Below are 56,711 nucleotides of genomic sequence, written 5' to 3' on the forward strand. Positions count from 1 at the left end.
TCTACGCGGGACCGGCCGGCGTGGCCCGGCTCGGCCAGTTCACCAGCCTGATGTCGCTGTTGGCGGTGCTGGCCGGCGGCGGCATCGGCGCGGGCATCGTGAAGTATGTGGCCGAGTACCGCGACGATGCGCAGAAACTGGCGCGACTGCTCGGTGCGGCGTTGGGCTATGCGTGCTGCGCGGCCTGCGTGATGGGCGTGGTCGCGCTGCTGTTCAGCCGCCAGATCGCGCAGCGCCTGCTCGGCGATCCGCACTACCAGAGCCTGATCTGCGTGCTGGCCGTGGCCCAGCTCGGCATCGCCCTGGTCAACTACATCCTGGCCGTGGTCAACGGTTTCATGGACGTGCGCCGGCTGGCCTTCATCCAGGTTGCCGGCTCGGTGCTCAGCGTGCTGGTGGTGCTGTGGCTGTCGCGCTGGCTGCAGCTGTACGGCGCGCTGCTGGCGCTGGTCGCCGGGCAGGTGCTGTGGCTGTGCGCCGGCCTGCCGGCGCTGCGGCGCAGCCCGTACTTCCGCCGCGACATGCTGCGCATCCGCTTCGATGCGGAAATGACCCGGCGCCTGGCCGCGTTCTCCGTGATGACGCTGACCTCGGCGCTGCTGCCGCTGCTGGTCAACATCGGCGTGCGCGACCATCTGGCCGCGACCTTCGGCTGGCAGCAGGTCGGCTACTGGCAGGCGGTGAGCAAAGTGTCCGAGGCCTATCTGCTGTTCTTCACCACCGCGATCAACGTCTATTACCTGCCCAAGCTGGCGGCGCTGCGCGATCGCGCCGGGCTGTTGCTGGAATTGCGCACCGCCTACCGCTACGTGTTGCCGGCGGTGATCGCCTTGGCCACGGCGATCTACCTGTGCCGCGACTGGCTCACGCGCTTGCTGTTCGCCGCCGACTTCGCTGCCGCCGCACCGCTGTACGCACCGCAGCTGGTCGGCGACGTGATCAAGATCGCCGCGTTCGTGCTGTCCTACCTGATGCTGGCCAAGGCGATGACCCGGCTGTTCGTGATCTCCGAATGCGTATTCGCCGCCAGCTATCTGGGGCTGGTGTATCTGTTCACCGCACGCATGGGCCTGATCGGGGCGGCGTATGCATTCGCGGTCAACTATGCGCTGTACCTGGCGTTCAACGTCGTGGTGGTGCGGCGCTATCTGGGAGGCTTGCGCTGATGGACGAGCTTGGAGTGGATCACGATGCGCCGCTGGTGTCGGTGCTGGTGCCGGCGTACAACCACGAACGCTTCGTGCAGCGCTGCCTGGACAGCGTGCTGGAGGATCCGTACCCGAACAAGGAACTGGTGATCGTCGACGACGGCTCCAGCGACGCCACCGCCGCGCGCATCGCCGAGTGGATCGCGCTGCACGGGCAGCGCATCCCGGTGCGGTTCTGGCCGCGCGAGAACCGCGGCATCGCCGCCACGCTGAACCATCTGGTGGCGATGGCCAGCGGCGAGTTCCTGCGCCTGGGCGCCAGCGACGACTATCTGCTGCCGGGCGGTCTGGCCGCGCAGGTCGCCTATCTGCGCGCATCGCCGGGCAAGACCGCGGTGATCGGCGATGCGGTGGTGGTCGATGCGGACGGGCGCCTGCTGCACCAGAGCAGCATGCGCGACCTGCATGGCGTGGACAAACGCCTGTACCTGAGCGACGCCGGCATCCGCCGCGCGGTGATCCGGTACTGGGCGGTGAGCGGGGCGGTGGCGCTGGTGCGACGCAGCGCGCTGCAGGCGCGCGTGGCCTGGGACGAGGAGCTGCATATCGAGGACTGGGACTTCTTCCTGCGCCTGGTCGCGCGCGATGCGCTGGGCTTCATCGACGTCGGCGTCTGCGCGTACCGGCTGCACGGCGCCAACGCCAGCCGCACCCGGCACCTGCCCAGCCGCCTGGCCAATCTGACCGAGTCGCGGCAGGTGGCGCTGCGCCGCGCGGCGTTGTTCGATCCTCCATGCCGCACGCTGCTGCATGCGCAGGCGCATTACATCGCGGCCAAGATCGCGTTCCTGCGGCGCCAGCCGGCGGCGCTGGGCGGGCACCTGCTGGCGCATGCCTGGCTGTCGTTGCTGGCACGCCTGCGGCCGGGCGCAGCGGCGCCGCTGGCGGAGCGCGCATGAAACGTTTGTTGCGCCTGCCGTCGAGCTATTTCGGCCTGCCGCTGCTGTTCAGTTGCGCGCTGACCCTACTCACATTCGATCTGCCGCCCGGCTATGCCGCCGGCATCGCCTTGCTGGCCGCAGCGGCCGCCACGACACTGGTGCTGGATGCGCTGCACGGCATCCGCCTGCCGTCGCTGGCCGCGTTTCGCGCGCGCCGCTATGCCGGCACCCGCGAGGCCTTCGTCGCGCTGTGCCTGGCAGCGCTGGTCGGCGTGTTCTGCGTGCTGGACCTGGCGCTGTTCCCGATCCCGCTGTTCACCAATCCTTCCGCGTATGCCGACCTGACCCCGCTGCATGCGCACGTGCGGCACCTGTCCAACATGTGCTGGATATTGCCGCCGATCGCGTTGCTGTGCGTGCGCGGCAAGGCGCTGCGCAACGCGATGATCCTTGCCGGCTTCGTGTTCCCGGTGCTGGTGATCGATCGCAACCGCATCTTCGCCGGTTTGTTCAGCTTCGCGCTGCTCCTGCTGCTGCGCCGCGATCCGGCGCGGCCGCTGCCGTGGAAGGCCATCGTGGCGTTGCTGTGCGCCGGCGGCGCGGCGTTCTCGCTGCTGGGCACGCTGCGCTCGGGCTCGCTGGATTCGGTGACGCTGCCGTTCGGCGCGCTGTACCGCGCCGCGCCGCAAGGCATCAAGTGGCTGCTGCTGTACATCGGCGCCGGCCCTTACAACTTCGGCGCGATGCTGGCCAAGGACTACGTCAACGCCAGTTTCCTGGTCAACCAGCTGGTGCCGCTAAGCGGCTCGATCGCCACCGCCGGCACCGGCATCCCGCTGGATGCGCCGAACATCAACGTCGGTACCGAGTTCTTCCCGTTCCTGCTGGCCGGCGGCGCCGGCGCCGCGCTGGCCGCGATGCTGGCGCTGTACGCGGCGCTGCTGTGGAGCGTGCGCCTGCTCGGCAGCACGGTGTCGTTGTTCAACCTGCTGGTGTTCCTGCGCATCGCCTACGCCTGCCAGATGTCGCCGTTCGCGCCACAGGCCTTCACCTGGACCAACGCCGGCTTCATCGCGCTGTGCCTGCTCCTGCACGCCTGCAGCGCGCTGCTGCCGAACCGCCACGCGGCGCTGGCGGCCGCGCCCGGCAGGGCGGGGCAGGCGCCGTTGCCACCTTTTTCTCCGAGAAGTGCCTTGCCATGAAAGACGACGAAATCTACCTGATCGACCTGTGGCGGATCCTGCGCCGCGAGTGGACCTGGTGCGTGCTGCCGCTGCTGGCGGCGCTGGCGCTGGCGTTCGCTTTCCTGCATGTCGCCACGCGCCAGTGGCAGGCCACCGCCTGGGTGCAGGTCGGCGAATTCGGCCCGACCCCGGCCGGGCGCGATCCCAAGCTGGAGCCATTCCAGCGGGTGATCGAGCGGATCAAGACCCGGCTGTTCCAGGACCAGGTGCTGCACAGCCTGGGCCTGCCGTTGGACGGGGGTGAGGCCGCGCTGTACCGCAGCAGCCTGAAACTGGACCCGGATCCCTACGCCAACCTGATCGCGTTGAGCCTGCGGGCCGAGTCGGCGCAGCAGGCGCGCGCCCTGGCCGCGGCGACGACGGCGCAGCTGCAGGCGCTGCATCGGCGCATCCAGGCCGTCCCGATGCAGCAGGCCCGCGAACGCCTGCAGGACATCGGCAGCGAACTCGCCGCGACCCAGGACGAGCGCGCAGTCTTGCTGCAACAACAGGCCGAGCGCAAGGGTGGGGTCGAGCAGCAATTGCTCGGCAACATGCTGTTGTCGGAGAAGAACGCGACCATCCGCAGCCTGAAGTCCGAGCGCGACGACCTACTCGCCCGGCTCGGCGCACGCTATACCTACGACACCTCCGCGCCATGGGCGGCCTCTGTGCCCGAGCGCCCCGCGTTTCCCAATCCGGTGCTGGTCCTGGCGGTGGCGCTGATGCTGGGCGGCGGCCTGGGCGTATTCGCCGCGATCGCCCGCAACGCGCTGCGGCGCCGGCAGGCCGCACCCACGCCACCGCCTGTGCAGGCCGCCAGCGGCGCATAGGTGCGACAACGGGCGACGCCGCGCACGCCGATTCAACCAAACCGGCCGCTGCCCGCACTCACGGGCGTACCGTGCGATCCGCGCTTGCGGCCGCCATGGCAGTTCCCGACGACGGCAGGCGAGTGGAGAGTGGATGTGAGTGCGAATGGCAAGCCCGGCGCCGCTGCGCGCGCGGCGACGATCGATCCGGCGCGATTGCTGGAAACCCAGCGCGCCTTCGATAGCGTCGCCGCCGATTACGACGGCCCGCGCGGCAACAACGAACTGATCCAGCGCATGCGCACCACCCTGTGGGATACGGTGGCGGCGCAGTTGCCGGTCGGCGCGCGGCTGATCGACCTGGGCTGCGGCACCGGCCTGGACGCCCACGAGTTCGCCCAGCGCGGCTACCACGTGCTGGCTACCGATTGGTCGCCGCAGATGGTGGCGCGCACCCGGCAGCGGGCGCAGGACCCGGCGCTGCAGGGGCGGCTCAGCGCCGCGCACGTCGGCATCCAGCAACTGGACCGCCTCGACGGCGAGTTCGATGGCATGTATTCCAACTTCGGCCCGCTGAACTGCGCGCCGGATCTGCCCGCGGTCGCCGCCGAATGCGCGCGCCTGCTGCGCCGCGACGGACGCCTGGTGTTCTCGGTGATCGGGCGGCTGTGCCCATGGGAAGTGGGCCATTACGCGCTGCGCGGACGCTTCCGCCGCGCCGCGGTGCGTGGCGCGCGCGGGGTCACCGCGGTGGGCATGAACGGGCATACGATCTGGACCTGGTACTACCTGCCGCGCGAGTTCTACCGCGCCTTTTCCGCGCATTTCGCCCTGGACTCCTATCGCGCGCTCAGCCTGTGCCTGCCGCCGCCGTACCTGGTCGAGCATTACCGCCGCCACCCGCGCTGGGGCGAGCGCCTGGGCCGGCTGGACGATCGCATCGGCGGCTGGCCGCTGCTGCGCGACATGGGCGATCACTTCCTGATCGTGATGCGAAAGCGCTGAACGATGCGCACCCCTTCCGCCAACGACGAGATCTGCCTGCACGGCGCGCGCCTGGCCACGCCGGCCGGCGCGGTGCGCGCGCCATTGGCGTTGCGCGGCGCACGCATCGTCGCCGCACCGGCCGCGGCGGCGTACCGGGTCGCGCTGCACGGACACCTGGTGTTTCCGGGGCTGATCAATGCGCACGAGCACCTGCAGGTCAATGCGGTGCCGCCGTTGCCGCAGACCGCGCCGTTCGCCAACAGTTATGCCTGGATCGAAGCGTTCGCCGCGCATTTCCGCGATCCCGCGGTCGCCGCTGCGCTGCAAGTGCCGAAAGCGCTGCGCCTGCGCCACGGCGCGCTGAAGAACCTGCTCGCCGGCGTCACCTGCGTCGCCCAGCACGATCCGTGGCATGCCGAACTGGACGCGGCGGACTTCCCGGTCGCGCTGCTGCGCGAGTTCGGCTGGAGCTACGCCTTGCACGGCCCCGACTACGGTCCGCCGCTGGCGCAGAGTTTCGCCGCTACGGCCGCCGACCGCCCGTGGATGATCCACCTAGCCGAGGGCACCGATGCGCTCGCCGCCAGCGAACTGGCCGAACTGGAGCGGCGCGGCTGCCTGGCGGCCAACAGCGTGCTGATCCACGGCGTCGGCCTGAGCGCGGCCGACATCGCGCGCGTGCTCGCCTGCGGCGCCGCCGTGGTGTGGTGTCCGTCGAGCAATCTGACGCTGCTGGGACGCACGCTGGACCCGCGCCGGCTGTATGCCGGCGGGCGCCTGGCGCTGGGCAGCGATTCGCGCCTGAGCGGCGCGCGCGATCTGCTCAAGGAACTGCAGGTGGCCGCCGCCAACGGCGTGGACGCCGGGCAGGCGCTGGCACTGGCGACCACCGCCGCGGCACGCATCCTGCGTTTGCCCAGCCGCGGCAGTCTCGCGGTCGGCACTGCCGCGGATCTGCTGATCGTCGCCGACCGCGGCGGCGATCCGGCGCATAGCCTGGTCGGGCTGGCGCGCAGCGAACTGCGTGCGGTGGTGCGCGATGGGCGCCCGCGCATCGCCGATCCCGATTTCGCCGACTGGTTCAAGGCCGCTGGCGTCGCTGCAGTACCGGTGACGCTGGACGGCGTACCGAAGCTGCTGGCCGCGGAACTGGCCGACCCAGCGCTGCTCGCGCTCGAACCCGGATTGGAGCTGCAAGCAAACGCGCTTCGCACGACCGAGCCGTCCGTCGCCCTGCAGGCGCGCCGCGCATGAGCGCCGTGCCGATCCTGGACCCGGTCGAGGCCTATGCGCTGTGGGCGGCGAGCTATCCGGCGCACCCGCACAACCCGGTGATGCAGGCCGAACAGCGCGCCATGCTGGCGCTACTGCCGCCCACGCTGCACGGCCAGCGCGTGCTCGACGCCGGCTGCGGCAGCGGGCGCTATCTGCTGCATGCGCTGGAACGCGGCGCCGCGCACGCCACCGGCGTGGACCTGTCGCCGCAGATGCTTGGCCGCGCCGCGCGCGAGCTCGATGCGGCCGGCGCCGGCAATCGCTACACGCTGCGCGAAGGCAGCCTGGACGCGCTGCCGGTGGCCGCTGCCGCGGCCGACCTGAGCATCTGCGCGCTGGCGGTCGGGCATTTGCCGCAGTTGCAGCCGGCGCTGGCCGAACTGCACCGCGCCACCCGTCCGGGCGGTAGCGTACTGTGCAGCGATGTGCACCCGATCGGCCACGCGCTGGGCTGGAAGCGCAATTTCAAGGCGGACGGCCAGCGCTACGCGGTGCGCCATACCCAACACCTCTACAGCCACTGGCATGCGGCCTGTGCCGCGCTCGGGCTGGCGATCGAGGCGGTGCGCGAACCGATGCTCGACCCCGCCGACATTCCCGCCGGCGCGCACTTCGATCCTGCCGCGCGGCAGGTGCCGGTGGCGCTGGTATTGCGGCTGCGGCGCCTGCCATGAGCCTTGCCTTGCGATCTCCCTGCATGCCTTCCACAGCCAACACGCTGTTGGTCAATCCGACCATCACCTCGCGCGGCAACGCCCGCTTCCCGCTGGCGCTGTTGAACCTGGCCACGGCGCTGGACCGCCGCGACGACAGCCGCATCATCGACGGCAACGTCGATCGCGGCTTCACCGACAGCGCGCTGCAAGCGTTGCAGGAACAACGCTACGACGCGGTCGGCATCAGCGTCATGGACGAGCCGCAGATCGCGCCGTCGATCGCGCTGTCCACCGCGATCCGCGAACGCTTCCCGGACATGCCGATCGTCTGGGGCGGCTATTTCCCGACCCTGTACACCGACACCGCGCTGAGCGCGCCATATCGCGCCGAGGCGGCGCCGGCGCTGCCGTACGCCAAGCTAGGCGACCCGCGCCAGTACCTGGGCCGCAGCTTCGTCGGCCGCCGCACCGCCTCGCACCAGGCCGCGCTGGGCTGCCGTTTCCGCTTCACCTTCTTCGGGGTGGCGGCGATGTTCGGCGGCGCCACCGCGCTGCCCACCGCGGCGCGGCTGGAGCGCGAGCTGCGCTATCTGAAAGAGGAACTGGGCGCCGATTCGATCCAGTTCTTCGACCACAACTTCTTCGACCGCGAGGCGGAGATGATGCCGCTGCTGGAGGTCATGGCCAAGCTGGAAATGGTGTGGTGGTGCTATGCGCGCGCCGACGCGCTGCTCAACCTGTCCGAGAGCACCTGGACGCTGGTGCGCAAGAACCGGCTGCGCATGGCCTATATCGGCGCCGAATCGCCAAGCGGGGCGATGCTCAAGGAAATCCGCAAGGGCACCCGCCCGGACCAGACCCTGCAGGTGGCAGAACTGTGCCGGCGCAACGGGGTGATCCTGGAACTGTCGTTCATGGTCGCGCCGCCGCAGGACACCGCGCACGAGACCGAGCAAACCTTCGAGTGCATCCGCGAACTCAAGCAGATCAATCCGCAATCGGAAATCATCGTCTACGTGTACACGCCGCTGCCGGAAGCCAGCCGCTACGAGAAGGACCGCGGCAAGCGCACATCGATGCCGCTGCGCGACCTGCACGGCGCGCCGGTGGTGTTCCCGCGCACGCCGCAGGAGTGGACCCGGCCGCGATGGGTGGACCACGCCTGCCACGCCGACGCGCTGCGCCGGCGTATCCGCGACTTCGTCACCGTGCTCGGCTGCCGCCATCCCACCGCGCAGGATCTGCGCTCGCCACGCTGGGCCAAGCGCGGCTTGAGCGCGGTGGCGGCGTGGCGCTACCGCTACCGGCGCGACGACCGGCCGTGGGAACTGAACCTGGCCAATTGGCTGGTGCGTCTGCGCCAGCCGCAGATCACCGGCATCTAGGCGTGTCGCCTCTCCGCGGAAACCCCATGCACGTCGTCCAGATCAATTTCGTCCGCACGCCGCCGGGACTGGCGTCGGCGCAGGTGTTCGCGCACTGGCCGTCGCTGGCCGACATCGCCGAAGCGGTGGCCAGCGCTGGCACCCGGGTGTCGGTGATCCAGGCCGCGGATACGCCGGAGCAGTTATTGCGCAACGGCGTGGAATATCACTTCATCGATCCGGGCGATGCCGGCACCAGCCGCCGTGCGCGGCGCATCGCCGGCATCGTGCACGCGATCGGCGCCGACGTGGTCCACGTGCACGGCCTGGAGTTCGCGCGCGAGGCCTGCGCGATGGCGCGGCAGCTGCCGCAGGTGCCGATCCTGCTGCAGGACCATGCCAATCGCCCGCCACGCTGGTGGCGCCGCTCGCAGTGGCGGCAGTGGTATGCGGCCGCGGCGGGAATCGCCTTCACTTCGCTCGATCTGGCGCGCGCGTTCGTGCATGCCGGGCTGTTCGCGCCGTCCACCCGCCTGTTTGCGATTCCGGAATCCAGCTGCCGTTTTACCCCCGGCGATCGCGCCCAGGCGCGGCGCGACAGCGGCCTGCATGGCGCGCCCTGCGTGCTGTGGGTGGGGCACCTGAGTGCCGGCAAGGATCCGTTGACGGTGCTCGAAGGCGTGGCCCGCGCCGCCGCGCGGTTGCCGGGGCTGCAGTTGTTCTGCGCCTTCGGCAGCGGGCCGTTGCTGGAGGCGGTGCAGGGACGGATACGACGCGATCCGCGCCTGCATGGGCGGGTGCATCTGCTCGGCAAGGTCGAGCATGCGCAGGTGCAGACGCTGATGCGTGCGGCCGATCTGTTCGTATCCGGCAGCCTGGCCGAAAGCTGCGGCTATGCGGCACTGGAAGCCTTCGCCTGCGGCACGCTGCCGGTGCTGACCGACATCCCGTCGTTCCGCGCGCTCACCGATTGCGGTCGCGTCGGCGAACTGTGGCCATGCGGCGATGCCGGGCTGCTTGCCGAGGCGCTGGTGCATGCCGCCGCCGAACGGCCGTCGCCAGAGCAGGTTCGCGCCCATTTCGATGCGCAGCTGTCGTTCGCGGCGGTCGGCCGGCGCTGGTCGCGCGCCTATGCGCAGTTGCTGCAGCAAGCCGCGCGGAGCGAGGCATGAAGCTGGCGCTGGTGGTGCCGGGAGGGGTCGATCGCAGCGGCGAATACCGGGTGATCCCGGTGCTTTTGACCCTGATCGAACGCCTGGCGCGCAGCCACGAGCTGCATGTGTTCGTGCTGCACCAGGAGCCTGCGCCGGCCTGCTGGGAGTTGCTCGGCGCGCGCATCCACAACATTGGCGACGGCCGCACCCGCCTGCGCGCGGTCGCCGCGATCCGCGCCGAGCATCGCCTGGCGCCGTTCGACCTGGTGCAATCGATCTTCTCCGGCCATTGCAGCCTGATCGCGGTGGCCGCCGCGCGCCTGCTGCGGCGGCCGAGCCTGGTGCATATCGCCGGCGGCGAACTCGTCGCGCTGCATGCCATCGGCTATGGCGGGCGGCGCAAATGGCAGGGGCGTCTGCGCGAAGCACTGGTGTTGCGGCTGGCCGACGCGGTTACCGCGGCCAGCGCGCCGATCGTCGAAGCGCTGCAGGCGCTGGGCATCGCCGCCGAGCGCGTGCCGCTGGGCGTGGATCTGCGCGCCTGGCCGCCGCGCGCGCCGCGTCGCCGCGATGGCGGCACCGCGCGCTTGCTGCACGTGGCCAGCCTCAACCGGGTCAAGGACCAGCCGACGCTGCTGCGCGCACTGGCGGCGCTGGCGCGCGCCGGGGTCGCGTTCCGGATCGACATCGTCGGCGTGGACACGCTCGACGGCCAGATGCAGCGCCTGGTCGCGCAGCTCGGGCTGTCACAGCAGGTGCGCTTCCTCGGTTTCAAGACCCAGCGCGAACTGCGCCCGCTGGTGGAAGCCGCCGATCTGCTGGTGCTGTCCTCGCTGCACGAAGCCGGACCGCTGGTGTTGCTGGAAGCGGCGGTGGCCGGCGTGCCCACCGTCGGCACCGCGGTAGGGCACCTGCTGGAATGGGCGCCGTCGGCGGCGCTGGCGGTGCCGACCGGCGACTGGGCCGGCCTGGCCGACGCCCTGCGCCAGGTCCTGGCCGACGACGAACTGCGCCTGCGCCTGGCCTGGTCGGCGCAGTGCCGCGCGGTGCGCGAGGATGCCGAGCACACCGTGCGCCGCTTCAACACGCTGTACCGGTTGTTGTGTCCGCAGAGCGCGTGAGCAGCCGGCTCCAATGTAGGAGCAACTGTCTTCAGCCGCGACGAGCGAAGTGGTGAATGTTCCTAACCGGCGTGCAGTCGGGACTGAAGTCCCTCCCACAACAGGCCTCGCCTGTCCGCGGCGTCAGTGAAGCCCTTGTGGGAGCGACTTCAGGGCACCTCGAACAACCCATAGTTTCATCAATACGAGCCGCGAATACGCAGCGGCAGCGTGTCTTGAGGACGACTTCAGTGCATTGCCAGGTTGCTGGATGGCATCGATGTGCCAGGTAAGGCGGCCGACGGCCGCCTTACCTGATCACACCGGCACCATGCCGCGATGCTGCAGCCGCGCCAGCCGCATCAGGTTGTGACTGGCGACCTTCAACCCGATCACCACGGTGGCCCGTGCCAATCCAATGGTGCGCAGGCATTTACCGCCCTGCTGCGCCAGCCGCGCGAACGGGTGTTCGCCGAACCCCCGATCCTTGGCAAGCCGCCGGTTGCGGCGCTGTTCGGCCGCGCTTAGCGGCTTGCGCGCCTGGCCCTGGTGCTGGATGGCCGCCCGATAGCCGCGTTGCGTGAGATCGGCCTCCCGCGATGCGTCGGCATAGCCACTGTCGGCCCATACCGTGCGTCCGCGATTGCTGGGGTCCAGCACGTCCTCGAAGTGTCGGCTGTCATGCACGTTGGCTGCGCTCACCGCATGTCGGCGGATGAAGCCCCAACGCCGATCGGTGCTGGCGTGCAGCTTATAGCCGTAATGCGCCTTGCCGTGCTTGCGGGTCCAGCGCGCCTGCACATCCTGCTGCGCCCGCTTGGTATCGCTCCAGTCCTGGCCCACCTCGCCGCCCTGCTTGATCTGTGCGTTCTCCTCGCGCGTGTTGCGTTGGATCGGCGCGCTGACAATGCTCGCATCGATGATCTAACCGCCGCGCGAGATGAACCCAGCCCGCTGCAATTGCACACCGACTGCGGCACTGATGTCCCCCATCACATCCTGCGCCTTGATGGACTGGCCAGAGTTCCGTAGACACTCAGTTGCGGCTCTGCGCGTAGCGCCTTTCAAACTCTACAGGTGACAGCCCGGCAGCGGAACCATGCCGGCGGATCGGGTTGTAGAACATCTCGATGTAGTCGAACACGTCCGATGCTGCCATGGCGCGTGTCGGGTAGATCCGCCGCTTGATCCGCTCCTTCTTCAAGACGCTGAAGAAGCTCTCTGCCACGGCGTTGTCGTGGCAGTTCCCGCGTCGGCTCATGCTCGGCACCATCCGGTGCGCTTTCAGGAACGACTGCCAGTCGCTGCTGGTGAACTGACAGCCCTGATCCGAATGCACCAGCACACCTGGGCCCGGCTTGCGCCGCCAAGCTGCCGCCACCAGCGCCTGCAGTACCAGATCGCTGGTCATCGTCGACGCCGTCGCCCAGCCGACGATCTGCCGCGAGTACAGATCCATCACCGTCGCCAGGAACAGCCAGCCCTCGTAGGTCCTGATGTAGGTGATGTCCGTGACCCAGACCTTGTTCGGCGCCTGTGGCGCGAATTCCCGGTTGAGCACATTGGTCACCACGCCCACGGGACCACCGTGATGACGTGGCTTGCGGCCGTAGCCGACTTGGGCACGCAGGCCTTCTGCTTTCATCAACCGCAGGACGCGGTGCCGGCTGCAGCGCTCGCCGGCCTCGCGCAGGTCCAGGGTGATCTTGCGATAGCCATACACCGTGCCGCTGGCCAGCCAGTGGTGCTTGATCAGCCCCAGCAGACGCTGATCTTCGCGCTCGCGAGCACTGGCGCCATGGCGCAGCCAGGCGTAGTAGCCACTGCGTTGCACGTCCAGCACCCGGCACATCGCCACCAGACGGAACTCCCGGACGTGCGCGCGCATGAACGCGTACTTCGCCCTTACCCCTTGGCAAAGTACGCGGCGGCTTTTTTTAGGATGTCGCGCTCCTCGGTTACCCGCCGCAGCTCAGCCTTGAGCCGGCGGATCTCGGCCGAGTCGCTCGGCGCGGCCGGGGCTCCAGGGGCCGGTACCGTCTTCTTGGCCGCCTGCACCCAGCCATACAACGTGTGCTTGGGAATCCCTATGCGGGAGGCGACGTCAACCACCGTGAAGCCACGCTCGATCACCTGCCTCTCCGCCTCGGCACGGAACTCATCCGTGTACTGCTTGCTGTTGCCCATAAACACCTCGGTCATTGCCATCAATTATGGCAACTGGATGTCTACGAAAGGCTGGCCGGTCCACCTCCACTCAAGCGCCGACGACCAAAGACCTCGCGTGCGAGGCATTGCTTTTGGGCCTAGAGGCTTCTTGATCAGGCTGGCGCCGGGCAGGCCGGCGGCTCCGGCAGACGGCGAACAGTGCGAGCACCGGCCCGGAGATGGCGCCAGCGCCGCAACGGTCCCCGCTGCGTCGCTGCGACCGACTACCGAGCCATCCTCGTGATGGTGACGACGTGCCGATCGCGGCGGTGCCCAGCCCCCCCGGCGTGGCGCGACTTGCATAGGGTTCGCCGCGCGCGCAGGTCCGGGGCATGCCGCGGAAGCGCTGGGGCGCATGGCGATGCGCGCCGGCACGGCCGGGATTATCCTATGCCGATGACGACCTCCTTCCAGTTTTCCCGCCGTGCGCAGGCGCTGACCAGTTCGGCGATCCGCGAAATCCTCAAGGTCACCGAGCGTCCGGAGGTGATCTCCTTCGCCGGCGGACTGCCGTCGCCGGACACGTTCCCGGTCGCGCGCATGCAGTACGCCTGCGACAAGGTGCTGCGCGAAGCGCCGCACGCCGCGCTGCAATACGGCCCGACCGAAGGCTATCTGCCGCTGCGCGAATGGGTGGCCGCGCGCCTGAGCCGCGACGGCGCCACGATCCGCCCCAGTCAGGTGCTGATCACCACCGGCTCGCAGCAGGGCCTGGACCTGCTCGGCAAGGTGTTCATCGACGAAGGCAGCAAGGTGCTGGTGGAGACGCCCAGCTACCTGGGCGCATTGCAGGCGTTCTCGCTGTTCCAGCCGGCGTTCGCGGCGATGCAGTCGGACGACGACGGGCTGGTGGTGGACGCGCTGGACGACGCGCAACTGGCCGGCGCGCGCTTCATGTACTGCCTGCCGAATTTCCAGAACCCGACCGGGCGGCGCCTGCCGCTGCACCGGCGCCAGGCGCTGGTCGCGCGCGCGGCGGCCGCCGGCGTGCCCATCGTCGAGGACGATCCCTACGGCGAGCTGTGCTACAGCGGCGACACGCTGCCGAGCCTGCTGTCGATGCATCCGGACGCGGCCATCTACATGGGCTCGTTCTCCAAGGTGCTGGCGCCGGGCCTGCGCCTGGGCTTCGTGGTGGCGCCGGAAGCGGTGCACGCCAAGCTGGTGCAGGCCAAGCAGGCGGCGGACCTGCACACGCCTTCGTTCAGTCAGCGCATCGTCTACGAGGCGGTGCAGGACGGCTTCCTGGATGCGCACATCCCCGGCATCCGCAGCCTGTACGCGAGCCGCTGCCAGCAGATGCTGGCGGCGCTGGAGAAATACTTTCCGTCGCAGGTGCGCTGGAATCGTCCTGCCGGCGGTATGTTCATCTGGGTCGAATTGCCGGCCGGCATGGACGGCGGCGCACTGCTGGCCAAGGCGATCGAGCGCAACGTCGCCTTCGTGCCGGGCGCACCGTTCTACGCGGTCGAGCCGCAGCGCAACACCTTGCGCCTGTCGTTCGTGACCGTGCCGGAAGCACGCATCGAGACCGGCGTGCGCATCCTCGGCGAACTGCTGCAGGCCGAAATCGCCGCGCATCGCGGCGCGGTCGCCTGATCCGGCACCCGGGCGCCTGCGCATGAACCCGGCTGCGGCCTTGGACCTGGGCGTGGAGGCGGTGCTGGTCGGCCGTGTGCAGGAGTTCACCCGGCCCGGCAGCCGCAGTGCGATCGCCAAGTGGCCGCTGTCCGGGCGGTTGCGGATCGGGGTCGAAGGCCTGGAACTGGACGAGCAGGGCGACCGCCGCGTGCACGGCGGCCCGGACAAGGCGCTGCACCACTATCCGCGCGATCACTACGCGGCCTGGCGCCAGGAACTGGGTGCGCACGCCTTGCTGGACGCACCCGGCGCGTTCGGCGAGAACCTGAGCACGCAGGGCGCCACCGAGGCCGACCTGTGCCTGGGCGACCGGCTGCGGCTGGGCACGGCGCTGGTCGAGGTGTCGCAGTCACGGCAGCCATGCTGGAAGCTGTCCGACCGCTTCGGCGTTGCCGCGCTGGCGCGGCGCGTGCAGGAAAGCGGCCGTACCGGCTGGTATTACCGCGTGCTGCAGCCGGGCGAGGTCGCCGCCGGCGACCGGCTGGTCCTGCTGGAGCGGCCGTATCCGGGCTGGTCGTTGGCCCGCCTGATCCAGCTGCTGTATCGGCGCGAGGTCGATCTGGCCCAACTGGAGCAGGTGCTGGAGCTGCCGCTGGTGCCGAACTGGCGCGTACTGTTCGAGCGGCGCCTGGCCAAGCGCGAGGTCGAATGCTGGGACAAGAGGCTGCTGGGCCAGCAGGCGGCCGAGTAAGCTCGCAACTTGCCGCCCCCGTGCTCGCAGCAAGTCCCTGTAGGAGCGGTTTCAACCGCGACGAGCGGAGCGTCGGGCCTTGCGGCTTCGGACACTGTCGGGGCTGAAGCCTCTCCTACAGTTGAGCCGGCTTGCTCGCCGCAAGTCCATGTGGAAGCGACTCCGGGGGGCCTCGGGCTGTCAGTCGCGATGAGCGGCGTGCTTGACTCTCCGGCTGCGCATGCTCTTGGCGCTCGAGCGATTGCCGTTGCCGCCCAACGCCACAGCCCCGCACCCCTGTCGCAGATCGCCACAAACCGCTACCTTGTGGCGATGACCAGTTCCCCCGTACGTGTGTTGATTCATGGTGCGTCCGGCCGCATGGGCCAGTCGTTGTTGCGCCTGGCCGCGCAGGACCCGGCGCTGCAGGTGGCGGCGGCGGTGATCCGGCGGGCGCCGGCGCAGCGCGTCGTCGATGGGGTGCCGTACTTCGCCGCGGCCGAACTCAACGGTGCGCCGGCGTTCGACGTGGCGGTCGATTTCAGCCTGCCGCAGGGCTTCGACCCGGTGCTGGCGCTGTGCGTGGCGCGCGGCGCGGCGCTGGTGTCCGGCACCACCGGCCTGGACGCGGCGCAGCGGCAGGCGTTGGCTGATGCGGCGGCGCGCATCCCGCTGATCTGGGCGTCCAACTTCAGCCTCGGCGTGGCGGTGCTGAACGAGCTGGTGGAACGCGCCGCCGCGGCGTTGCCCGGCTGGGACTGCGACATCGTCGAATCGCATCACGTGCACAAGCAGGACGCGCCGTCCGGCACCGCGCTGACCCTGGGCGAGGCGGCCGCGCACGGCGGCGCGCAGCCGCGCTACGCCAGCCTGCGCGCCGGCGACATCGTCGGCGAGCACCTGGTGCAGTTCGCCGGGCTCGGCGAGCGGGTGGAATTGGTGCACCGCGCCAGCAACCGCGACATCTTCGCCCGCGGCGCGCTGCATGCCGCCGCGCGCCTGCCGGGCCGCGCGCCCGGCGCCTACCGGCTGCCCGATCTGCTCGGCTGAACGGCGCTTTCACATAAACGTCTGGCGCGGACAGGTCCGCGTCGGTACAATTCTCGCTCGCCTGTTACCCATCGCCACGGACCCGGAGAAGCGCCGAGTTCGCGGTTTCTTGCAGCCGCAAGTTGGTGGGGCAGGGTTCCTCTCTCCCCAAGGCGAACCCCGTGACTCAACCCGCAATCCTTGTCCTTGAAGACGGCACCGTGTTCGAGGGCGAATCCGTAGGCGCCGCCGGCCTGTCCGTCGGCGAAGTGGTATTCAACACCGCGATGACCGGCTACCAGGAGATCCTCACCGATCCCTCCTATGCCCGTCAGCTGATCACCCTGACGTACCCGCATATCGGCAACACCGGTTGCACCGACCAGGACGACGAAGCCGCCCAGGTGTGGTCGGCCGGGCTGATCGTGCGCAGCGTACCGCGCCGTCCCAGCAACTGGCGCAGCCAGGTGTCGCTGCCGGACTGGCTGATCCAGCGCGGCGTGGTCGCCATCGCCGGCATCGATACCCGCAAGCTGACCCGCATCCTGCGCGAGAAGGGATCGCAGAACGGCGCGGTGATGGCCGGCGAGGTGAACGTGGAGACGGCGCTGGAAGCGGCGCGCAAGTTCCCGGGGCTCAAGGGCATGGACCTGGCCAAGGTGGTCTCCACCGACAAGGCCTATCCGTGGCGCGATGGCCAGCTCGACCTGGACAGCAACGCGTTCGCCCAGGCCGCACCGACGTACAAGGTCGTCGCCTACGACTACGGCGTAAAGCTCAACATCCTGCGCATGCTCGCCGAGCGCGGCTGCGAGGTCACCGTGGTGCCGGCGCAGACGCCCGCCGCCGAGGTGCTGGCGATGCAGCCGGACGGCGTGTTCCTGTCCAACGGCCCGGGCGATCCGGCGCCGTGCGACTACGCGATCGCGGCGATCAAGCAAATCGTTGCCAGCAAGATCCCGACCTTCGGCATCTGCCTGGGCCATCAACTGCTGGCGCTGGCTGCCGGCGCGCAGACCCTGAAGATGGGCCACGGCCACCACGGCGCCAACCATCCTGTGCAGGACCTGGACAGCGGCCGGGTGATGATCACCTCGCAGAACCACGGCTTCGCGGTGGACGAAGCGTCGCTGCCGGCCAACGTGCGGGTGACCCATCGCTCGCTGTTCGACGGCACCAACCAGGGCATCGAACTGACCGACGCGCCGGCCTTCAGCTTCCAGGGCCACCCGGAAGCCTCGCCGGGTCCGCGCGATGTGGCGCCGTTGTTTGATCGGTTTACGGCGTTGATGCGGGACTCGGGACTCGGGACTCGGGACTCGGGCTCGATGCAGTGAGTCCCTCGCATTTCCAAGAACTCGATGTCTGGCAGGTGGCGATGGTGTTGGCCAAGCAGGTCTACGAAATCACCGCGGAGCTTCCACGGGAAGAGCGTTATGGCCTGACGTCGCAACTGCAACGTTCCGCCGTCTCCATTCCTTCGAACATCGCCGAAGGCAACGCACGCTACGGCGCGCGTGACTACGCAAGATTCATATCCATGGCGCAGGGATCGTGCGCCGAACTGCAAACGCAATTGCTGTTGGCGCTGGAGCTTTTCCTGGGCGACGCAGCAGCAATCGAAGAAGCCCTTTCTACGTGTGACCGGGTCGGCCGCATGCTGCACAAGCTGCATCGCAGCTTGCTGCAGAAGCTCGAATCCGAGTCCCGAGTCCCGAGTCCCGAGTCCCGGAGCTGACATGCCCAAGCGCACCGACCTAAAAACCATTCTCATCATCGGCGCCGGCCCGATCGTCATCGGCCAGGCCTGCGAGTTCGACTATTCCGGCGCGCAGGCGTGCAAGGCGCTGCGCGACGAGGGCTACCGGGTGGTGCTGGTCAACAGCAACCCGGCCACGATCATGACCGACCCGAACATGGCCGATGCCGTGTACATCGAGCCGATCAACTGGCAGACGGTCGAGAAGATCATCGCCAAGGAAAAGCCCGATGCGCTGCTGCCGACCATGGGCGGGCAGACCGCGCTGAACTGCGCGCTGGACCTGGCCGACCACGGCGTGCTGGAAAAGTACGGCGTGGAACTGATCGGCGCCAAGCGCGAAGCGATCATGATGGCCGAGGACCGCGAGCTGTTCCGCGTGGCGATGGGCGAGATCGGCCTGGAATGCCCGAAGGCGGCGGTGGCGCACACCCTCGAGGAAGCGCTGGAGATCCAGACCCGGGTCGGCTATCCGACCATCATCCGCCCCAGCTTCACCCTCGGTGGCAGCGGCGGCGGCATCGCCTACAACCGCGAGGAGCTGATCGAGATCGTCGGCCGCGGCCTGGAACTGTCGCCGACCAGCGAAGTGCTGGTCGAGGAGTCGGTGCTGGGCTGGAAGGAATTCGAGATGGAGGTGGTCCGCGACACCGCGGACAACTGCATCATCGTCTGCTCGATCGAGAACCTGGACCCGATGGGCGTGCACACCGGCGATTCGATCACCGTGGCCCCGGCGCAGACCCTGACCGACAAGGAATACCAGCGCCTGCGCGATGCCTCGATTGCGGTGCTGCGCAAGATCGGCGTGGACACCGGCGGCTCCAACGTGCAGTTCGGCATCAACGCGCAGACCGGCCGCGTCGTCGTCATCGAGATGAACCCGCGCGTGTCGCGGTCCTCGGCGCTGGCGTCCAAGGCCACCGGCTTCCCGATCGCCAAGGTCGCGGCCAAGCTGGCGGTCGGCTACACGCTGGACGAACTGAAGAACGAGATCACCGGCGGCCTGACCCCGGCCTCGTTCGAGCCGTCGATCGACTACGTGGTCACCAAGATCCCGCGCTTCGCGTTCGAGAAGTTCCCGCAGGCCGATGCGCGCCTGACCACGCAGATGAAATCGGTGGGCGAGGTGATGGCGATGGGCCGCACCTTCTCCGAATCGCTGCAGAAGGCGCTGCGCGGCCTGGAAACCGGCAAGATCGGGCTCGACCCGACCGCGCTGGACCTGGGCAGCGAGGACGACATGGCCGCGCTCAAGCGCGAGCTGAAGGCGCCCGGTCCGGAGCGGCTGTTCTACGTCGCCGACGCGTTCCGCGCCGGCATGAGCGTGGAGCAGGTGCATGCGCTGTCGTTCATCGATCCATGGTTCCTGGACCAGATCGAAGACCTGATCGCGCAGGAGCAGCAGCTGGCCGCCGACGGCCTGGGTTCGCTGGACGCCGCGCGCCTGCGCACGCTCAAGCGCGCCGGGTTCTCCGATGCGCGCATGGCCGAGCTGTGCGGCACCAACGAGGCGGCGGTGCGCGCGCTGCGCCGCGCGCACAAGGTGCGCCCGGTGTACAAGCGGGTGGACTCGTGCGCGGCCGAATTCGCTACCGACACCGCCTACCTGTATTCGACCTACGAGGACGAATGCGAGTCCAGGCCGAGCAATCGCGACAAGATCATGATCCTCGGCGGCGGCCCCAACCGCATCGGCCAGGGCATCGAGTTCGACTACTGCTGCGTGCACGCGGCGCTGGCGCTGCGCGAGGATGGCTATGAAACCATCATGGTCAACTGCAACCCGGAGACCGTGTCCACCGACTACGACACCTCCGACCGCCTGTACTTCGAGCCGCTGACCCTGGAAGACGTGCTGGAGATCGTCGAGCTGGAGCAGCCCAAGGGCGTGATCGTGCAGTACGGCGGGCAGACCCCGCTGAAGCTGGCGCGCGCGCTGGAAGCCAACGGCGTGCCGGTGATCGGCACCAGCCCGGACTCGATCGACCTGGCCGAGGACCGCGAGCGCTTCCAGCAGCTGGTCGACACGCTGGGCCTGAAGCAGCCGCCGAACCGCATCGCCCGCAACGCCGAGGAAGCGCTGGTGCTGGCGCGCGAGATCGGCTATCCGCTGGTGGTGCGCCCGAGCTACGTGCTCGGCGGCCGCGCGATGGAGATCGTCTACGGCGAATCGGACCTGGCGCGCTACGTGCGCGACGCGGTCAAGGTCTCCAACGACTCGCCGGTGCTGCTGGATCGCTTCCTCGACAACGCGGTGGAAGTGGACGTGGACATCATCGCCGACAAGGACGGCCAGGTGCTGATCGGCGGGGTGATGGAGCACATCGAGGAAGCCGGCGTGCATTCGGGCGATTCCTCGTGCTCGCTGCCGCCGTACTCGCTGTCGGCCAAGACCCAGGCCGAACTGCGCCGCCAGGTGGTGATGCTGGCCAAGGGCCTGAACGTGGTCGGGCTGATGAACACCCAGTTCGCGGTGCAGGTGGACGAGGCCGGCGACGACATCGTGTTCCTGCTGGAAGTGAACCCGCGCGCCTCGCGCACCGTGCCGTTCGTGTCCAAGGCCACCGGCATGGCGCTGGCCAAGATCGCCGCGCGCTGCATGGCCGGCAAGACCCTGGCCGAGCAGGGCGCGCTGAAGGAGATCGTGCCCGACTACTACTCGGTGAAGGAAGCGATCTTCCCGTTCGCCAAGTTCCAGGGCGTGGACCCGATCCTCGGCCCGGAGATGCGCTCCACCGGCGAGGTGATGGGCGTGGGCCGCAGCTTCGGCGCCGCGTTCGCGCGCGCGCAGGAAGCCGGCGGGATCAAGGCGCCGCCGCTGGGCAAGGCGTTCCTGTCGGTGCGCGACCCGGACAAGCAGCGCGTGCTGCCGGTGGCGCAGGCGCTGGTCGAGCGTGGCTACACCCTGGTGGCCACCAGCGGCACCTGCGCGTGGCTGCGCCAGCACGGCCTGCAATGCGACCAGATCAACAAGGTGGCCGAGGGCCGCCCACATATCGTCGATCTGATCAAGAACGGCGAAATCGTGTATATCGTCAACACCACCGAGGGCCGTGCGGCGATCTCCGATTCGTTCTCGATCCGGCGCGAAGCCCTGCAGCATCGGGTGACCTATTCGACCACCGTTGCCGGCGCGCGCGCGCTGGTGCATTCATTGGAATTCCGCGGCACCGGTCCGGTCTGGGCGCTGCAGGAACTGCATAAGGAGCTGGAAGCGTGAGAGCCCCGATCACCCTGCAAGGCGCGCAGCGTCTGCGCGAGGAACTGGACCAGTTGAAGTCGGTCAAGCGGCCGCAGGTCATCGCGGCGATCGCCGAGGCGCGCGCGCACGGCGACCTGAAGGAAAACGCCGAGTACCACGCCGCGCGCGAGCAGCAGAGCTTCATCGAAGGCCGCATCAAGCAGCTGGAGAGCGAGCTGTCGCACGCCGAGATCATCGACGTCAGCAAGCTGGCGGTCGGCAGTAAGGTGGTGTTCGGCGCGACCGTGACCCTGGCCGACGTAGAAAACGACGAAGAGAAGCGCTACCAGCTGGTCGGCGATCTGGAAGCGGACATCAAGCTGGGGCTGATCGCGATCTCCTCGCCGCTGGCGCGCGCGCTGATCGGCAAGCTGGAAGGCGACAGCGTCAGCATCGACGCCCCGGCCGGGCGCCGCGAGTACGAGATCGTCAGCGTCGAATACGTCGGCTGACGCCGTGGCGGTCGCCACCTTGTTGTTGCCGGAGCGCGCGCGCCTGGCCGGTCCGGCGCTGACCGGCGAGGTGGCGCGGGCGTTCGGCCGCGCCGAGCGCGAGCGCCTGGAGCCTGGCGCCGAAGCGCAGTTGCGCCGCCATTTCACCCTGCCGCCCGGGCAATGGCCGGTGGCGGCGTTGACCCGGCAGCTGGATGCCGACGACGCCGGCGACGGCGTGTGGCTGCGCGCCGATCCGGCCTACGTGGTGCCGGACATGCAGGGCGCGCGGCTGATGGCGCATGGCGACATGCTCGCGATCGACGCCATCGACCTGGCCGCGCTGCTGCCGTCGCTGCAGGAGCTGTTCGCCGAGTCCGGCCTGCTGCTCGACGCGCCGCAGCCGACCCGCTGGTATCTGCGCCTGGCATCGGACAGCGTGCTGCCCGAGTTCGCCGCACCGGCGCAGGTGCTCGGCGCCGATCTGTTCGACCATCTGCCGCAGGGCGAGGGCGGGCGGCGCTGGCGGGCGCTGCTGACCGAAGCGCAGGTGCTGCTGCACCAGCATCCGTGGAACCGCGAGCGCAGCGCGCGCGGGCAGCCGGCGATCAACTCGCTGTGGTTCTGGGGCGGCGGCGCGTTGCCGGCCACGGTGAGCAGCGCGCATGCGCAGGTGCGCAGCCGCGAGCCGCTGCTGCGCGCGCTGAGCCAGGCCGCCGGCATCGACGCCGCGCAAACGCCGCGCGTCGATGCGCTGGTCGATCTGCGCCAGCTGCGCGCGCCCGAGCAGTTCGTCGGCGAGGTGATGCAGCCGCTGCTGGAAGCGCTGCGCCTGGGCGAACTGCAGCAACTGCTGCTGGATTTCGAGGACGGCACGCGTTTCCGGATCGAGCGCGAGCAGCGGTGGCGCTTCTGGCGGCGGCCGCTGTCGCGCCTGGACGCATGAGCCCGCCGCTGCGCATCACCCGGCGGCCGGCCGCCGAGGGCGGGCCGTGGACGGACAGCGTGCTGCCGCTGCTGCGCCGCATCTACACCGCGCGCGGCGCCCACGACGCCAGCCTGGCACAACCGAAACTGGCGCAGCTGCTGCCGCCGGATGCGCTGAGCGGCATCGACGCGGCGGTCGCCTTGTTGGCTTCGGCGATCGCCGCCGGCAAACGCATCCTGGTGGTCGGCGATTTCGATTGCGACGGCGCCACCGCCTGCGCGGTCGCGGTGCGCGGGCTGCGCCTGCTCGGTGCCGCGCAGGTGCTGCACGCGGTGCCGAACCGCATGGTGCACGGCTACGGCCTGTCGCCGGCGCTGGTCGCCGAACTGGCGCCGCTGCAGCCGGACCTGCTGGTCACCGTCGATCACGGCATCGCCTGCCATGCCGGCGTCGCCGCGGCCAAGGCGCTGGGTTGGCAGGTGCTGGTCACCGATCACCATCTGCCGGGCAGCGTGTTGCCGCCGGCCGACGCGATCGTCGATCCGAATCTGGCCGGCGACGCGTTTCCCAGCAAAATGCTGGCCGGCGTCGGGGTGATCTTCTACGTGCTGCTGGCGTTGCGCCGGCACCTGCGCGAGCGCGGCGCGTTCGCTACCCAGGCGCCGGATCTGAGCGTGCTGCTGGATCTGGTTGCGGTCGGCACCGTCGCCGACTTGGTGCCGCTGGACACCAACAACCGCGCACTGGTCTCTGCAGGACTGCGCCGCCTGCAGCGCGGCGACGGCTGCATCGGCCTGCGCGCCTTGATCGAAGCCAGCGGCCGCGATCCGGCGCGGCTCAGCGCCAGCGACATCGGTTTCGCGCTGGCGCCGCGGCTCAACGCCGCCGGCCGCCTCGAGGACATGGCGCTGGGCATCGAGCTGCTGCTGTGCGAAGACCCGCAGCAGGCGCGCGCGATCGCCGCCACGCTGGAACAGATCAACGGCGAGCGCCGCGCGGTGCAGCAGCAGATGACCGACGAAGCCGAGGCCACCGTGGCGCAGGCGCTGCTGGCCGCGCCGGACGCGCCGCCGGTGGCGGTGTGCCTGTTCGATGCCGACTGGCATCCGGGCGTGATCGGCCTGGTCGCCTCGAAGATGAAGGACCGCCTGCACCGCCCGGTGATCGCCTTCGCCCCGGCCGAGCCGGGCAGCGACCAGTTGCGCGGTTCGGCGCGCTCGATTCCCGGCTTCCATATCCGCGATGCGATGGCCGCGGTGGATGCACGCCGGCCGGGGTTGATGGACAAGTTCGGCGGCCATGCGATGGCCGCGGGACTGAGCCTGCCGCACGCCGCATTGGCCGAGTTCGAACAGCTGTTCCGCGCGCATGCGCTGGCCAGCCTGGACGCGGCGCTGCTGCAGGCCGAACTGCTCAGCGACGGCGCGCTGGATCCGCACGAACTGGACCATCGCCATGCCGAGGCGCTGCGCCTGGCCGGGCCATGGGGGCAGGGCTTCCCCGAGCCGTTGTTCGACGGCGAGTTCGAGGTGCTGCAGTGGCGCCTGTTGAAGGAACGCCACCTCAAGCTGAGCCTGCGCTGCGCCGGCCGTGGCGAGCCGTTGAACGCGATCCATTTCAACGGTTGGCGCGGCGACGAACCCGGCCGCCGCGTGCACATCGCCTACCGCCTGGTCGCCGACGACTATCGCGGCGGCGACGCGGTGCAGCTGGTGGTGGAGCACTGGCGGAGCCTGTCGGGCTGATCCATCGCGCTTAGCCCCTCTCTCGACGGGAGAGGGGGGGGGGAGGGTACGGCGCGAAAGCGGCTCAAAGAGTTGGGTGCGCGAGGCCGCTCTATGGCACGCGCGCTCAGCCTGCCGACGACGTAGACGCCTCTTGCGCTGCGCGATCTCTCGCTGCCAGCAGCAGCCGGTTGACAAGCTTGTGCGCATCGTCGCCAACATTGCTGGCCGCGTTCCAGAGTTCCTGAGGCAAGCGCGAACGTTCCGCGGTGATGACATTCAGCAGATCCTTGGCCAGGGCCGTCTGCTCGCCCACGCTCAGGTGAGCGCCAGGACCATCGTCCTCGGACATGGTCACCATATCGACCGCCGCATCCAGGCAAGCTTCGGTTGTCCCCAATTCCCTTGCCCGCTCGGCTTTTTGCACACGGCCTTGCCCGCGGTTTTGCGCCTGCACCTGTATGTACAAGGAGGCGAGAGACTCGATTGTTTTCAAGCCACAGCATGCCGCTGCCGCACCCATCGCTATACGGATGGGCGAACCAACGATCTGTGACCCGGATGGAGTTGATGCTTGTTTGGTCGTGGCAACGACTTGCCGCAGCGTGCCAACACGCGGCAGAAGCCAGGACGTGTCCTTGCCTCACCCAATCGGCTCCGATTTTTACATAATATACATTATGCGAAATACACACTACAGGCAGCACGAGTGCGAGCGCGCTGGATTTGGATGTGGATCAAGTCTTGCTTGCCCAGGCGTTCCCCTAGCGAAACGGAACTCGCAGCATGAGCGACAGCTACAACATCGACCGGCGGCCACCATGTTGGGCTGCGGGCGAACCCTGCCCGAACCAGTGCGCCCAGGCGCACGCGAGGCACATCATCGACAACCACGTGGAACTGCATGGCCAGTGGGCTGGCTGGCGACTGGCCGGCCGGGATCTGGTAGCACCGTCAGGCGAACGGATCGCCGAACGCAGACTGCGCGGCCTACTATGGCGCGCGGATGCTACGGACTTACGTGACGCAGCACGAAATCGGAACCATGCCAGGAAAGCGCGTCAGCAGTCGATGGTGAAAGTCGTTGTCGTGGATCTAGCCAGCTGGCGGGAACGTCACTTCGGATCGATAGCAGGATAAAGCGTCTACGCAGGGGCATGCCCCTGCACCCCTACAATGGGCGGAATCGTAACCAGGGGGCCATATGGAAAGGCAACGACCAGAGTACCTACCGGCACAGCGCAGCGAGCGCGTAGGCATCGTGTGGACGGTGCTGATAGGCGCCGCACTAGCTGCGGCAATGGCTGGCGGCGCGATGATATACATTGAGACCGCAGCGGCATGGCAACGGAACCAAGCTGAGCGAACAAAAGCGACGGAAGCTCAACGAGCGGCCGGGAATGCAGCGATGCAGGAAGGGAGCGCGGCAAGGAAATTTGAGCAGATTGAAGAAATACGCTGGCGGCGTGAGGCGGCAGACCGAATCGAGAAACAACGTCAGGCGGAACAAGTAGCCAGGACGCGCGGCGAGCTTAGGTGCATCAACGGCACAATGTTTAGACGCATCCCCAACGGTTGGGAAAACCTACCGGGAAGCTCTTGCAACTGATGCACTGCCCTAGACTCCGTAGGGGCGCTGCCCCTACACCCCGCCCCCTTGCGACTGCGCCCCCATTCGGGTGGGGGCTGTCGCTATTTCGTTACGCGGAACGGATTGGGTCGCGCGGATAGCGCTCGGCAAGCTCAGCGGCGTAGATCGCAATCAGCTTGGCGCGGGACTTCTCGGACGGCACGGACATGGCCCGCTGGATCATCTCGACCAAGATTGCATCGGATGCATCGCGCCAGCCACCACGCTTGCGCTCGAGCTTGGAGCGCAGTTCCTTGCGGCGCTGGCGGAACTCGCGTGCACGGTCGGCGCCGGACTTGGCGGCGATGCCATCGGCAGGCGGACGGCCACGGCGGCCGAGACCTTGGATTTCCTGGGTGCCTGGATCCTTGTCGTCGCGCATCGGAGTGCCCTGCTGTGTGTCGATGGGTAAATAATATCGTTACGCGTAACGAATGTCAACAGGGAAATTCTGAACTCAGTTAATTTCGTTACGAGTAACAGAATTAGGCACCATCGCCATGAAGAGGCACCTGCTTGGACTCGGGGAACGTCCCCATCGCGCGCTCGGCCTTGTCGATGAGAACACCAGGGACCGCCTGTGCGTGCGCCTGGGCGGCATCGTGAGGCTGGTCCTGGGGGACGTAGGGTGTGGGCGGCGTGGATGGCGGCTTGTAGGGGTTGTAGGGCGCACCGTTGAGGGCGACGGTGCGGCACTCGGGCTGCGAAAGATCGTACTTGGTCCCCTGCTCCGTCACGCACGTGCAGCTCGGGGCGCGCGTGTCGTTGCGGGACGGCAGGCTGGACATGCAGAACAGCTGGGGCTGCACCGTGGGCGCGTTGGCGTCGTAGATCGGCGCGGTCCACGGCATCGTGCCGAAACGGGGTCTGTGGGCCTCGGCGTACTCAAAGGGCGTGGCTGGGCGGGTGGGCGCCACGCCCCCGCCCTGCGCTGGCGCTCCAGGCAGTGCCGCGGCGCCTGCCGTTGCAGAAGTGCGTTGAACCTCGAAATTCTCTATCTTCTCGGTGTAACGGTGCTTGAGATAGAGCAGGCAAAGGAACACGAAGATCACGCCGACAAGCACCCAGCGCATCCACATGGGAAGCGTGCGCTTGGTGGTGATCAGCGTGGTGCTGGTGTAGTACTCGAACACGTATTTCGGACGCACCCAATCGACGACATCGCCGCAGGGGCCGCCGACGTTGCCTTGGTACGCGGTCCAGCGCTTGAGCTTGGTCTTCGACTTCATGATGGAGGTCTGGCGCACGTGCACGTGCTCTTCGTACAGGCCGCGCAAGAACGGATCGAGTTGCAAGCCCTGCTGCGCGATCAGGATGAAGTCGAACCCGCGGTGCCGATGACGTGCCATGGCTTCGACGTGCGGCGGCACCTTGGAGCCTGGATTGCGGTTCGGGAAAACGGTGTAGCACTCGTCGAGGATGATCACCGAGCCGTCGGGGAGTTCCTCCCACTTCGTAGAGTCTTCAAGGAACGTCCACCCTGCCCGCTGATAGTCGAAATCCTTGATGCCATGCGCATAGATCGAGCGGCCCTGCTTCTGGAACTGGAACGCCTTGTCGATCGCGTAAGCGGTCTTGCCGTGGCCGGGCTGGCCGGTGACGAGGTACATGCCCATGTCAATTGCTCCCCTTGAGCTTGGACAGAACGGCGCGCTGCGTAATGGCAGCGGCGTATGCGGAAAGGATGATGGTGACGGCGGGGCCGACACCGCTGGCGTCCCAATAGGCAACGCCGACAGAGCCGAGGCCTGGCAACTGAGCGGCGATGTAGGACTTAAGCGCAGGCATCGCAATCTCGTTGGCAACGAAGCCGATGCCGAAGGCGAGCAAGATGCGACCAACGATGCCAGGGAGGTACTGACGCAGCGCCTGCATCAGCATGGCGACAAGCGCGCCGATAATCATGGGCATGTCAGGCTCCTGCGCCGCGGGAAAGGATGAACGCTGCGACGCACGACGCAACGAGGATCAAGCCAGCTTTGAGCTTCGCCATGTAGTCGCACCAGATCGCAGGCGGTGAGCCGAAAGTGGAGCTAATCGCCTGAGAAACGGCGCCAGAATTGGCGGTGCCGAAACCGATGCAGGCGCCACCGCCGAACCCGGATTTATCGAGGTCGTCGGTCGAAATCTTGTTGACGGTAAGCACCTTGGTATCGCTTGCATTGGAACCAGCGCCAGGGTCCTGGCTCATGCCACCGACCTTCGTCCACTCAGGTTGGCCGGACTCGGGATTGGTGTTGCCCTTGGTGAGCAAGTTCTCTGTGGCGCAGGCGGTGCGCCACTGCATCAACAGCTGGGAATACTCCATGGCATCGCATTTGTCGCCAGTGCAGACCGGAGCGGAGCCGCAAGCACCACCAGCGATGTTGACATTTCGCCTCGTATTGCAATCAATCCTCCACTGGATTCTGGCCTGACCGCACATGACGGGATCGCCGCTGCAAGACGGTGGCGCGGCGCAGCTGTCACCGCCAGAAAATGACTTCTTGTCGTCGTCACCATCGTCGTCGGAGTCTTCGTCGTCGGGATTGCCGTCGCCGTCCTTGTCAGGTTTGCAGGTGCCGTCTTTGCCTTGAGCTTGACCAGTGCCGCAAACGTCAGGCTTCTTGACGCAACTGCCGTCCGGACCTTTTACCTGACCAGCAGGACACTCATCATCCTTGGGCTTGCAGGTGGAGTCCTGCTGTTGCGTCATGCCTTCGGGACAAGGTTCAGGAGCGCATTTGCCAAGGGAATTAATTGTCTGACCCTGCGGGCATTCCTCTTTCTTAGGCTCGCAAACATTAAGTATTGGGTTCCAAAATTGCTTATCAGTACACTGAGATGGAAAATCCGTGGTGTTGCATGTGCCGCCGCCAGAATAAATGCCAGTACTAGTGCCATCGACATTTTTATACCAATATTCGACGCAGCCGGCAGAGCAAGAAGTGGAGCCAGACTTGGGGCTAAAAGTAGATACTTCTGATTTGCGGGACTTGCATGTATTCTGCTTTGAATAATAGAAACCCTTATTGCGAGTAGCGCCGCGACAACCAACGCTTGCACACACAGATGCGCCGTAGGAGCAATAGGAATCGGATGTGCCACAGATAGGGCCTGAAATGAGCTGATCGACCTTGTATGTCGGATCAGCTGCCTGCTGGGACTTAATCCAAGACGACGCAGCACTGTACGCCGAACCCTGATCGCAACCACCGGTTGTGGAGTCGCAGGACTGTGCCATAACGGGAGCGGCAAAAAAAAATAACAACAGTGCAATCAGCTGTCGAGTGCGAGCCATACCGCCCCCAGGATCGCGATCATGACGAAGTAACCGGCGTAGGCCATATATCCCCCATTTCGTTATGCGTTACAAAAAGCAAGGGCGGGATACCCCCGCCCTGCCCTAACGCGTGTGGTGAACGGTCACTTCGCCAGACGACGGCCCAGGCCGATCATCGCGACGACGGCACAGGCGCCCAGAATGACGGCGCCACCGGCCAGCAAATCGGACTTGTCGATGCCGGCAGTGAGAGCGTCGGCAACGGTGGTGCTGGCAGCAAACGCGGAACCGGACATGATCGCGGCAGCGCCGGCAACAACGCCGGTGACGATCTTGGCCGGGGCGAACTTGGTGATGCGGGACTTGCTTTTCATGGTGATGGTCTCTCTGTTGGTTGGGTGGGTTAAGCGAGTGAGATACGACGACCCTGCCGAATCATGAAACCGATGGCCCAGGCGCCGACGATGATTGCCGACACCGCAAGACCCTCGCCCGCGTCCAACGGCGGGGGGAAACTGGAACTGGACGCAGGACCGTAGAACGGGTGAGCGCACTGCCCTGTTGAGGCATCGAAATCCGATACCTTGCAGTGCAGGAGAAGCACGGTTTCACCGTCCACGGGAACTCCTTACGGCGCCTTGTTAGCCAGAGACGGCGGCCCCTTCGGGGTCAGCGCGGTGAACTTGCTGAGCGACAACACGCCCTTGTTGACTTGAGCCATGGAACCGATGTCCAGATCGTAATCGCCAGCCGCGTAGGGCTTCTGACCGTCCTCGAGGCGGACATCGAACGGGTAGGCGAAACCACCGACCTCAAGCTTGGCTTTCTGCTTGCGGGTGGTGTAGCTACGCTCTTTGCCGCTGTCGTCCTCGAACGTGCCGCCGCGCTCGATCACCGCACCATCCAACACCGTTACCTTGATTGCGCTCATTGCTCTAACTCCGATTGATACCCGCGATTTCGGGCCATAGTTGCGCTGCATCACCCGTTGCCCACGCCGGCAGCTTGTTCGACGTGCAGGTATGAATCACGGCGTGCAGCGCCTCGGGCGTCTTGCATTGCCGCGCAATGAAATTGAGCGTTGCGCCGTACTGGCGCTTAAGGTGGCGACGGGCGCTTTTCCACGTCGCTTCGACTGCCGCTTTCGTGATGTCGATCTGAGACGCAACGCAGTGGAGGAACCGCAGCACCGGGTACGCACCGAGAAGATAGGCAGCGGGATCACGCAGCAGATCGAGCGGAAGTTCCTTGCGGTTGGATGCACGGAATTGGGCCTCGTAGCGCACCCACTCGCTTGCGGGGTCGCCCTGCTCCCTGCCCTTCTCGTACACGCGTAGCTGTTGCTCCGACTTCTTGCCGCCCACATACAGGGTCTTGCCGTCACCGCTGTCGTAGTCGTCCACCAGCTGCGCTTTTGGGTGCTGACCGCGGCGGTCGAACTCACCATCGGCGTACCACTGTTGCGCGAGCTTGAGCGGGTAGTTGCCGAGCAGATCATCCGCAGCCACGTCCACACGGGTTAGCCGTCCAGCGCAGCTTTCGAGCTTCGCTCGAAGCTCCAGCCACCGCTTCGCATGGCCGCAGCGCGCTGCGCTCAGTGTCTTGCAACCGACACCGGTCAACTCGATACGGGACGTGTACGTGCCATCAGAACGCCGGCAGTTTTCGCCGCCAAGCTCGACCAAGCCAACATGCTTGCCATCAGCATCCAGAACACGCACGCGCCACAGATAGAACTGCCCTCCCCTCGCCTCCTGATCCAGTTCCAGGCCCAGACCTGCGAAGAACCAGCAGAAGACCTGCAACGCGGCAATGCGGGCGTTCTCTGCGCTGGCATCGATCCAGGCGCGGACCTCATCGGCCGCATCGCGCTCCAAGAACCCGATATCGCGGAGGACCGCGAACAGATCCACAGAGGCGGAAAACCAGTCGATGCCGACCGTGAGGGTTCCGTCGGCATTCCTGAATTCACTGACTCCCCTGTTAGACGAGGGGAGTCCTGCCGGCACCGCGGACCCGTCAGACACGACGCACGCCCCACTGCACTTCAAGGGCGCACACAGCGCGTTCCAATTCGGCGTCGCGGCGAAACTGGCGCTTGGCCTCTTCGACCATGACGAAGGCGCGGAAATCGGCTTCCAGCTGCTGAGCGAAGCGGCGCTCTTCCCAGCGGAGGAGCGCGAACAAGCCTCGGAAAATGAGATAGATGGCGAGGACACCAAGGCTGGCGGCGAAGCCGACCATGGCGGCCTGGATCAGGACGTAAATGGTTTCGTTACGCATCACGAAAAAAGGGCGCGTTAAGCGCCATTCCCCTTCGCCGGCTTCGAAGCATCGGCAGCGGGATCGACCGCCACCACCTTGACCGGCTTCAACTTCTGCGCGGCGAAACATGCCGCCAGGATCAGGCGCGAAACCTTCGACTCGCCCAACTCGGCGAACTCCAATGCGGCGCGCTGCAATTCCACGATCCGCGGTTGGATCGCGACGTGCTGTTCGATGTTCATGACGTAGCCCCTTCCCCTGCTCCCTGAGAACCCGCCGCCGGACAGGGGGACCGGTCGGCGGGCGATGTCAGGAGTGTGCTGACATCTGGGAGGAAATGTATGCTGGGTGCTGACACTGTGTCAACAGGGTACTTACATGAGCCAGAGCTACGACCTCTTCTGCCGCTGGAAACACGTGAAGAAGATCCAGAGTGACAATGCAGGCGGAATCGCTCTCGGCGTAACCAGGGCGACAATTTCCAGCTGGAAACAAGGGAAAAATGCCGAAATCCAGTACATCGAAAAGATGGCAATGGAAATAGGCGATAGCCCGGAAACGTGGTCGGCATTAGTGATGGCCGAACGCAGCAATTCCGAGGCCGAAAAAGCAGCCTGGAAAAGAATTGCGCAAAAGCTGGCGGCCACAGTGATGGGCCTAATGCTGTTCATCGGGGCGGCCCTGCCGGACAGCGCGAAAGCATCAGCAATTCAAGGACTTACCGAAACCCATGCTATACATTATGCGAAAAGCTGGTACTTTTGTCCGTGTTGCGCAGCCATCCCTGTTCAGGATCAAAGTTGTCGGTTTCTTTAGTTCGTGTCCTTTTTGCTTGGATCGTGCCCCTGTTTGATTTCAAAGGTTTTTTTCTTTCACCATGGACACGATCCAAAGTTAACGCCTGGGTGCCCTTCGCGCCAGTATCGCTACGCAGAGCCGCTTGCTTAAAGTCAGGTCGCAGCCACTTTGCCGCGACTACGCCTAGAGCGTGCGGGTTTAGGAGGCTTGGGCTGACTGTGTCCAACATGTTGGTGCCAAGCCGCTTCGAGTGCCGCTGGGAGATCGTTCAATTTGGCCAGCTGTGCCTCCAGTGCGTCGGCACGTGCTTGCTGGACGGTGAGTTCCTGGCGGAGTTGAGAGACAGTGGCCTGCGCACGCTCAAGCCCCTCGTCAAGCAAGCGTTCGGCAATTGCAGCTTCTTTTCGGAGGCTCGTCAGTTGCTGTTGAGCCTCCTTGGTCTCCTGGCGTGCCCGATCCACTTCCGCATGCGCCCGGTCTTCTATGGCGCGCACGTGTTGGGTCAAGGCATCGCGCTCGGTACGCCACGCATCCTGCAGTTGCTGGAGCTGGATCTGCAGGTTCCCACGTGCATCCTCTGCATCGACCATCCGTACTGTCGACGCATCACGCTGCTGGGCTAGCTCATCGATCTGACGCTGGAGTTGCTCGACGAGGCGTTCGAGCTCGGACGTGCGGACAGCAGCGAGCCGTTCTGCCTGACGGGCGGTTTCGACCTCACCGCGTAGCCCTGCAAGCTCGCCCTGCATACATTGGCGATCACGCTCCAGAACATCCCGGGCATCCAGCAACGCGGCGCGCTCACTGGCCACGGCCTCATCGGCATGACCCCGCGCGTAGTCCAGTGCTAGCGTCCACCACTGCCCTGCAAGAGCGGCGACGGCCTCCGGCACGTTGGCGGTGGTAATGCGGATCTGGCGATCGGTCGCGAGACGCTTGCCTAAGCCCAGCCACCAAGTCTCAAGCCAACGCACGACAGTGTTCGGCGAGCCAGTGCCAAGATGAGCACGGATGCGTTCGACGGTCGGGCGCTCGCCAAGCGCCACGAGCGTGTCGGCAGCGTTGTGAACGTCTTCTTCTGTGATGCCTCTGGCCACTGACGTTTCTCCCGGATTGGCGCCCCGCCCTGCAGTTAACGTACCGGCGATAATTGATAGTTATCGTGGGTATAGTGTACAAGTCATAGTATACATTACATACTATGAGTGATAATTCCACACTTCCGATCTCCGCGCAAACCGCATTCAGCCTCGTTCTGCCCGAACAGCTGGCCCAACAAGCGGCGGCCGTAGTGCGCGAGCTGCTGGCCGAAGCGGCGGCCGAGAACACTACTCGCAGCTACACCAGTGCCCTGCGCTACTGGGCCGGCTGGCATGCAGCGCGCTACGGCATTGAAATGGTGCTGCCGGTTCCTGAAGCCACGGTTCTGCAGTTCGTGGTCGATCATGTGGTTCGGCGATCAGCCGAGGGCGAACTGACCTGGGAGCTGCCGCCGGTTGTGGACCAGGTCCTGGTCGCCTCCGGACTGAAGGCCAAGCCCGGCGCCTGGACTCTGTCCACCGTACGCCACCGCGTTGCTGTCCTTTCGACGGCGCACCGCCTCAAACACCTTCCCAATCCGTGCGAACAGCCTGCCGTGCGCACTGTTCTCTCCCGCGCCGGCCGGGCCGCGGTCAAGCGCGGCGAGCGTCCCCGCAAGAAGACCGCGATCACTTTGCACGAGCTGGAGGCCATGCTGGCGACCTGCGACGACACCCTTGAAGGTATCCGGGACCGCGCCCTGCTCTGCTTTGCTTTCTCCAGCGGCGGCCGCCGGCGCAGCGAGGTCGCTGCCGCCGATATGCGCGACCTGCGCCGTATCGGAGACAAGGGCTACATCTATCGCCTGGAGCACAGCAAGACGCAGCAGGCTGGCGTTACCGCCTCCTCAACGCCAGACAAGCCAGTCCTCGACCGCGCCGCGTTGGCGCTCGAGGAGTGGGTGGAGGCGGGAAGGATTACTGATGGGGCAATTTTTCGACGGCTGTGGAAGACACGCGTCGGCCCTGCCCTCTCCCCGGCCGCGGTCGCAGAAATCGTCCAGCGTCGCGCTCGGTTGGCAGGGTTGGAAGGCGACTTCGGTGGCCACAGCCTGCGGTCAGGGTTCGTGACCGAAGCCAGCCGCCAGGGCGTGCCGCTGCCGGCAATCATGCAGATGACCGAGCACAGGGCGGTGTCGAGTGTCGTGGGCTACTTCCAAACCGGTAGCGCCGCGCATAATCCTGCTGCGCGTCTTTTGGAGGATCTCTAGAAGATCAGGCAGAGGTTGGGACACAGTTGACGCACGCTCCAACAGCCACGCTATCCTCGGCGCATCCGCACACTAAAGGGGCAAGCTGTGCACCTGCACTCAATCAAAGCCGTCAATTTTCGCATCTTCGGTGACGGCAAGACTGCGCCGAAACTCGACTGGACACTCAGACCCACACTCAACATCCTGGTGGGCGAAAACGACGCTGGGAAGAGCGCCATTGTTGACGCCATCCGCCATGTGCTCTGGACCACGAGCTTCGAAGCGACCCGACTGCAAGAACAGGACTTCCATGTTTCCGGTGTCTCGCGCGCCACCGAACTGGCGATTTCGGCAACCCTCAAGGGGCTGGATGAGGGCCAGGAGTCAGCCCTCCTCGAATGGCTGACCTATGAGGAGGACGGCACGAGCACGCTGTACCTGACCCTACACGCCAGATGGATAGCCGGCAATCCGCCAAAGCGTCGCGCGCGCATCGAAACCGAGGTGCGCTGCGGCGCAGACGGTACCGGCCCGGAGCTCGGTGCGGCTGCCCGGGAGATGGTGCGGACCACCTACCTTCGTCCATTGCGTGATGCGGAAAACGAGTTGCGGCCGGGGCGCGCTTCACGCCTGTCCCAAATCCTCGCGGCGCACCCCGACACGCAGGACCAGAAGCACAATGACTTTGACAGGGAAAAAACCGGAGAATTGCCGACGACCCTGGTGGGACTCATGGCCCACGCCCAGCACCACATGGGCAAGCACGAGGTCATCAGGGCTGTCGAGGAAAGCATCAACACGCACTATCTCGACAAGTTCGCGTTTGCCGGCGACACCCTCGCCGCCCGCATCCGGCTTGCCACCGAACTTGCCCTCAATCCTATCCTTGAGCGGTTCGAGCTGACACTCGAGCCCGCCGACGGCGTCGACGCTGACGCGCGTTGTCCGCGTGGACTCGGCTACAACAACGTGCTGTTCATGGCGACCGAACTGGTGTTGCTCAAAGGCAGCGAAGAGCTCGCCCTTCTTCTTATCGAAGAGCCAGAGGCGCACCTCCATCCCCAGCTCCAGGACCGCGTGATGGCGCTCCTGTCGGACACAGCGAGTGATGCGAACAGCGCCTTGCAGGTGGTGATGACCACCCACAGTCCCTCACTTGTAGCTGGCGCGCCGGTCCAGGCCATGACCCTGGTGGTCAAGGGCCGAACGTTCCAGCTGGACGAGGCAAGCACGAGGCTCGAGCCATCCGACTACGCTTATCTTCGCCGCTTTCTCGAATCAACCCGCGCCAACCTCTTCTTTGCGCGTGGTGTGGCCGTCGTGGAGGGGCCCGGCGAAGCGTTGCTGCTGCCCGCCCTTGCCAAGGCATGTGGCTTTGACCTCGCCAAGCATGGCGTGTCCGTCGTCAACGTAGGCGACGTGGGGCTGTACCACTACGCCCGCATCCTCCAGCGAAAGGACGATATCGAAGTCCCAGTTCCGGTTGCCTGCATCACCGACTTCGATGTCGTGCCAAACGAAGCCAAGGGCTATGTTCCGGTAAAAGGCACCGGGAATGCGGGCGTTGGCGGCAACGAAGCGCCCGAAGAAGACGACGAAGACGGCGAGGCGAACGACAGCGACGCCGGGCGCGTGGACGAGAGCGGGAAAAAGAAGAAAAAACCGAAGAAGCGTTTTTTTTCCGACTACACGCAAGACGATCTCAAAGCCCGTCGCGAGACCAAGGAAAACCGTGCCGCTGGCGGCAAAACCATCGTGTGTGTGTCCGAACACTGGACGCTGGAGTATGACCTCGCGTATTCGGGTTGCAGCGAACTGATGCACATGGCCATTGGCCTTGCGGTGGCCGCCAAGAAACACGAAGGATTTCTTCCGGCCGAAAACGTCGACGCGGTCAAAGCGGCCCGCAAGACAGCCTGGGAGAAGCTCAAGTCACAAGGCCTCGCACCGGCAGCACTGGCGAGCGAAATCTACAAACCTCTGTACAAGAAACAGGGCTCGAAAGCGGTCGCAGCCCAGTACGCTGCAGCACTTCTTGAGAGCGGCCGATACGGAGAGGGCGATGCTTTGCTCAAGTCCCTCCCGCCTTATCTGCAGCGCGCCATCGGCCACCTCATGCCTGGGAGCGCTGCATGACCATTCCGCTGATTGCAGAAGATGACCTCGAATGCCTCACCGTTGCGTTTCCAAAACTCGACTTCACCGATCCCGAGTGCCGGGCGGTGCTTCTGGCCAACGGCAAGGTCGACGTCCAGGCCGCGCCCGGCAGCGGCAAGACGACGATTCTCGCAGCCAAGCTTTACCTGCTCAGCCGCAAGTGGGCTTCAGACCGACAGGGCATCTGTGTCATCAGCCACACCAACACGGCAGCGAACGAAATTCGTCATCGCCTTGAGGGCACGTCCGAAGGGGGCCGCCTGCTCGCCTACCCGCACTTCATTGGCACCATCCATGGCTTTGTGAACCACTTCCTCGCCCTGCCCCGGCTGCGCAGCGACGGCGGCACTGTCGATGTCATCGATGATGAGGTGTTTGCCAAGCGGGCACGGAGCTGCGCCCGCGCGAACGGGACGACAAGGGCTTGGGCGGATTATCAATCCGGCAACAACGAACTCATCGGGCAGATGCGCTTTTCCGGGGCCGACCTTGAGATTGTCTCCGGAAAGAACTTTCCCTCATCCGGCAGTGCATCAGGGAAGCATCTTCGCAAGGTCAAGAGAGACCTCGCAATCGAAGGCATCTTTCGCCACATCGACATGTTTGCGTTCGCCGAGCGCGCCCTCGCTGTCACGCCAAGGCTCGCATCGCTTCTTGCGAGACGCTTTCCGTTGGTGATGATTGACGAGATGCAAGACACCTCACCCAGTCAGACCGCTTTGCTGACCAAGGCGTTTGACAGGGGTGCCGTTGTCCAGCGCTTTGGTGATATCAACCAGCGCATCTTCTTCAGCGACGACGAAGATGAGGATGAAGACGGGGCTCCGTTTCCGGAAGACCCCCAGCTGCCCATGAGCACGAGCCGGCGCTTTGGCCCGACCATCGCCGCCATTGTCTCGAGCGTCCGAGAGAAAGGCTCGCCGGTGGTAGGAAAGGGGCCGGATGTGGCCGCGCCTCCGACATTGCTGGTCTACACAGAGCAAACCCTGGAGCGTGTCATTCCCCGTTTCGGTGAGCTGGTCCTTGATGCCTTTGACGACGAGACCATCGCAAACGGGGGGCACATCCGTGCCATATGCGCGCGCCGGAGCGGCGAGTCGAAAGAGATGCCCGGACGTCACGTCGGGGACTTCTGGCCGCCGCTCGCCATAAACCCGAAGACGGCGGCGCCCAAGGGGACAAACGCCTGGCGCCTTCTGGCCGAAGACGCAGGCATGGGGCGTCTGCAGGTCGAACTTGGTGACCGCTCCGAACGCATGCGGCGCATTGTGCTTCTTGCGCTGCGCGAAGCCAAAGCACCCATAGCAGACGACGTCCGCGAGCCCTGGCGTCTTTTCCGCGCCCTGAGGGAACAGGACCTCGACCTCCGTTCCCTGCGACGTGCCATGCGGGATGTGGTAATGGACAAAGACTCGGGGTCCACCGACATCACGCGTATCGAGACCATTCGACGGCTCTACCAGGCGCTCGCTCCTCTGATGTCGGGAATCACGCTCGAGGCCTTCGCGGTTCTCCCTGTGTTTGCCGATCCAACGGGTGATGATGAGGCACCAGTCTCAAAGAGCCAGCTGCGGACCGGTGCCGTCGAAGCGAACGGGCGCTTTGTCAATGTCACCGTCGATACCGTGGGCAACACCAAGGGCGAGACGCAGCTCGCAACGCTATATCTTGAGTCAATCGGACGCTACTCAAAGCGATTCGATGTTGTCGAAGCCATCGCGCGTCAGACCGGGCGCAAGACGGTCAAGGGCAAGCCGCTCAAGACCCTCCCCGCCCAGATGCGTTATGCCTACGTCGGGTTTTCCCGACCCACGCGTTTTCTATGCCTCGCGATCAACAGTGAGCGCCTCAACACGGAAGACCAAAAAATTCTCATCGGCAACGGGTGGCGGGTCGAGAGCTTGGGCTGATGATGCGATCATCTACAGCACAGTGAATCTGGCAAGAGTGCTTGCAATCGAGCTACGCGCCACGACGCCGTGCCAAGTAAATTGCCAAAGCATCAGCCCGCGCGAGCCGCGCTGATTGATGTCGCCGCCCAGGATCAAGATGAGCGACAAAAACAAACTCACTCTGATTGCTGGCGACAAGGTTTGCCACGGACGTGGGCAACGCTGGCCATGTCGTCGTCGTGAAAAGTGATCGCGGTGGACCCCTCCGGCTGTTTTAGGTCGGGAGAAGGCGGTTGCCCTGCCCGTGATAACCAGTTCTGATCCCTATTCGTCGACATTCGCGCGAACTTTTTAGTAGGGCTCGCCCCAAGTAGCTCTCGGATCAGAGGTTGGATCAACATCTTTTTGCACGTAAAGGCCGGGTTCGACGCATTTTATCCACCCATCCTTCAATGCAAGATCCACTCTGCCAAGTAACCTGAAATTTTCCGTGTGATCGGAGCCGCATGCACAGTCTTCCTCGTGCAAAACCCGCTCCCAGCTCCCCTCGGCGTTGATCCGATAGTGCAATCCGTAGAAGCGCCTGATCTCCATGATGCGTAGTCCGGGATGATCAACGCCATATTCAAAAACGCAGACAATGTCTCCAGGCATATTTACGATTCCCACGCCCTTCCCGTAATGAGTGCCCATCCCGTGATAAACCAGGCCATCAAGCTCGATGGATATCTCGTCGTAGCTTTTAAGCAGCTTATTTAGAGCGGCTAACAAAACTCTGGAAGTCGCCGCAGGCAGATGACGCAACAGGCCATGGACAACAGAGCCAGGTGGATATCGATCCGGCGTTCGAAGCGGGTCCGCAGTTTTCCCATGCCGGCAAACCAGGCATGCGTGCGTTCAACTACCCAGCGGTATCGGCCCAGGCGATCGTTGCGTTCCACGCCCTTGCGGGCGATGCGTGGGGTCATCCCTCGTCGCTTCAGGTGGTTCCAGCACCGATCCATGTCGTAGGCCTTGTCGGCATGCAGCTTGTCCGGCCAGCGTCGTGGCCGTCCAGGTTTGCCGGCAATGGAGGGCAATGCATCGACCAGTTCCTCGAACACGACCGAATCGTGCCGGTTGGCCCCGGTCACGCAGAACGCCAGGGGAACGCCGTGCCGATCCGTGATCACGTGCCGCTTGCTGCCACGTTTGCCGCGGTCGGTCGGGTTCGGCCCCGTATAGGCGCCCCCCGGGGGGAGGCCACGCTGGCCGCGTCCAGGCTGGCCCGGCTGAAATCGAGCCGGTCGGCGCGGCGAAGTTCGGCCAGCAACACCTGATGCAGACGGTGCCACACACCCGCGGCCTGCCAGTCACGCAATCGGCGCCAGCAGGTCATGCCGCTGCCGTAGCCAAGTTCCTGGGGCAGATCCTCCCACGCGATGCCAGTGCGCAGCACGTATACGATGCCGTTGAGTGCGCTTTGGTCGTCTACGCGCGGCCTACCGCCCTTGGGCGAAGGCGGCACGACCGGGATCAAGGGGTGGATGCGCTTCCACAGCGCTGTGCTGATTTCTTTGCGGTGAGCCATCACCGCAAAGTGGTGGCTCAACAGACGTGTTCAAGGGGCTTTTGTTAGCTGCTCTTAGCTCCGGAAGGATGAAGCGAGGCGCGCTGACTCCGTGGTATAGGGTACTGCCACAGAGGACTTGGGCCATCTGTATATGGGTCGAGGTTTGACAATTTGAAGGAGGCGGAAGATCTCTCGTCCAAAACGGGCGATACATGGCACTTCTAGGCGGCATGTGCTTCTGGAGATGGTACGAATACTCTGGAAGCTCTAGCGATCGCCTAAATGCTTCGAGGCCATCATCCGGAACATGTAGCATCTTCTCCCAAGGCATCGCGAGCAGCTCAGCATACACTGGGTCATCCGATGGCTCAGGGAATAACCATTCAGCGTTGCACTCCCCCGCGAATTCGCGCAATACTTCAGCTGGCGCAGTTATATGAGCAAGTATGCAATCAACATGCAGACCACTCTGAATTAAGGGGCCAACCATGTAGGCGTCCTGTCGAACATATCGCGGGGCTCCCTCATTGGTGGCTATTTCTGATAAGTGGACTGCCTGAATTCCGCATTGACGGAGCGCCTTTTGGCCTATCAGGTAGAGATGCCCTACGTCTTCCGCGGGTACAAACCTAGCATTGAGTGTGCGCAGCCACACAGGGTCTTCGAAACAGTCTTCAACCATGTTCACCGCGATTTTCGACTCGAACCTATTGCTTGCGAACCAAGCGGCAACGTGCGGATTGCCAGAAGCGTCAAGGAAGAATGAGCGAAATCCATAGTGCTGAAGGATCGCTTGGTTTGTGGCTGCATCGTCGGTTTCCTTCCAGCCGCGCACTAGATGTTGCAGAGCCCTCTTTGCATAATAGGTCCATTTAATCATCAGATCGGGCACGCAGCCCTGACGCTGGAACGAAGTCGATAACGAAGGCTGACCGTCTGTGCCAGCGTAGTGCTGGTTTTGCCCCCTATAGAGAACGCCCGGCCCATACCGACCTATAGTCATCTCAAGCTCTTTGCTTGTCTCGCAGCGCCACTTATCCATACGGTCCTTTTTTCCTCGGTAGTTCGGCGGCTCGGTAGTCCCCGGCTTCGTTAGTAGCTTACAGTTGCAATTCCGGCATCCGGTAACGTTACTGAACAAGCTTCGCTATGCGTCGGAAACGGACAGTTCAGTTCGTCCAACGAGATGACCGCTGCCTCCGCGTACGAATTGCTTGCATCGATATCTGCTTAAACCAGTCCCCTCAGAGAGTTGGCTGACGGACCTCGTTTAGCGCAAGCCTAAGTGCTGCGCGTGGGCGCATAGGCTCGCGGGAATAGTTTGCAATGCATCTTCGTCGCGGACCTCAATTTTCCGTACCCTCGATAAATCCTGCAAATCACAAGCTCCGCGCATGCCTGCTGACCCACCCCATTCCTCGCTCCGTCTAGGGCTGCAGAACCATCATCGCCAACAGCAGCTTCCAGTTCCAAAGTACAATGGCAATTGCCAAATTGCTGAGGGCAACCACCCATAGCGCTGTAAAGAACATCCGACGCCGAGGCGTGATCACCTCATCAAGCACGCGCTTGACCTCCTCCCCAGGAAGGCTGCTACGCGTAAGAACCCACCAGTTGCGCAGCTCACGCGTGGTCAGAGTTAGATCTCTCCAATGCGTAGCAATCTGCAACGTCGCCGAAAGCACGAAGTAGCCAGACAGCACGCAAAAGAAGACGTTGACCGCCTTTGCGTTGATCAGCTGCCCCAAGGCTTCCGAATTAATCTTTCCCAACAGGCCGAATCCGACAAGTAGAAGCGCTGCCACCAGGTCGCGCAAGAATGTCGAGGTTAGATCTCGTACCTTGGCCGCATAGGCATCGGCTTGGGCACGGACATCCTTCATAATTTCGCGCGTCTCTTTCGACGCTGCGTCCTTTTTCTCCAGTACCACCAACCTATATCGGTCTCGCGCGTCCTGCAGCGCGGCCTTTAGGTTGCCCCGCAAATACGTGATGAACGAGGCGTCCTCCTTGCCGTCAAGGGCTAAGCGGTCGATCAATAGTGCGTGTCGCGCGTCGCGATGCTCTGCAAAGCACCACGCTGCCGAAGATTGCAGCAGTTCTACCTTTTGCTTAGTCGGCGCAATGGCGGGCTCATCCAGGACCATTGAGACCCGCCTTGAACCTGCCCCCTGAGAACGGACGCCAAGAAGCAGCGGGTTAAGCGGCTTGCTTCAGTGTCTTGGCATAGTCGTTGGGGGACAGGTATCCAAGCGCCGAGTGCAAGCGCGTGGGATTGTAGAAGCCATGGATGTAGCTGGCGATGGCGGCGTGAATCGCCCCGGCTTCTGTAGTCACCCCGAAGCCTCATTTTGATCGTTGCTTTTCGAACTCTACCGGAGACAGCCCGTTGTTGTGTCCGTGCTGTCGTCTGGTGTTGTAGAACATCTCGATGTAGTTGAAGACGTCGGACTTGGCTTCCTCGCGCGTCACGTAAATCCTGCGCTTGATGCGCTCGCGTTTGAGGAGCTGAAAGAAGCTCTCGGCGACCGCGTTGTCGTGACAGTTGCCGCGCCGGCTCATGCTGCTGACCAGGCCATGTGCTTTCAGGAAATCTTGCCAGCCGTGCCCAGTGAATTGCGTGCCTTGATCCGAGTGCACTAGCAGCCCCGCAGGCGGCTTGCGTCGCCATACGGCCATCATCAAGGCTTGCAGCACCACGTCGGTGTGCATCGTTGAGTGCATCGCCCAACCCACGATCTTCCTTGAGAAAAGATCCAGCACCACGGCCAGGTACAGCCAGCCTTCGTGCGTTCGGATGTAGGTGATGTCGGTCACCCATGCCTGATTTGCAATGCCCGGATCGAACTGACGCGCCAGCTCATTGTTGGCGACGATAGCCGGCGTCCCTCCGTGCATGCCCGGCCGGCGGTGATAGCCCACCTGCGCCCGCAGGCCTTCGTGCCGCATCAATCGTGCCGTCCGATGCTTGCCGCACGATTCACCCAAGTCGCGCAGATCACGGGTGATCTTCCGGTAACCGTACACCCCGCCACTTTCCAGCCAGGACTGCTTGATCAGGCCCAGGACACGCGCGTCATCCTTGGCACGGGGCGACATCGGCTTGCTTCGCCAGGCGTAGTACCCGCTGGGGTGCAGGCCAAACACCTTACACATGCTTCGAAGGCCGAATTCCCGCTCATGGTCGAGCATAAACGCGTACCTCACCCGGACAGCTTGGCAAAGTACGCTGCGGCCTTTTTTAGGATGTCTCGCTCTACGGTGACCTGCCGCAACTCCGACTTGACCCGTCGCAGTTCGGACGCCTGATCGATTGCTGCCGGATGTGTGGATGACGAATTCGCGCACTGCGTCCGCCAGGCATAGAGACTATGGATCGATATGCCGAGCCGACTTGCCACATCGGCGACCGAGTGCCCTCGCTCAGTGACCTGCTTGACCGCCTCGACCTTGAACTCTTGCGTGTATCGCTTGCTGTTCATAGACGCCCCTTTTACTACTGCGAATTATGGCTGCAAGGTGTCTAGGAAAGCCGGGGCGATTCATCCCCCGCTGCCCGCGGCGGCCACGCCGTCGCCTGAGCCTTTGCACGCCGGCGACCCGCTGCTGCGGGGCGTCGCGCTGCGGGTCACGCTGGCTTGGATATGCTGTCGGCTGGGGACGGGCCCGCACCGAGCTATCTGGAACTCATGCGTTACAACGTCACCGCACTGGCCGACGCGCTGCGGCCACCGGTGCGATAGGGCCAGTACCCGCGACGCCGGCAGCGTGCGAGCGCATGCCGGCATGGCGACCACTTCCCACGTCATCGCAAGGACTCCCAACGTGCCTCTTTCGTCCCCCGTCCGCGCGTGTGCTGCGCGCCGCTCCCTGCACGCCGCCCTGACCTGCCTGCTGCTGTCGGCAGCGACCGGCATCGAGGCCCGGCCGCAGCCCTCGCAATTCCAGATTGTCGAAAGCGTGCCCGAAGCCAGCGTCTTCGGCGAGCCCGGGGTGCCGCGCACGCAGCAGACCTGGCTGGCGATGATCAACGGTGCCAAGCGCCGCATCGACATCGCCGCGTTCTATCTCTCCGAAAAACCCGGTACCGGCCTGACCCCGGTGCTCGACGCACTGGCCGCCCGCGCCCGCGCCGGGGTGACGGTGCATCTGCTGGTCGACCACAGCTTCCTGGCCAAGAACCCGGACAGCGTCGCCTGGCTGGGCAAGGTGCCGGGCATCACGGTGCGCGTGCTGCCGGTCGATACGCTGACCGGCGGCGTGCTGCGCGCCAAGTACATGGTCATCGACGACGCCAGCGTGTTCGTCGGCAGCCAGAACTGGGACTGGCGTGCGCTGGAGCAGATCCACGAGATCGGCGCGCGCATCGACGATGCACGCTTCGCCAAAACCTTCGCCGCCAGCTTCGCTTTCAGCTGGCGCCTGGCCGACGAAGGCAATCTGGCCAAGGCGCAGGCGCGCGGCGTGCAGCCGCCGGACTTCGCCCCGGCCACCGCCAGCGATCCGGTGCTGCTGGACGCCGGCAGCGACGCGCCGCTGATCGCCTTCCCTGCCTTCAGCCCGCCGACGCTGCAACCCGCGTGGGTCACCGCCGAGGAGCCGGCCCTGGTCGAAATGATCCGCTCCAGCCGGCATGCGCTGCGTATCCAGGTGATGACGCTCTCGGCGATCCGCAGCTTCGGACCCGAGGGCTGGTGGGCGCCGGTCGACAGCGCCATGCGCGATGCCGCCGCGCGCGGCGTGCAGGTGCACATCATCGTCGCCGACTGGGCGCTTCGCGAACCGATGCAGGCGTATCTGAAAAGCCTGGAGGTACTCCCGAACATCACGGTGAAGTTCAGCAGCCTGCCGCCGGCGCCGGAAGGCTTCATTCCATATGCGCGCGTCGAGCACGCCAAGTACGCGGTGGCCGATGACCGCAGCAGCTTCATCGGCACCGGTAACTGGGAATGGGGCTACTTCAACACCGCGGTGGACGCCTCGGTGTTCGTCAAGGGCAAGGGCCCAGCCGAGACGCTGACGCACATCTTCGACCGCGACTGGAACGGCCCCTACGTCACCACGCTGCAGCCGGGCCAGGACTACAAGGCGCCGCGCACCGAGTAGTCCCCGGCACCCGGGCATCGCCCTGATGGCGCGCGCGTGGCATGTCATCGACAACCACGTAGATCTACACGGCACTTGGGCTGCTTGGCGGCTGGCTGGTCGGGAAGTGGTGGCGCCGTTCGGCGCACGGATACCAGAACGCCAGCTGCGCGGCCTGCTGACGGCGTTAGAAGGCCCGGCAACCGAGCGGCATCTCACGGCTTAGCAGCAGTGCCGGATGAACACAGCGCTGAAAAGACCGCGAGAATTACCGACTAGGCTCCATCAACGCCGCGAACACGGCGCGAGATCCCTTGTACGGCTTGCGACCGTGAGCGAATTTCATGTTGTCGAGCAGCAAGACATCGCCAGGCTGCCAATGAAACATCAGAGCCTCGCTAGAGAAAGCCTGTTGGATCCGCCGCAGATCATGCTCTGAGATTTCCGTGCCGTCGCCGAAGCGCGCATGCCTTGGCAGCTTGTCGGCGCCAAACATGTTCATCATTGCTTGGGACTGTGCGTGCCCCAGGCTGGAGACATGGAACAGGTGAGCCTGATTGAAGAAGACTTTCTCAGAAGTTGCGGGATGGAAAGCGGTGCCCTGCGCCCGATTCGAGGTGCGAAGCAAACCGTCGGCGCTCCAGTGGGAGGAGATACCGTTATGCGCGAAATATTCGTCGACCTTCGATCGATCTTCTGTTTGGAATACGGTTTCCCAGGGAAGATCGATGTTCGGGTGGTAATGGCGGATATATTCGATCCCCTTTTCTTCCATTCGCTCGATCAGTTCCTGGCCAATGTTTCGGGACACCTCGCCCATAGGGGCGATCGGGGTTTGTCCGCCTTCAGTCGGCGCTTCGATGCAGCAGAACGCCAATAAGAGTGGCCACGTCGTGTGGTACGCGCATTCGTTGTGCATCGGAATTTCAAGACGCGCTGGATAGTTCGTCGCGGTGGATACCCGGTGCGTTATCTCGGTCCTTGGCGTGGACCGATAGACGTATTTATACTGTTGTTGCGATACGCTTTCGACAAACTCATCGAATTGTTTTATTTCCGAGACCTCGAAGCCGCGCAAGAGAATAGCGCCATGTTCGTTGAGTTCCTGCCGGTAGCGCGGCATGTCTGGAACGATGACATCAAGCAGCGAGTGCCGCCCGCCCGTCGGTGAGATGATGGTTGGCCCCTTTCTGTTTTCAAATAACGGGGAATATTTGAGCATATGTCCTCTTTATCGTTAAACGTTGGGGTGTCTTGCCTTGGCGATCGCTATTTTCAGGGACGCACTCGCCTTTGGATATAGATCTGCCGCGCATTGGCGCGCTGCGGCAAGTCGTTGCCACGATCAGGCAAGCGTCAGTCCCGCCTGGGTCACAGACTGCGATTCATCATCGCTATGCCCTGCATGGTCGCTACCCTAATGACATCCCCCTGCTTCCGGCTGTCCGAACACGTCCGCCTGCTTCCGCGTATCAATGGCTGGTTCGCCCATCCGTATCTGATTTCGCCGCTCACCTTCGGCCTGTATACCGAACATTCGCATCTGGCGATGATGGAGTCGTTCCTGGAGGATCCGGAACAGCACCGTGCGGCACTGCGCGAGCCTGACATGCGTGGCGGCCCTTTCATCGACCATGCCGGCGATGTCGCCGATATCCGCAAGCTTCGCGATCAAACTCTGCAACGCTGCGCGCCCCAGCTGCGCACCGCCGAGGCGATCGTCGCGCTTTACCAATTGCTGCACAGCGAAGCCAAGGGCGCCGGCCTGGCTGGGTTGTACGGCAAGATCGATCCGCTGATCCGCGACAAGCTGGAGATCTTCTACGATGTCAGCAAACAGCCCGGCGTGCGTTTCATGGAGCGCCAGTTCTACGCCAGCAGCGCCTACGATCCCGGTCTGCAGACCGCAGTGCTGGAACCGGTCAGCGAACAGGAGCGCGCGTTTGCGCTGAGTACGCCGCAGTTGCCGTCGGCAGCCGGTTCGCTGGAGTTGAGCGTGCCCTTCGCCGATCCGTTCTGGGACCAGCTGTGCGGCGGCATGCCCGACGCCGATGCCCTCGTCGACCTGATCTTGCGCCACGCGCCGACCGGCACCACGCGCGCGGAGGCCCTCGCTCTGCTGACCGATGCGCCGCTGCCCGAACACCCGGCACCGGAAGGCGTGCGTGTGCGTTACTTCGGCCATGCCTGCGTGCTGATCGAAGGCGCAGGGGTCAGCATCCTGATCGATCCGCTGATCAGCTATCCGGGCGAATGCGCCATCGACCATTTCACCTTCGACGATCTGCCGGCCAAGATCGATTATCTGCTGATCACCCATCCGCACCAGGATCACGTGGTGATGGAAGCGCTGCTGCGGATCCGTCATCGCGTCGGCACCGTGGTGGTGGGACGCGCCGGCGGCGGCGACTTGCAGGACATTTCGCTGAAACTGTGCCTGGAGCAATGCGGCTTCGCCAACGTGGTGGAACTGGCCGACTACGAGGAACTGCGATTCCCGCAGGGAAGAATCGTCGGCGCGCCGTTCTACGGCGAACATGCCGACCTGGATATCCGCGCCAAACTGGTCCATGCGGTGGAACTGGACGGCAAGGTGTGCGTGCTGTTCGCCGATTCGCGTCCGCCGATGGTGGAGTGCTACGCGCAACTGAAGGCGCTGTTCCCGAAGATCGACTGCATGTTCCTGGGGATGGAATGCGTCGGTGCGCCGGCGACGTGGCTGTACGGCCCGCTGCTGCAGAAGATGTTGACCCGGGGCGAGGACCAGTCGCGCCGCCTGGATGGCTGCGACAGCGCGCTGGCCAGCGCGTTGCAGGACTTCTTCCTGCCCGAACGGCTCTACGTCTACGCCATGGGCGCCGAACCCTGGGTCACGCACATCACCAGCATTCTGTATTCCGAAGATCTGCCGCAGTTCCGCGAGGCGCGCCAGTTGGAGACGACCGCACGCGCGAAAGGACGCCATGCCGAACTGCTGTTCGGCCGCTGCGAGATCACGCTCTAACCCACGCACAACCCATGTCCGAGACACTGCGCGCCAATGCCGTGGCGCGCCGGCCCCGAGCAGCACGCCCAGGCGGCGCGCGACCCGGCACTTCGTGCTCGAGGAATTGGGCCAGTTACTTGGAATCGTCGCGTCGCAGCGCCCAGGATTTGCGACGTTGTTCGACGCTGCGCCGCCGGCGCAGCGCCATCGTCCGCCCGCCGGGTGTGCCCTGCCCCGCTACACCCTGGCCGAGCTGCCCGAGCCAATAGACTACGTGTTGATCACCCATGGCCCCAGCAACCATCTCCGTCCGGATACCTTGCTGCGGCTACGCAACCGGATCGGTACCGTGGTCGTGCCGCATAGCGCCGACCGGCGCCGGCAGGACTCGTCGCTGAAACTGATGCTGCAGGCGCTCGGGTTCGAGTGGGTCATCGCGCTGCACGAGTTCGAACGCATTGCGTTGGAAGATGGGGCGATTACCGCATTGCCCTTGCTCGGCGAGCACAACGATCTGGGTATCCAGGACAAGGCCGGCTATCACTTGCGCATCGAGGGCCGCAGCGCGGCGTGTTGAATCATGTGCTGGCGATCAACCAGTCCGGCAACCCCTGGGCCTGCGCGAGGTCGATCGGTTCGTTGCCCATTGCCATGCGCGCGGCATCGATGGCGAGCGTCTGTTCGCGAGGAAGGACATGACCCTGCCCTCGTCCTGAGCCTGGACAAGCGGGCCAGCCGCTCTTTGCCTTTCCATCCTGCCGCCCTGCCCTCCCGACGACATGCCGTCATCAGGAGGGAGGGCAACGCGGCACTCAGTGTCCCGCCGCTGCCATGGCGTCGCGCAGGCTCTTCGGACGCATGTCGGTCCAGTGCTCGTTGACATAGTCCAGGCAGGCCTGCTTCGGGTTGGGGCCGAACACCACCGACCAGCCGTTCGGCACGTCGGCGTAGTCCGGCCACAATGCGTATTGTTCTTCGTGGTTGATGACCACGACGTAGATCTGGTCTTGCTCGTCGTCTTGGATCGACATCTGTACGTCCTCCGGTGGGGATGAGTGGCGGCGTGTTGCACGCATCGGGCGATGCGCGGGGCGCCGGCCGCAGGTTCGACGCGCCCCTGTTCTTTCGATCAGGCCCCCGGCGGCATGCCGGGGACCTGCAGTTCTTCCAGCGCCGGCCCGCGCAGATCCGCAGGGCACTGCGCTTTGCGTGTCGGCTCCGGCCCGACCAGATGCCCGTAGTCCAGCGTCAGCACATGGTCGGCCAGGTGCCGGTAACCCTGGTCGTGGGTCACCAGCACCAGCGTCTTGCCGCGCGCGCGCAACTCGGGCAACAAGACGGTGTAGAAACGCTCCCGAAACGCCTGGTCCTGGTCGGCGGTGAGTTCGTCGAAGATCATGACCTCGCGGTCGTCCAGGCAGGCCTGCACCAGGGCCAGGCGTTTGCGCTGTCCCTGCGACAGATCCACGCTGGCGAACACGCCCGCGGCCTGGTCGAAACCAACCTTGGCGGCAATGTCCACGCGCTCCAGCCAGGCATGCACCTGTGCCGGATCGGCCGGCGCGGCGTCGGCCCCGATGGCGTGCTCGAACAGCATGAAGTCGAAGAACACCGCGCTGAACATCGCTCGGTAGCTGGCCAGCGCCAGACTGGTCCCCAGTTCCTGTCCATCGACGAGAATGCGTCCCCCGCTGGGACTCAGCAGACCGCTGAGCAGCAGCAGCAGGGTCGATTTGCCGCTGCCGTTGCCACCGGTGACGAACACCGTTTCGCCGCGCCGCAAGGTGAGGTCCACGGGGCCGAACTGAAAGTGATCGCCGTTGTCGCCGGCATATCGATAGACCACCTGCTCCAGGCACAGCGTGGTCCACGTCGGCGCCATGCTGGCCGGTGCGGCGGCGACCGCTGCCGCCGGCGGCGCGGACGGCGCATCGTCCAATCCCACTTCGCGCAGGTGGCGTACGCTCGCCGATGCGCTGCCGACCTGGGCGCCGAGATCGAACAGCGCATTGAGCGGGCCGCTGATGAACAGTCCGGTGATGACGAACTGCAGGATCGTGGCCGAAGGCAGTTCGAACAGATAGCGCCCGGCCAGGATCGCTGCCAGCACCCAGCCATAGCCGATCAACTCGGCGCAGGCATCGCTGATGCCCCAATGCATGCTGGTGTCGAACTGGGTGCTGCGTGCGCGCTCGATCGCCGGCCGAAGCTGCGCCTGGGCGAAGTGCCCGGCCCGCGCTGGCGACAGGGTCAGTTCCTTCTTGCCCTCCACCAATGTGCGCAGCAGGCCGTTGAGTGTTTCCTCGGCCTTGCGCATACGGTCGAAGGCCGGACCGGTGAAGCGCCGGGTGACGTAGAACAGCACGCCAGACAGGCCGATGAAAGGCACCACCACGGCAAACAACGGCAGCGACACCCAGGCCAGGTACAGCAGCCCCCCCAGCGACAGCAGGCTGTTGGTCAACAGCACCGGCCCCATCTGTATCATCTGCGCCAGGCGTCCGACATCGCCGATCAGCGCGCCGAACACCGCGTGCTTGCGGTGCATCAACCGTTCCAGCGGCAGCTCCAGAAAGCGCGCCGACAAGTCCGCGCGCAGGTCCGCCATCAGTCCGCTGCTGACGCGCGCCGCCAGGCGTGCCGACAGCAGGCGCACGACGAGAGCGGCGCCCAGCAGCAGGCTGCCGCGCAGCAGCGCATCGCGCATATCGGCATGCAGCGCATTGGTCGCGGTGGCGTTGAGGTAGTCCAGCAGCAGCATCGAGGTGCCCGCGCTGGCCGCCGACAGCAGCGACATGCCGGCCAGCATGCGGGCATGACGACGCAGATAGCGCTTGATCAGCATGGCATCTCTTCTTCGCCGATGGTGGAGGCAGTTCCATCGGCCGGCATGCGGCCGCGCGCCGCCGGCGTTGCCGCGCTCATCGGCCGGACCAGCGCGGCGCGCGCTTTTCCACGAACGCCAGCGGCCCTTCGCGGCTGTCCTGGCTGTGGCGCCGACGTTCCTCCCAGGGATAGCGGGTGGCGAAGGCATCGGCCAACGGCAAGCATGCCGCCGTGGCCGCCGCCTGCTTGATCGCGCGCAGCGACAACGGCGCGCACGCCAGCAGATCGGACAGCCAGCTTTCCACGCACGCATCCAGCTGCGCGGCCGGCACCACCTCGTTGACCAGCCCCAGCGCCAGCGCTCGCGCCGCGCCGATGCGCCGGCCGCTGAGCAGATAGCCCATGGCGGTGCGGTACGGCAATTGCCGGGTCAGGCGGAACACCCCGCCGGCGCCGGAAATCAGGCCGAGCCGCGCTTCGGGCAACGCGAATTCGGCGGTGTCGGCGGCGACGATGATGTCGCAGGCCAAGGCCAGTTCGAATCCGCCGCCCAGCGCCAGACCGTTGACCCGGGCGATCACCGGCTTGCACAGCTCGAAGCGTTCGGTGAGGCGTGGCCATCCCGCCGCACCCTGGCTGCCGAACGACGAGGACGGCGCGCCGTTGGCAAGCCGCGCTGCCAGTTCCTTCAGGTCCTGACCGGCCGAGAAGGCGCGCTCGCCGCTGCCGCTGAGCACGGCGACCCACAGCGTATCGTCGTGCTCGAAGCTGTCCCAGGCCTCGGCAAGCGCGGCATGGGTGGCCAGATCGAGTGCGTTGAGCACCGCCGGGCGGTTCAAGGTGATGCGGGCGACATGGCCGTCGCGTTCGAACAGCACCGGCATGTCGTTCATCCGAGGACCCGCGGGTCGCACAGGAAGCGGCGCAGGCGTCCGACCCCGTCGTCGATCTGCGCATCGGTGAGATAGCTGCAGGACAGGCGCAGGCTGTGCTGGCCACCGTCGTCCACGTAGAACATGCGCATCGGCGTCCACAGCACGCCGTAGTCGCGTGCGGACAGCTCCAGCAACGCCGCATCCACCGGTATGCCGAGGTGCATGCAAACGAAGAAGCCGCCCTTGGGTCGGTTCCAGCGCAAGCCCGGATGCGCGGCGGCCAGATCGCCGAGTTCGCGCTGCAACGCTGCCAGCAGGCAGGCGAGCTTGCCCTGGTAGAACGCTCCGCGATCCGCGCCCAGCGCAGCGAGCGAGCCGCCACTGCCCAACAGCATGCCGGCGGCGATCGCCTGGCAGACCGGCGAGGTATTGACCGTCACCATGCTCTTCAGCGTGGCTAGGGCATCGGCCAGCACCCGCGGCGGCCGATCGGCCACGCACTGATCGGCGATCACGAAGCCGACGCGGATGCCCGGCAAGGCGATCTTGGCGAAGGTGCCCATCTGGATCACTCTGCCAGTGCGATCCATTGCCTTCAGCGACGGCACGCCATGCGCGTGCGGAACGGTGAAACCATAGGTATTGTCTTCCAGTAGCCAGAAATCGTACGCGTCTGCCGCATCGAGCAAGGCCTGGCGTTGTCCACGATCGAGCAGACTCCCGGAGGGATTGGAGATATCCGGAGCCACGTACAAGGCGCGCACCCGGCGGCCCTGCGCGCGCAGTTCGGCACAGGCGCGATGCAATCGATCCACATCGACGCGGCCATCGCGCTCGTCGATGCCGAGCAATGCGATGTCGAGCGCACGCGCCGCGCCCAGCGCGCCGACGAAACACGGTTGCACCACCGCCAGGACGTCGCCGGGCGCGGCGAACAGCGCCCGCAGCACCAGAAACATCGCTTCCTGGAAGCCGACCGTGACCACGATGCTCGACGGCGCGATCTCCAGTCCCTGATCCTGGCGCAGCGCCTGCGCCAGCAGCGCATTGATGATGCCGCGGCTGGGGCCGTACTGGAACAGGCGACGGCGCACCTGCAGCTCGCTGAGGCCCTCGGTCCGCGCCAGGTGTGCGAGATAGGTCTGCAGGTGGGCGCTCAGGTCCAGCGGTTCCAGCAAGGCCGGCGCCGGTGCGCCTGGCGCGAACGAAATGGCGTCCGGATAGCGGTCGATCACCTCATTGAGAAAATCGATCGCTCCCAGTACCGGCTCGCCCAGGCTGGGATGCAACTCACGCGGGTCCAGCGTCGCCAATGCCGGCGGCTGCAGATCATCCAACGCGGCGCTGGGGTGCACACTCATGCAGCCCACCGCTGCCGCAGGCGCGCAAGCACGTCGTCGGCATAGATGCGGCTGCACTGCACCAGGACGAACTCGGTCATGTAGCGACGGAAATCCTCCGGCGATTCTTCCGCCACGCACAGCATGCGCCGGTTGGGTGCCACCGCTTCGCTGCGCATCTGCTGCACGGCCCGGGCGATCGCCGCGTCCATGTCGCCGGCGTCGACGACTTCGTCGGCCAGGCCTGCGGCATCAGGCTCCTCGGCACGGATCACGCGTCCGCGCAGGATCATGTCACGGGCGATCCGATTGCCGGTACGCAGACCCAGGCGTAGATTGGCCGAGCCCGGGACGATGCCCTCCTTGGCCGCAGGCAACACGAAATAGGCCTCGCGTTCGGCCACCACATGGTCGAACACCAGCAGCAATTGCAGGCCGCCACCGATGGCGAAGGCGTCCACTCCAGCGACCCAGGGTTTCTCGATGGTGTGCTGGCGCGCATCGGCGCCCGGCCAGTACAGACCGCGTCGGATCTTGTTGAGATAGGTGAACTCGCGACCCAGCAGGAAGTCGACGAAGGAAATCTTGCCCTGGTGCAGATGCTGCAGGTTGATGCCCGAACAGAACACCCGCCGGCCAAGGTACTTGGGATGCTGCATCGGGCCGCCACGCACCACGCCGACCATGACCTCATCGTCGAGCAAGGCCAGATCGACCGCCACTTCCATCGCCTCGACCAAGGCGTTGTCCTCGGCGTTGAGACCGGTCTGGTTGGCGACGGTCAACCAGGCTGCGCCATCGCGGCGTTCCACATGCACAGGGCCGATCTGCACCTGCGCTTGGCTGCGGAACTGCGGCAACAGTTCAAGCGCGCGTGCGGTGGGCCGCAGCAGGCTTTCGATGAGATGGTGGCCGCACTCCGGCTGCCGCAACACGCCCCACAAGACGATGCCCTGTTCGATCTCCCAGCCTTCCTTTTCCGACTGGATGCAGGTGCGTTCGTGCGCCCATTGCGCCTGGCTGGGCAGCAGGCCAGGCACGAGCTCGGCGGCAGCGTGCAAGACTTCGTCCAGGCGTAACGCCAGGCTCCGCTCCCGGGTCAGCGTCGCATACAGCCAGTCGCCGTGGTGGCGCATGAAATCCATGCGCGCGGCCCGGCAACGCGCATGTACGGCGGCGGCATGCTGGGCCTGCGTCTGATCGCGCAGCGCAGGCACTGGCAAGGCGGCGAGCGCCTGTTCGGACCAGACCGCCAATGCCTGCAGCTCCGCCATGCCGTCTGCCAGCAGTTTCATGCCGACACCATCTGCGCCGGAGCATCGTGCCCGCATTCGGCAGCTGCATGCTGCAAGGCACGCAGCTGGCGGCGGCGCAGCTCCACGTCGCAGGCGGCCAGATGCTGGCCCACGGCCTGTTCGTAGGAATGGGCGGCGCCTTCGAGCAGCAACAGGCGCCGACTCGGCAGCACCTGCACGTCGACGCCGGCCAGCGACGCCAGCCAGGCGACGATCGCGCCCTGGCCATCGTCGCTGACCTGATCGACCACACCCAACTGCGCCATGCGCGCGCAGCACAGCTGCGTTTGGAACAGGAACACCGCACGCGCCGCGCCCATCCCCAGGCGGGTGCTCATACGCCGCATCGCCATGCTCGGCCATGCGGCTTCGCCGCTGTGCACGCAGATGCTGGCCGTGGGCGCGGCGATGCGCTTGTCCACCGCCAGCAGCAGGTCCAGCATCCCGGCCGAACAGGCATTCTCGATCCAGGCCAGCGACAGACCGTCCAGGCGTTCGAAGCGGCGCATCGCCTTTTCCCAGCGGTTCACCAGGTCCAGGCTCACCGCTCCCGGCCAGCACGCCGCAGCCGGCGGCTTGGCCGTCCCACGCAGGTGCAGGATCAGGATCGCCGGTGTCGCGGCGTCCTCGACCTCATCGCAGGCGTCGGTGAGCCGTTGGATCTGTTCGTCGTTCAGCGCGCTGGCGGCGTCGATATCCAGATGCACGAGATGCAACACGGGGCTTGATGGATCGCTCATGAAAAGTCCGCAGGGGTCGATGATCGGAATCAGGCGTGGTTTACCAGCGCAGCAGTGCGGTCTCGATCGACGAGCCCGGCCCCATCGTCATCATCACGCCCCAGTCGCCAGGGCGAACCTGGCCCTCGTCGAGCAAGCGTGCGTAAGAGAACAGGAACGAACCGCTGGACATGTTGCCGTGTTCGCGCAACACGTCGATGGTGTGGCGCATGTCGTGGCTGGTCAGCATCAGGTTGGCCGAGATCGCGTCGATGACCTTGCGTCCGCCCGAGTGCACCAGCCAGTGGGCGATGTCGCGGCGGCGCAGACCGGTTCCCTCGAGCAGGCGGTCGACCACGGTCGGCGCGTTGGCACCGACCACGTACGGCACGTCCTTGTGCAGACGGAAATGGAACTTGCCCTGCGCCTGATCCCAGACGAAGCGCATTGCGTCCAGTGCCTCGGGAATCACCTGGCTGGCGAACTTGCACACGCGCGGCCCGCCATGGCCCTCGGCGCTATCGGCGATCACCGCCAGCGCCGCGGCGCCGTCGCCGAACAAGCTGTTGACCACTGCCGTCTCGATTCCCTCGTCGTCGACGTAGGCCGCCGAACACACCTCGATGCATAGCAGGATCGCGAGTTTTCCCGGATTGGCGTTGGTCCAGTTGACGACCGAGTTGAAGCCGTTCAAGCCGGCGTTGCAGCCCATGCCGACCACATCCAGACGCACGCAGTCCTGACGCAATCCCAGGCGCTGGATCAGCAGCGAACTGAAGCCGGGCGTGAGCAGCCCGGTGGTGGTGACGCAGCACAGATACTGCACCTGGTCCAGTTGCGTCCCGATCGATTGCAGGCAGCGGGTCAATGCGTGCTCGCCGATCTCCAGGCCGATATCGCGATGCTTGTCGAGCAACTGCGCCTGCGTTTCGCACGGCGCCGCGCCTGTGTCGTCGCGCTGCGGCAGGACCAGGCTACGCGAGTCGATACCGTTGCGCAGGAACACCAGGCGCCGCCGCTGATCTTCGATGCCGAAGCGGTCCAGCACATCCGGCTGCGAGTAGCGGCTGCCAGGCGTTGCGGTACCGACGCCACGAATGCGCGGCGCGGTGGATGGCGGTGCGTCCGTCGATGCAATAGCCGCATTGAAATTCATGCGTATCCAGATTCCAGCGTTGCCCGGGATGGATCGCCAAACGATCAGGGCGACAGCGATGCAAAGCATGGTGGTCGAGGCCCTGTCTGTGTACTTGCTCGTGTGCGCCGATCAGTTGCCTGTCAGCGTCACTGGACATGGCGCGCACGCGACACCGTGCATCGGCGCTGCGGGGCGAACGCCGCGTTGGCGGCAAGGCGAAGTCGTTGCGCGGTTGGCGCAGACACGACCGCCAAAGACAAACCGCAGTCACTGCCAGTCAAGTGCGTACTTGCCAAAAGCACTACAAAACCGATCTACGCAACCG

53 protein-coding genes and 1 pseudogene (1 of these 54 only partly in view) are annotated in these 56,711 nt (G+C 65.4%); 27 read left to right on the forward strand and 27 right to left on the reverse strand.

The features are described 5' to 3' along the window. From ISN38_RS00270 to ISN38_RS00315, 10 genes are all read left to right on the forward strand, one after another. Positions 1 to 1,166 carry the 3' portion of an O-antigen translocase gene (locus tag ISN38_RS00270; protein ID WP_206710062.1) on the forward strand. Its footprint begins 88 nt before the window's first position, so only the last 1,166 of its 1,254 coding nucleotides appear in the window; its start codon lies beyond the left edge, outside the window; its stop codon occupies positions 1,164 to 1,166. After that, positions 1,166 to 2,107: a glycosyltransferase gene (locus ISN38_RS00275; protein WP_047324933.1), complete on the forward strand. Its 942-nt coding sequence runs from the start codon at positions 1,166 to 1,168 to the stop codon at positions 2,105 to 2,107. The genes ISN38_RS00270 and ISN38_RS00275 overlap by 1 nt, the downstream gene beginning before the upstream one ends. Continuing rightward, a complete protein-coding gene (locus tag ISN38_RS00280; protein ID WP_058358893.1) occupies positions 2,104 to 3,291 on the forward strand; it encodes a hypothetical protein in 1,188 nt (395 codons plus the stop codon). Before ISN38_RS00275 ends, ISN38_RS00280 begins: the two co-directional genes overlap by 4 nt. After that, positions 3,288 to 4,145, forward strand: a complete 858-nt coding sequence (locus ISN38_RS00285) for a Wzz/FepE/Etk N-terminal domain-containing protein (protein WP_004425740.1) — start codon at positions 3,288 to 3,290, stop codon at positions 4,143 to 4,145. Before ISN38_RS00280 ends, ISN38_RS00285 begins: the two co-directional genes overlap by 4 nt. 135 nt (positions 4,146 to 4,280) lie before the next feature. Beyond that, positions 4,281 to 5,129: a class I SAM-dependent methyltransferase gene (locus tag ISN38_RS00290; protein ID WP_004425741.1), complete on the forward strand. Its 849-nt coding sequence runs from the start codon at positions 4,281 to 4,283 to the stop codon at positions 5,127 to 5,129. Positions 5,130 to 5,132: 3 nt separating this feature from the next. Continuing rightward, positions 5,133 to 6,365, forward strand: coding sequence for an amidohydrolase family protein (locus tag ISN38_RS00295; RefSeq protein ID WP_206711990.1), 1,233 nt, complete (start codon positions 5,133 to 5,135; stop codon positions 6,363 to 6,365). Beyond that, on the forward strand, positions 6,362 to 7,060 hold the full coding sequence (locus tag ISN38_RS00300; protein WP_058363198.1) for a class I SAM-dependent methyltransferase: 699 nt from the start codon (positions 6,362 to 6,364) through the stop codon (positions 7,058 to 7,060). Before ISN38_RS00295 ends, ISN38_RS00300 begins: the two co-directional genes overlap by 4 nt. 23 nt (positions 7,061 to 7,083) lie before the next feature. After that, positions 7,084 to 8,427, forward strand: coding sequence for a B12-binding domain-containing radical SAM protein (locus ISN38_RS00305; protein WP_004425747.1), 1,344 nt, complete (start codon positions 7,084 to 7,086; stop codon positions 8,425 to 8,427). 26 nt (positions 8,428 to 8,453) lie between these two features. Further along, the gene (locus tag ISN38_RS00310) at positions 8,454 to 9,578 is read left to right on the forward strand and encodes a glycosyltransferase family 4 protein (protein ID WP_003474849.1); all 1,125 of its coding nucleotides are present in this window, start codon (positions 8,454 to 8,456) and stop codon (positions 9,576 to 9,578) included. Then, positions 9,575 to 10,681, forward strand: a complete 1,107-nt coding sequence (locus ISN38_RS00315) for a glycosyltransferase family 4 protein (RefSeq protein ID WP_004425749.1) — start codon at positions 9,575 to 9,577, stop codon at positions 10,679 to 10,681. Before ISN38_RS00310 ends, ISN38_RS00315 begins: the two co-directional genes overlap by 4 nt. Before the next feature lie 297 nt (positions 10,682 to 10,978). Here the strand turns inward: ISN38_RS00315 and ISN38_RS00320 are convergent, their stop codons facing one another. Both ISN38_RS00320 and ISN38_RS00325 read right to left on the reverse strand, forming a co-directional pair. Beyond that, the gene (locus ISN38_RS00320) at positions 10,979 to 11,503 is read right to left on the reverse strand and encodes a transposase (protein WP_206711991.1); all 525 of its coding nucleotides are present in this window, start codon (positions 11,501 to 11,503) and stop codon (positions 10,979 to 10,981) included. A gap of 193 nt (positions 11,504 to 11,696) precedes the next feature. Next, positions 11,697 to 12,847 (reverse strand): IS3 family transposase gene (locus ISN38_RS00325; RefSeq protein WP_199222609.1). Its coding sequence is split into 2 segments (ribosomal slippage): positions 11,697 to 12,592 and positions 12,592 to 12,847, totalling 1,152 coding nucleotides; the frame shifts between segments, so codons are not numbered across the junction. Positions 12,848 to 13,258: 411 nt separating this feature from the next. Here ISN38_RS00325 and ISN38_RS00330 point away from each other — a divergent pair. The 9 genes from ISN38_RS00330 (at position 13,259) to recJ (ending at position 24,315) form a co-directional block, all read left to right on the forward strand. Then, a complete protein-coding gene (locus tag ISN38_RS00330; RefSeq protein ID WP_003471895.1) occupies positions 13,259 to 14,467 on the forward strand; it encodes an aminotransferase-like domain-containing protein in 1,209 nt (402 codons plus the stop codon). A 22-nt stretch (positions 14,468 to 14,489) separates the two neighbouring features. Continuing rightward, positions 14,490 to 15,200: an MOSC domain-containing protein gene (locus ISN38_RS00335; protein WP_003471896.1), complete on the forward strand. Its 711-nt coding sequence runs from the start codon at positions 14,490 to 14,492 to the stop codon at positions 15,198 to 15,200. A 312-nt stretch (positions 15,201 to 15,512) separates the two neighbouring features. Next, entirely contained in the window at positions 15,513 to 16,229 is a 717-nt protein-coding gene (gene dapB, locus ISN38_RS00340; protein ID WP_080964776.1) for a 4-hydroxy-tetrahydrodipicolinate reductase, read from the forward strand. 161 nt (positions 16,230 to 16,390) lie between these two features. Further along, complete coding sequence (gene carA / locus ISN38_RS00345; RefSeq protein WP_038239539.1) at positions 16,391 to 17,545, forward strand: glutamine-hydrolyzing carbamoyl-phosphate synthase small subunit; 1,155 nt, start codon at positions 16,391 to 16,393, stop codon at positions 17,543 to 17,545. Beyond that, positions 17,542 to 17,946, forward strand: coding sequence for a four helix bundle protein (locus tag ISN38_RS00350; RefSeq protein ID WP_038239542.1), 405 nt, complete (start codon positions 17,542 to 17,544; stop codon positions 17,944 to 17,946). The genes carA and ISN38_RS00350 overlap by 4 nt, the downstream gene beginning before the upstream one ends. A gap of 1 nt (position 17,947) precedes the next feature. Next, positions 17,948 to 21,190: a carbamoyl-phosphate synthase large subunit gene (gene carB / locus ISN38_RS00355; RefSeq protein ID WP_058359162.1), complete on the forward strand. Its 3,243-nt coding sequence runs from the start codon at positions 17,948 to 17,950 to the stop codon at positions 21,188 to 21,190. Between the two features lie 8 nt (positions 21,191 to 21,198). Next, positions 21,199 to 21,663 carry a transcription elongation factor GreA gene (gene greA, locus ISN38_RS00360; protein WP_170874001.1) on the forward strand — a complete coding sequence of 155 codons (465 nt, stop codon included), beginning with the start codon at positions 21,199 to 21,201 and terminating at the stop codon, positions 21,661 to 21,663. Positions 21,664 to 21,667: 4 nt separating this feature from the next. Continuing rightward, positions 21,668 to 22,588 carry a hypothetical protein gene (locus ISN38_RS00365; RefSeq protein ID WP_003472164.1) on the forward strand — a complete coding sequence of 307 codons (921 nt, stop codon included), beginning with the start codon at positions 21,668 to 21,670 and terminating at the stop codon, positions 22,586 to 22,588. Then, positions 22,585 to 24,315 carry a single-stranded-DNA-specific exonuclease RecJ gene (gene recJ / locus ISN38_RS00370; protein ID WP_058359163.1) on the forward strand — a complete coding sequence of 577 codons (1,731 nt, stop codon included), beginning with the start codon at positions 22,585 to 22,587 and terminating at the stop codon, positions 24,313 to 24,315. Before ISN38_RS00365 ends, recJ begins: the two co-directional genes overlap by 4 nt. Before the next feature lie 106 nt (positions 24,316 to 24,421). On the opposite strand, the pseudogene xopAV reads toward recJ, so the two are convergent. Then, positions 24,422 to 24,868, reverse strand: a pseudogene (xopAV, locus tag ISN38_RS00375) (type III secretion system effector XopAV); the annotation flags it as partial. A gap of 212 nt (positions 24,869 to 25,080) precedes the next feature. Between xopAV and ISN38_RS00380 the strand changes: the two are divergent. Next, entirely contained in the window at positions 25,081 to 25,434 is a 354-nt protein-coding gene (locus ISN38_RS00380; RefSeq protein WP_206711992.1) for a DUF3653 domain-containing protein, read from the forward strand. 560 nt (positions 25,435 to 25,994) lie between these two features. Here the strand turns inward: ISN38_RS00380 and ISN38_RS00385 are convergent. From ISN38_RS00385 to ISN38_RS00425, 9 genes are all read right to left on the reverse strand, one after another. Further along, positions 25,995 to 26,306: a hypothetical protein gene (locus ISN38_RS00385; RefSeq protein ID WP_206711993.1), complete on the reverse strand. Its 312-nt coding sequence runs from the start codon at positions 26,304 to 26,306 to the stop codon at positions 25,995 to 25,997. A 103-nt stretch (positions 26,307 to 26,409) separates the two neighbouring features. Next, complete coding sequence (locus ISN38_RS00390) at positions 26,410 to 27,540, reverse strand: zonular occludens toxin domain-containing protein (RefSeq protein ID WP_206711994.1); 1,131 nt, start codon at positions 27,538 to 27,540, stop codon at positions 26,410 to 26,412. A 1-nt stretch (position 27,541) separates the two neighbouring features. Then, the gene (locus ISN38_RS00395; protein WP_206711995.1) at positions 27,542 to 27,835 is read right to left on the reverse strand and encodes a DUF2523 family protein; all 294 of its coding nucleotides are present in this window, start codon (positions 27,833 to 27,835) and stop codon (positions 27,542 to 27,544) included. Between the two features lies 1 nt (position 27,836). Further along, a complete protein-coding gene (locus ISN38_RS00400; RefSeq protein ID WP_206711996.1) occupies positions 27,837 to 28,619 on the reverse strand; it encodes a hypothetical protein in 783 nt (260 codons plus the stop codon). Between the two features lie 710 nt (positions 28,620 to 29,329). After that, positions 29,330 to 29,560, reverse strand: coding sequence for a hypothetical protein (locus tag ISN38_RS00405; RefSeq protein WP_206711997.1), 231 nt, complete (start codon positions 29,558 to 29,560; stop codon positions 29,330 to 29,332). 254 nt (positions 29,561 to 29,814) lie between these two features. Continuing rightward, a complete protein-coding gene (locus ISN38_RS00410) occupies positions 29,815 to 30,117 on the reverse strand; it encodes a single-stranded DNA-binding protein (protein ID WP_206711998.1) in 303 nt (100 codons plus the stop codon). A 4-nt stretch (positions 30,118 to 30,121) separates the two neighbouring features. Next, on the reverse strand, positions 30,122 to 31,213 hold the full coding sequence (locus ISN38_RS00415; protein ID WP_206711999.1) for a replication initiation factor domain-containing protein: 1,092 nt from the start codon (positions 31,211 to 31,213) through the stop codon (positions 30,122 to 30,124). Beyond that, the gene (locus ISN38_RS00420; RefSeq protein WP_206712000.1) at positions 31,206 to 31,469 is read right to left on the reverse strand and encodes a hypothetical protein; all 264 of its coding nucleotides are present in this window, start codon (positions 31,467 to 31,469) and stop codon (positions 31,206 to 31,208) included. Before ISN38_RS00420 ends, ISN38_RS00415 begins: the two co-directional genes overlap by 8 nt. 17 nt (positions 31,470 to 31,486) lie before the next feature. Beyond that, positions 31,487 to 31,693, reverse strand: coding sequence for a hypothetical protein (locus tag ISN38_RS00425; RefSeq protein WP_206712001.1), 207 nt, complete (start codon positions 31,691 to 31,693; stop codon positions 31,487 to 31,489). Positions 31,694 to 31,829: 136 nt separating this feature from the next. On the opposite strand from ISN38_RS00425, the gene ISN38_RS00430 reads away from it, so the two are divergent. Beyond that, entirely contained in the window at positions 31,830 to 32,267 is a 438-nt protein-coding gene (locus ISN38_RS00430; RefSeq protein ID WP_206712002.1) for a DUF3693 domain-containing protein, read from the forward strand. Between the two features lie 134 nt (positions 32,268 to 32,401). On the opposite strand, the gene ISN38_RS00435 is transcribed toward ISN38_RS00430, so the two are convergent. Next, positions 32,402 to 33,346: a DNA-binding protein gene (locus ISN38_RS00435; protein WP_080964775.1), complete on the reverse strand. Its 945-nt coding sequence runs from the start codon at positions 33,344 to 33,346 to the stop codon at positions 32,402 to 32,404. Positions 33,347 to 33,450: 104 nt separating this feature from the next. On the opposite strand from ISN38_RS00435, the gene ISN38_RS00440 reads away from it, so the two are divergent. The 3 genes from ISN38_RS00440 to ISN38_RS00450 all read left to right on the forward strand — a co-directional run bounded on the left by ISN38_RS00440 (position 33,451) and on the right by ISN38_RS00450 (position 38,588). Continuing rightward, the gene (locus tag ISN38_RS00440) at positions 33,451 to 34,539 is read left to right on the forward strand and encodes a site-specific integrase (protein ID WP_047324924.1); all 1,089 of its coding nucleotides are present in this window, start codon (positions 33,451 to 33,453) and stop codon (positions 34,537 to 34,539) included. An 87-nt stretch (positions 34,540 to 34,626) separates the two neighbouring features. Continuing rightward, positions 34,627 to 36,657 carry an ATP-dependent nuclease gene (locus ISN38_RS00445; protein ID WP_047324923.1) on the forward strand — a complete coding sequence of 677 codons (2,031 nt, stop codon included), beginning with the start codon at positions 34,627 to 34,629 and terminating at the stop codon, positions 36,655 to 36,657. Continuing rightward, positions 36,654 to 38,588, forward strand: coding sequence for a UvrD-helicase domain-containing protein (locus ISN38_RS00450; RefSeq protein ID WP_058361713.1), 1,935 nt, complete (start codon positions 36,654 to 36,656; stop codon positions 38,586 to 38,588). Before ISN38_RS00445 ends, ISN38_RS00450 begins: the two co-directional genes overlap by 4 nt. 333 nt (positions 38,589 to 38,921) lie before the next feature. On the opposite strand, the gene ISN38_RS00455 is transcribed toward ISN38_RS00450, so the two are convergent. The 6 genes from ISN38_RS00455 to ISN38_RS00480 all read right to left on the reverse strand — a co-directional run bounded on the left by ISN38_RS00455 (position 38,922) and on the right by ISN38_RS00480 (position 43,604). Further along, entirely contained in the window at positions 38,922 to 39,374 is a 453-nt protein-coding gene (locus tag ISN38_RS00455) for a hypothetical protein (RefSeq protein WP_196479582.1), read from the reverse strand. After that, a protein-coding gene (locus ISN38_RS00460; protein WP_108084546.1) for an IS5 family transposase occupies positions 39,335 to 40,140 on the reverse strand; the annotation gives its coding sequence in 2 pieces (ribosomal slippage) (positions 39,335 to 39,810 and positions 39,810 to 40,140; 807 coding nt in all). The genes ISN38_RS00455 and ISN38_RS00460 overlap by 40 nt, the downstream gene beginning before the upstream one ends. Then, positions 40,052 to 41,164 (reverse strand): FRG domain-containing protein, encoded by a 1,113-nt coding sequence (locus ISN38_RS20735; protein WP_081045949.1) that lies wholly within the window; start codon positions 41,162 to 41,164, stop codon positions 40,052 to 40,054. The genes ISN38_RS00460 and ISN38_RS20735 overlap by 89 nt, the downstream gene beginning before the upstream one ends. Positions 41,165 to 41,549: 385 nt before the next feature. Continuing rightward, positions 41,550 to 42,269, reverse strand: coding sequence for a hypothetical protein (locus tag ISN38_RS00470; protein ID WP_206712003.1), 720 nt, complete (start codon positions 42,267 to 42,269; stop codon positions 41,550 to 41,552). Between the two features lie 52 nt (positions 42,270 to 42,321). Continuing rightward, on the reverse strand, positions 42,322 to 42,459 hold the full coding sequence (locus ISN38_RS00475) for an IS3 family transposase (RefSeq protein WP_155604502.1): 138 nt from the start codon (positions 42,457 to 42,459) through the stop codon (positions 42,322 to 42,324). Positions 42,460 to 42,468: 9 nt separating this feature from the next. Continuing rightward, a protein-coding gene (locus ISN38_RS00480; RefSeq protein ID WP_206712004.1) for an IS3 family transposase occupies positions 42,469 to 43,604 on the reverse strand; the annotation gives its coding sequence in 2 pieces (ribosomal slippage) (positions 42,469 to 43,358 and positions 43,358 to 43,604; 1,137 coding nt in all). 343 nt (positions 43,605 to 43,947) lie between these two features. On the opposite strand from ISN38_RS00480, the gene ISN38_RS00485 reads away from it, so the two are divergent. Beyond that, positions 43,948 to 45,228, forward strand: coding sequence for a phospholipase D-like domain-containing protein (locus tag ISN38_RS00485; protein ID WP_206712005.1), 1,281 nt, complete (start codon positions 43,948 to 43,950; stop codon positions 45,226 to 45,228). Between the two features lie 247 nt (positions 45,229 to 45,475). Here the strand turns inward: ISN38_RS00485 and ISN38_RS00490 are convergent, their stop codons facing one another. After that, positions 45,476 to 46,429: a TauD/TfdA family dioxygenase gene (locus tag ISN38_RS00490; RefSeq protein ID WP_058358676.1), complete on the reverse strand. Its 954-nt coding sequence runs from the start codon at positions 46,427 to 46,429 to the stop codon at positions 45,476 to 45,478. Positions 46,430 to 46,627: 198 nt separating this feature from the next. Between ISN38_RS00490 and ISN38_RS00495 the strand changes: the two genes are divergently transcribed. Beyond that, positions 46,628 to 48,211 (forward strand): MBL fold metallo-hydrolase, encoded by a 1,584-nt coding sequence (locus ISN38_RS00495; RefSeq protein ID WP_003468465.1) that lies wholly within the window; start codon positions 46,628 to 46,630, stop codon positions 48,209 to 48,211. A 157-nt stretch (positions 48,212 to 48,368) separates the two neighbouring features. Beyond that, positions 48,369 to 48,770 carry an MBL fold metallo-hydrolase gene (locus ISN38_RS00500; protein ID WP_003468467.1) on the forward strand — a complete coding sequence of 134 codons (402 nt, stop codon included), beginning with the start codon at positions 48,369 to 48,371 and terminating at the stop codon, positions 48,768 to 48,770. 235 nt (positions 48,771 to 49,005) lie between these two features. Here the strand turns inward: ISN38_RS00500 and ISN38_RS00505 are convergent, their stop codons facing one another. The 7 genes from ISN38_RS00505 to dpgA form a co-directional block, all read right to left on the reverse strand. Then, positions 49,006 to 49,224 carry an MbtH family protein gene (locus ISN38_RS00505; protein WP_003468470.1) on the reverse strand — a complete coding sequence of 73 codons (219 nt, stop codon included), beginning with the start codon at positions 49,222 to 49,224 and terminating at the stop codon, positions 49,006 to 49,008. Positions 49,225 to 49,322: 98 nt separating this feature from the next. Next, a complete protein-coding gene (locus ISN38_RS00510; RefSeq protein WP_003468472.1) occupies positions 49,323 to 51,038 on the reverse strand; it encodes a cyclic peptide export ABC transporter in 1,716 nt (571 codons plus the stop codon). Between the two features lie 76 nt (positions 51,039 to 51,114). Then, positions 51,115 to 51,912 (reverse strand): enoyl-CoA-hydratase DpgD, encoded by a 798-nt coding sequence (gene dpgD / locus ISN38_RS00515; protein ID WP_230839166.1) that lies wholly within the window; start codon positions 51,910 to 51,912, stop codon positions 51,115 to 51,117. Next, complete coding sequence (locus ISN38_RS00520; RefSeq protein ID WP_155616925.1) at positions 51,909 to 53,255, reverse strand: aminotransferase-like domain-containing protein; 1,347 nt, start codon at positions 53,253 to 53,255, stop codon at positions 51,909 to 51,911. The genes dpgD and ISN38_RS00520 overlap by 4 nt, the downstream gene beginning before the upstream one ends. After that, positions 53,252 to 54,529: a (3,5-dihydroxyphenyl)acetyl-CoA 1,2-dioxygenase DpgC gene (gene dpgC, locus ISN38_RS00525; protein ID WP_047324914.1), complete on the reverse strand. Its 1,278-nt coding sequence runs from the start codon at positions 54,527 to 54,529 to the stop codon at positions 53,252 to 53,254. The genes ISN38_RS00520 and dpgC overlap by 4 nt, the downstream gene beginning before the upstream one ends. Beyond that, positions 54,526 to 55,269, reverse strand: a complete 744-nt coding sequence (dpgB, locus tag ISN38_RS00530) for an enoyl-CoA-hydratase DpgB (protein ID WP_038237601.1) — start codon at positions 55,267 to 55,269, stop codon at positions 54,526 to 54,528. The genes dpgC and dpgB overlap by 4 nt, the downstream gene beginning before the upstream one ends. A gap of 40 nt (positions 55,270 to 55,309) precedes the next feature. Continuing rightward, positions 55,310 to 56,404 (reverse strand): 3,5-dihydroxyphenylacetyl-CoA synthase DpgA, encoded by a 1,095-nt coding sequence (gene dpgA / locus ISN38_RS00535; RefSeq protein WP_003468490.1) that lies wholly within the window; start codon positions 56,402 to 56,404, stop codon positions 55,310 to 55,312. Positions 56,405 to 56,711 lie beyond the last annotated feature (307 nt).

The sequence above is a fragment of the Xanthomonas translucens pv. undulosa genome (assembly GCF_017301775.1).
Taxonomy (GTDB): Bacteria; Pseudomonadota; Gammaproteobacteria; order Xanthomonadales; family Xanthomonadaceae; genus Xanthomonas_A; species Xanthomonas_A translucens.

What these genes read in the sequence shown, in the direction of transcription:
- dpgC (WP_047324914.1), bottom strand. Translation starts at nt 54,529, where the DNA reads ATGAAACTGCTGGCAGACGGCATGGCGGAGCTGCAGGCATTGGCGGTC.
- ISN38_RS00380 (WP_206711992.1), top strand. Translation starts at nt 25,081, where the DNA reads ATGAGCGACAGCTACAACATCGACCGGCGGCCACCATGTTGGGCTGCG.
- ISN38_RS20735 (WP_081045949.1), bottom strand. Translation starts at nt 41,164, where the DNA reads ATGGATAAGTGGCGCTGCGAGACAAGCAAAGAGCTTGAGATGACTATA.
- ISN38_RS00470 (WP_206712003.1), bottom strand. Translation starts at nt 42,269, where the DNA reads ATGGTCCTGGATGAGCCCGCCATTGCGCCGACTAAGCAAAAGGTAGAA.
- ISN38_RS00400 (WP_206711996.1), bottom strand. Translation starts at nt 28,619, where the DNA reads ATGACGCAACAGCAGGACTCCACCTGCAAGCCCAAGGATGATGAGTGT.
- ISN38_RS00425 (WP_206712001.1), bottom strand. Translation starts at nt 31,693, where the DNA reads ATGAACATCGAACAGCACGTCGCGATCCAACCGCGGATCGTGGAATTG.
- ISN38_RS00410 (WP_206711998.1), bottom strand. Translation starts at nt 30,117, where the DNA reads ATGAGCGCAATCAAGGTAACGGTGTTGGATGGTGCGGTGATCGAGCGC.
- ISN38_RS00310 (WP_003474849.1), top strand. Translation starts at nt 8,454, where the DNA reads ATGCACGTCGTCCAGATCAATTTCGTCCGCACGCCGCCGGGACTGGCG.
- ISN38_RS00490 (WP_058358676.1), bottom strand. Translation starts at nt 46,429, where the DNA reads ATGCTCAAATATTCCCCGTTATTTGAAAACAGAAAGGGGCCAACCATC.
- ISN38_RS00295 (WP_206711990.1), top strand. Translation starts at nt 5,133, where the DNA reads ATGCGCACCCCTTCCGCCAACGACGAGATCTGCCTGCACGGCGCGCGC.
- carB (WP_058359162.1), top strand. Translation starts at nt 17,948, where the DNA reads ATGCCCAAGCGCACCGACCTAAAAACCATTCTCATCATCGGCGCCGGC.
- ISN38_RS00385 (WP_206711993.1), bottom strand. Translation starts at nt 26,306, where the DNA reads ATGCGCGACGACAAGGATCCAGGCACCCAGGAAATCCAAGGTCTCGGC.
- ISN38_RS00330 (WP_003471895.1), top strand. Translation starts at nt 13,259, where the DNA reads ATGCCGATGACGACCTCCTTCCAGTTTTCCCGCCGTGCGCAGGCGCTG.
- ISN38_RS00280 (WP_058358893.1), top strand. Translation starts at nt 2,104, where the DNA reads ATGAAACGTTTGTTGCGCCTGCCGTCGAGCTATTTCGGCCTGCCGCTG.
- ISN38_RS00405 (WP_206711997.1), bottom strand. Translation starts at nt 29,560, where the DNA reads ATGAAAAGCAAGTCCCGCATCACCAAGTTCGCCCCGGCCAAGATCGTC.
- recJ (WP_058359163.1), top strand. Translation starts at nt 22,585, where the DNA reads ATGAGCCCGCCGCTGCGCATCACCCGGCGGCCGGCCGCCGAGGGCGGG.
- ISN38_RS00275 (WP_047324933.1), top strand. Translation starts at nt 1,166, where the DNA reads ATGGACGAGCTTGGAGTGGATCACGATGCGCCGCTGGTGTCGGTGCTG.
- ISN38_RS00430 (WP_206712002.1), top strand. Translation starts at nt 31,830, where the DNA reads ATGAGCCAGAGCTACGACCTCTTCTGCCGCTGGAAACACGTGAAGAAG.
- ISN38_RS00495 (WP_003468465.1), top strand. Translation starts at nt 46,628, where the DNA reads ATGACATCCCCCTGCTTCCGGCTGTCCGAACACGTCCGCCTGCTTCCG.
- ISN38_RS00505 (WP_003468470.1), bottom strand. Translation starts at nt 49,224, where the DNA reads ATGTCGATCCAAGACGACGAGCAAGACCAGATCTACGTCGTGGTCATC.
- dpgB (WP_038237601.1), bottom strand. Translation starts at nt 55,269, where the DNA reads ATGAGCGATCCATCAAGCCCCGTGTTGCATCTCGTGCATCTGGATATC.
- ISN38_RS00520 (WP_155616925.1), bottom strand. Translation starts at nt 53,255, where the DNA reads ATGAGTGTGCACCCCAGCGCCGCGTTGGATGATCTGCAGCCGCCGGCA.
- dpgA (WP_003468490.1), bottom strand. Translation starts at nt 56,404, where the DNA reads ATGAATTTCAATGCGGCTATTGCATCGACGGACGCACCGCCATCCACC.
- ISN38_RS00420 (WP_206712000.1), bottom strand. Translation starts at nt 31,469, where the DNA reads ATGCGTAACGAAACCATTTACGTCCTGATCCAGGCCGCCATGGTCGGC.
- ISN38_RS00305 (WP_004425747.1), top strand. Translation starts at nt 7,084, where the DNA reads ATGCCTTCCACAGCCAACACGCTGTTGGTCAATCCGACCATCACCTCG.
- ISN38_RS00450 (WP_058361713.1), top strand. Translation starts at nt 36,654, where the DNA reads ATGACCATTCCGCTGATTGCAGAAGATGACCTCGAATGCCTCACCGTT.
- ISN38_RS00335 (WP_003471896.1), top strand. Translation starts at nt 14,490, where the DNA reads ATGAACCCGGCTGCGGCCTTGGACCTGGGCGTGGAGGCGGTGCTGGTC.
- dapB (WP_080964776.1), top strand. Translation starts at nt 15,513, where the DNA reads ATGACCAGTTCCCCCGTACGTGTGTTGATTCATGGTGCGTCCGGCCGC.
- ISN38_RS00510 (WP_003468472.1), bottom strand. Translation starts at nt 51,038, where the DNA reads ATGCTGATCAAGCGCTATCTGCGTCGTCATGCCCGCATGCTGGCCGGC.
- ISN38_RS00300 (WP_058363198.1), top strand. Translation starts at nt 6,362, where the DNA reads ATGAGCGCCGTGCCGATCCTGGACCCGGTCGAGGCCTATGCGCTGTGG.
- ISN38_RS00315 (WP_004425749.1), top strand. Translation starts at nt 9,575, where the DNA reads ATGAAGCTGGCGCTGGTGGTGCCGGGAGGGGTCGATCGCAGCGGCGAA.
- ISN38_RS00395 (WP_206711995.1), bottom strand. Translation starts at nt 27,835, where the DNA reads ATGCCCATGATTATCGGCGCGCTTGTCGCCATGCTGATGCAGGCGCTG.
- ISN38_RS00390 (WP_206711994.1), bottom strand. Translation starts at nt 27,540, where the DNA reads ATGGGCATGTACCTCGTCACCGGCCAGCCCGGCCACGGCAAGACCGCT.
- ISN38_RS00285 (WP_004425740.1), top strand. Translation starts at nt 3,288, where the DNA reads ATGAAAGACGACGAAATCTACCTGATCGACCTGTGGCGGATCCTGCGC.
- dpgD (WP_230839166.1), bottom strand. Translation starts at nt 51,912, where the DNA reads ATGAACGACATGCCGGTGCTGTTCGAACGCGACGGCCATGTCGCCCGC.
- ISN38_RS00440 (WP_047324924.1), top strand. Translation starts at nt 33,451, where the DNA reads ATGAGTGATAATTCCACACTTCCGATCTCCGCGCAAACCGCATTCAGC.